The sequence below is a fragment of the Rhizobium sp. BK313 genome (genome assembly GCF_014193655.1).
GTDB lineage: Bacteria > Pseudomonadota > Alphaproteobacteria > Rhizobiales > Rhizobiaceae > Rhizobium.
Genome location: NZ_JACHZQ010000008.1, coordinates 57672 through 113893, shown reverse-complemented (window position 1 = coordinate 113893; position 56222 = coordinate 57672). Strand labels below are relative to the sequence as shown.

Annotated in this window: 56 protein-coding genes and 4 pseudogenes (1 of these 60 only partly in view); 23 read left to right on the top strand and 37 right to left on the bottom strand. The window is 60.3% G+C overall.

Features of this window, described 5'->3' with window-relative positions; genetic code table 11:
- Together FHT86_RS30975 and FHT86_RS30970 are read left to right on the top strand one after the other, a co-directional pair.
- On the top strand, window positions 1-1382 hold the end of the coding sequence (locus FHT86_RS30975) for an MBG domain-containing protein (RefSeq protein ID WP_183868976.1). 7318 nt of this gene lie to the left of the window's left edge; the window shows 1382 of its 8700 coding nt (coding positions 7319-8700); its start codon lies beyond the left edge, outside the window; it ends in the stop codon at window positions 1380-1382.
- Between the two features lie 98 nt (window positions 1383-1480).
- On the top strand, window positions 1481-2014 hold the full coding sequence (locus tag FHT86_RS30970; RefSeq protein ID WP_133710894.1) for an invasion associated locus B family protein: 534 nt from the start codon (window positions 1481-1483) through the stop codon (window positions 2012-2014).
- 239 nt (window positions 2015-2253) lie between these two features.
- On the opposite strand, the pseudogene FHT86_RS30965 reads toward FHT86_RS30970, so the two are convergent.
- The 10 genes and pseudogenes from FHT86_RS30965 to FHT86_RS38975 all read right to left on the bottom strand — a co-directional run.
- Window positions 2254-2424: pseudogene (locus FHT86_RS30965) on the bottom strand (transposase); the annotation flags it as partial.
- Window positions 2425-2509: 85 nt separating this feature from the next.
- A complete protein-coding gene (locus tag FHT86_RS30960; RefSeq protein WP_133710895.1) occupies window positions 2510-3406 on the bottom strand; it encodes an ABC transporter permease in 897 nt (298 codons plus the stop codon).
- Window positions 3407-3415: 9 nt separating this feature from the next.
- Window positions 3416-4357 (bottom strand): ABC transporter permease, encoded by a 942-nt coding sequence (locus FHT86_RS30955; RefSeq protein ID WP_133710896.1) that lies wholly within the window; start codon window positions 4355-4357, stop codon window positions 3416-3418.
- Window position 4358: 1 nt separating this feature from the next.
- A complete protein-coding gene (locus tag FHT86_RS30950) occupies window positions 4359-5354 on the bottom strand; it encodes an ABC transporter ATP-binding protein (protein ID WP_133710897.1) in 996 nt (331 codons plus the stop codon).
- Complete coding sequence (locus FHT86_RS30945; RefSeq protein WP_133710898.1) at window positions 5351-6391, bottom strand: ABC transporter ATP-binding protein; 1041 nt, start codon at window positions 6389-6391, stop codon at window positions 5351-5353. The genes FHT86_RS30950 and FHT86_RS30945 overlap by 4 nt, the downstream gene beginning before the upstream one ends.
- The gene (locus FHT86_RS30940; protein ID WP_133710899.1) at window positions 6388-6639 is read right to left on the bottom strand and encodes a hypothetical protein; all 252 of its coding nucleotides are present in this window, start codon (window positions 6637-6639) and stop codon (window positions 6388-6390) included. The genes FHT86_RS30945 and FHT86_RS30940 overlap by 4 nt, the downstream gene beginning before the upstream one ends.
- A 54-nt stretch (window positions 6640-6693) precedes the next feature.
- A complete protein-coding gene (locus tag FHT86_RS30935; protein WP_133710900.1) occupies window positions 6694-8340 on the bottom strand; it encodes an ABC transporter substrate-binding protein in 1647 nt (548 codons plus the stop codon).
- 142 nt (window positions 8341-8482) lie between these two features.
- Window positions 8483-10036: an alkaline phosphatase family protein gene (locus FHT86_RS30930; RefSeq protein WP_133710901.1), complete on the bottom strand. Its 1554-nt coding sequence runs from the start codon at window positions 10034-10036 to the stop codon at window positions 8483-8485.
- Window positions 10023-10853, bottom strand: coding sequence for a DeoR/GlpR family DNA-binding transcription regulator (locus FHT86_RS30925; protein WP_133710902.1), 831 nt, complete (start codon window positions 10851-10853; stop codon window positions 10023-10025). The genes FHT86_RS30930 and FHT86_RS30925 overlap by 14 nt, the downstream gene beginning before the upstream one ends.
- A gap of 151 nt (window positions 10854-11004) precedes the next feature.
- Window positions 11005-11188, bottom strand: a pseudogene (locus tag FHT86_RS38975) (IS3 family transposase); the annotation flags it as partial.
- Between the two features lie 237 nt (window positions 11189-11425).
- Between FHT86_RS38975 and FHT86_RS30920 the strand changes: the two are divergent.
- Window positions 11426-11845, top strand: a complete 420-nt coding sequence (locus tag FHT86_RS30920) for a GlcG/HbpS family heme-binding protein (RefSeq protein ID WP_133710903.1) — start codon at window positions 11426-11428, stop codon at window positions 11843-11845.
- Between the two features lie 18 nt (window positions 11846-11863).
- Window positions 11864-12715, top strand: a complete 852-nt coding sequence (locus FHT86_RS30915) for an SDR family oxidoreductase (protein WP_133710904.1) — start codon at window positions 11864-11866, stop codon at window positions 12713-12715.
- Between the two features lie 200 nt (window positions 12716-12915).
- Here FHT86_RS30915 and FHT86_RS30910 read toward each other — a convergent pair whose 3' ends face one another.
- The 6 genes from FHT86_RS30910 to FHT86_RS30885 all read right to left on the bottom strand — a co-directional run bounded on the left by FHT86_RS30910 (window position 12916) and on the right by FHT86_RS30885 (window position 17433).
- Window positions 12916-14022 (bottom strand): LysR family transcriptional regulator, encoded by a 1107-nt coding sequence (locus FHT86_RS30910; RefSeq protein WP_133710905.1) that lies wholly within the window; start codon window positions 14020-14022, stop codon window positions 12916-12918.
- A gap of 50 nt (window positions 14023-14072) precedes the next feature.
- Window positions 14073-14516 carry a DoxX family protein gene (locus FHT86_RS30905; RefSeq protein WP_133710906.1) on the bottom strand — a complete coding sequence of 148 codons (444 nt, stop codon included), beginning with the start codon at window positions 14514-14516 and terminating at the stop codon, window positions 14073-14075.
- A gap of 98 nt (window positions 14517-14614) precedes the next feature.
- The gene (locus FHT86_RS30900) at window positions 14615-15076 is read right to left on the bottom strand and encodes a tetratricopeptide repeat protein (RefSeq protein ID WP_183868974.1); all 462 of its coding nucleotides are present in this window, start codon (window positions 15074-15076) and stop codon (window positions 14615-14617) included.
- A 19-nt stretch (window positions 15077-15095) separates the two neighbouring features.
- On the bottom strand, window positions 15096-16070 hold the full coding sequence (locus FHT86_RS30895) for an MBL fold metallo-hydrolase (protein ID WP_133710907.1): 975 nt from the start codon (window positions 16068-16070) through the stop codon (window positions 15096-15098).
- 606 nt (window positions 16071-16676) lie between these two features.
- On the bottom strand, window positions 16677-16841 hold the full coding sequence (locus FHT86_RS30890; protein WP_133710908.1) for a zinc-binding dehydrogenase: 165 nt from the start codon (window positions 16839-16841) through the stop codon (window positions 16677-16679).
- Window positions 16842-16968: 127 nt separating this feature from the next.
- Entirely contained in the window at window positions 16969-17433 is a 465-nt protein-coding gene (locus FHT86_RS30885; RefSeq protein WP_133710909.1) for a nuclear transport factor 2 family protein, read from the bottom strand.
- A 138-nt stretch (window positions 17434-17571) separates the two neighbouring features.
- Here FHT86_RS30885 and FHT86_RS30880 point away from each other — a divergent pair, with 138 nt between their 5' ends.
- The gene (locus FHT86_RS30880; RefSeq protein WP_133710910.1) at window positions 17572-18171 is read left to right on the top strand and encodes a TetR/AcrR family transcriptional regulator; all 600 of its coding nucleotides are present in this window, start codon (window positions 17572-17574) and stop codon (window positions 18169-18171) included.
- 74 nt (window positions 18172-18245) lie between these two features.
- Here FHT86_RS30880 and FHT86_RS30875 read toward each other — a convergent pair whose 3' ends face one another.
- Complete coding sequence (locus tag FHT86_RS30875) at window positions 18246-19202, bottom strand: LysR family transcriptional regulator (RefSeq protein WP_246779760.1); 957 nt, start codon at window positions 19200-19202, stop codon at window positions 18246-18248.
- An 18-nt stretch (window positions 19203-19220) separates the two neighbouring features.
- Between FHT86_RS30875 and FHT86_RS30870 the strand changes: the two genes are divergently transcribed.
- Window positions 19221-20216: a zinc-binding dehydrogenase gene (locus FHT86_RS30870; RefSeq protein WP_133710912.1), complete on the top strand. Its 996-nt coding sequence runs from the start codon at window positions 19221-19223 to the stop codon at window positions 20214-20216.
- Here the strand turns inward: FHT86_RS30870 and FHT86_RS38510 are convergent.
- Window positions 20125-20526 (bottom strand): RbsD/FucU domain-containing protein, encoded by a 402-nt coding sequence (locus FHT86_RS38510; RefSeq protein WP_133710913.1) that lies wholly within the window; start codon window positions 20524-20526, stop codon window positions 20125-20127. The two genes, FHT86_RS30870 and FHT86_RS38510, sit on opposite strands and share 92 nt — an antisense overlap.
- Before the next feature lie 49 nt (window positions 20527-20575).
- Here FHT86_RS38510 and FHT86_RS30860 point away from each other — a divergent pair.
- A pseudogene (locus tag FHT86_RS30860) lies at window positions 20576-21282 on the top strand (IS6 family transposase).
- A gap of 156 nt (window positions 21283-21438) precedes the next feature.
- Here FHT86_RS30860 and FHT86_RS30855 read toward each other — a convergent pair.
- From FHT86_RS30855 to FHT86_RS30805, 11 genes and pseudogenes are all read right to left on the bottom strand, one after another.
- Window positions 21439-22986 (bottom strand): ABC transporter substrate-binding protein, encoded by a 1548-nt coding sequence (locus FHT86_RS30855; RefSeq protein ID WP_166656980.1) that lies wholly within the window; start codon window positions 22984-22986, stop codon window positions 21439-21441.
- 26 nt (window positions 22987-23012) lie between these two features.
- On the bottom strand, window positions 23013-23819 hold the full coding sequence (locus FHT86_RS30850; protein ID WP_166656981.1) for an alpha/beta fold hydrolase: 807 nt from the start codon (window positions 23817-23819) through the stop codon (window positions 23013-23015).
- The gene (locus FHT86_RS30845) at window positions 23812-24639 is read right to left on the bottom strand and encodes an ATP-binding cassette domain-containing protein (protein WP_166656982.1); all 828 of its coding nucleotides are present in this window, start codon (window positions 24637-24639) and stop codon (window positions 23812-23814) included. The genes FHT86_RS30850 and FHT86_RS30845 overlap by 8 nt, the downstream gene beginning before the upstream one ends.
- Window positions 24632-25528 carry an ABC transporter ATP-binding protein gene (locus tag FHT86_RS30840; protein WP_133710917.1) on the bottom strand — a complete coding sequence of 299 codons (897 nt, stop codon included), beginning with the start codon at window positions 25526-25528 and terminating at the stop codon, window positions 24632-24634. The genes FHT86_RS30845 and FHT86_RS30840 overlap by 8 nt, the downstream gene beginning before the upstream one ends.
- Complete coding sequence (locus FHT86_RS30835; RefSeq protein WP_133710918.1) at window positions 25525-26385, bottom strand: ABC transporter permease; 861 nt, start codon at window positions 26383-26385, stop codon at window positions 25525-25527. Before FHT86_RS30835 ends, FHT86_RS30840 begins: the two co-directional genes overlap by 4 nt.
- Window positions 26382-27341 carry an ABC transporter permease gene (locus tag FHT86_RS30830; protein ID WP_133710919.1) on the bottom strand — a complete coding sequence of 320 codons (960 nt, stop codon included), beginning with the start codon at window positions 27339-27341 and terminating at the stop codon, window positions 26382-26384. The genes FHT86_RS30835 and FHT86_RS30830 overlap by 4 nt, the downstream gene beginning before the upstream one ends.
- On the bottom strand, window positions 27338-28138 hold the full coding sequence (locus tag FHT86_RS30825) for a FadR/GntR family transcriptional regulator (RefSeq protein ID WP_133710920.1): 801 nt from the start codon (window positions 28136-28138) through the stop codon (window positions 27338-27340). Before FHT86_RS30825 ends, FHT86_RS30830 begins: the two co-directional genes overlap by 4 nt.
- Window positions 28135-29403, bottom strand: a complete 1269-nt coding sequence (locus FHT86_RS30820; RefSeq protein WP_133710921.1) for a M20/M25/M40 family metallo-hydrolase — start codon at window positions 29401-29403, stop codon at window positions 28135-28137. Before FHT86_RS30820 ends, FHT86_RS30825 begins: the two co-directional genes overlap by 4 nt.
- Before the next feature lie 494 nt (window positions 29404-29897).
- Window positions 29898-30206 (bottom strand): annotated as a pseudogene (locus FHT86_RS30815) (DDE-type integrase/transposase/recombinase); the annotation flags it as partial.
- 164 nt (window positions 30207-30370) lie between these two features.
- Window positions 30371-30754, bottom strand: a complete 384-nt coding sequence (locus FHT86_RS30810; protein WP_133710922.1) for a type II toxin-antitoxin system VapC family toxin — start codon at window positions 30752-30754, stop codon at window positions 30371-30373.
- Window positions 30751-30951: a type II toxin-antitoxin system VapB family antitoxin gene (locus FHT86_RS30805; protein ID WP_133710923.1), complete on the bottom strand. Its 201-nt coding sequence runs from the start codon at window positions 30949-30951 to the stop codon at window positions 30751-30753. Before FHT86_RS30805 ends, FHT86_RS30810 begins: the two co-directional genes overlap by 4 nt.
- Before the next feature lie 433 nt (window positions 30952-31384).
- On the opposite strand from FHT86_RS30805, the gene FHT86_RS30800 reads away from it, so the two are divergent.
- Both FHT86_RS30800 and FHT86_RS30795 read left to right on the top strand, forming a co-directional pair.
- Window positions 31385-31741, top strand: a complete 357-nt coding sequence (locus FHT86_RS30800; RefSeq protein ID WP_133710924.1) for a cupin domain-containing protein — start codon at window positions 31385-31387, stop codon at window positions 31739-31741.
- Between the two features lie 17 nt (window positions 31742-31758).
- Window positions 31759-33198: an aldehyde dehydrogenase family protein gene (locus tag FHT86_RS30795; RefSeq protein ID WP_133710925.1), complete on the top strand. Its 1440-nt coding sequence runs from the start codon at window positions 31759-31761 to the stop codon at window positions 33196-33198.
- A gap of 99 nt (window positions 33199-33297) precedes the next feature.
- Here FHT86_RS30795 and FHT86_RS30790 read toward each other — a convergent pair whose 3' ends face one another.
- The gene (locus FHT86_RS30790; protein WP_133710926.1) at window positions 33298-34218 is read right to left on the bottom strand and encodes a LysR family transcriptional regulator; all 921 of its coding nucleotides are present in this window, start codon (window positions 34216-34218) and stop codon (window positions 33298-33300) included.
- 110 nt (window positions 34219-34328) lie between these two features.
- Here FHT86_RS30790 and FHT86_RS30785 point away from each other — a divergent pair, with 110 nt between their 5' ends.
- The 11 genes from FHT86_RS30785 (at window position 34329) to FHT86_RS30735 (ending at window position 46023) form a co-directional block, all read left to right on the top strand.
- Window positions 34329-35219 (top strand): dimethylarginine dimethylaminohydrolase family protein, encoded by an 891-nt coding sequence (locus tag FHT86_RS30785; RefSeq protein ID WP_208116698.1) that lies wholly within the window; start codon window positions 34329-34331, stop codon window positions 35217-35219.
- Between the two features lie 65 nt (window positions 35220-35284).
- Complete coding sequence (locus FHT86_RS30780; protein WP_166656983.1) at window positions 35285-36418, top strand: ABC transporter ATP-binding protein; 1134 nt, start codon at window positions 35285-35287, stop codon at window positions 36416-36418.
- Entirely contained in the window at window positions 36415-37488 is a 1074-nt protein-coding gene (locus tag FHT86_RS30775) for an extracellular solute-binding protein (RefSeq protein WP_166656984.1), read from the top strand. Before FHT86_RS30780 ends, FHT86_RS30775 begins: the two co-directional genes overlap by 4 nt.
- Complete coding sequence (locus FHT86_RS30770; RefSeq protein WP_166656985.1) at window positions 37485-38363, top strand: ABC transporter permease; 879 nt, start codon at window positions 37485-37487, stop codon at window positions 38361-38363. The genes FHT86_RS30775 and FHT86_RS30770 overlap by 4 nt, the downstream gene beginning before the upstream one ends.
- Window positions 38360-39169: an ABC transporter permease gene (locus FHT86_RS30765; RefSeq protein ID WP_133710930.1), complete on the top strand. Its 810-nt coding sequence runs from the start codon at window positions 38360-38362 to the stop codon at window positions 39167-39169. Before FHT86_RS30770 ends, FHT86_RS30765 begins: the two co-directional genes overlap by 4 nt.
- Window positions 39170-39196: 27 nt before the next feature.
- Window positions 39197-40519, top strand: coding sequence for a M28 family metallopeptidase (locus FHT86_RS30760; RefSeq protein WP_133710931.1), 1323 nt, complete (start codon window positions 39197-39199; stop codon window positions 40517-40519).
- Window positions 40520-40667: 148 nt separating this feature from the next.
- Entirely contained in the window at window positions 40668-41756 is a 1089-nt protein-coding gene (locus FHT86_RS30755) for an extracellular solute-binding protein (RefSeq protein ID WP_133710932.1), read from the top strand.
- A gap of 2 nt (window positions 41757-41758) precedes the next feature.
- The gene (locus FHT86_RS30750) at window positions 41759-42850 is read left to right on the top strand and encodes an ABC transporter ATP-binding protein (protein WP_133710933.1); all 1092 of its coding nucleotides are present in this window, start codon (window positions 41759-41761) and stop codon (window positions 42848-42850) included.
- On the top strand, window positions 42847-43734 hold the full coding sequence (locus tag FHT86_RS30745; RefSeq protein ID WP_133710934.1) for an ABC transporter permease: 888 nt from the start codon (window positions 42847-42849) through the stop codon (window positions 43732-43734). Before FHT86_RS30750 ends, FHT86_RS30745 begins: the two co-directional genes overlap by 4 nt.
- Window positions 43731-44537, top strand: a complete 807-nt coding sequence (locus tag FHT86_RS30740; RefSeq protein ID WP_133710935.1) for an ABC transporter permease — start codon at window positions 43731-43733, stop codon at window positions 44535-44537. Before FHT86_RS30745 ends, FHT86_RS30740 begins: the two co-directional genes overlap by 4 nt.
- 4 nt (window positions 44538-44541) lie before the next feature.
- On the top strand, window positions 44542-46023 hold the full coding sequence (locus FHT86_RS30735; protein WP_133710936.1) for a M81 family metallopeptidase: 1482 nt from the start codon (window positions 44542-44544) through the stop codon (window positions 46021-46023).
- A 137-nt stretch (window positions 46024-46160) separates the two neighbouring features.
- Here the strand turns inward: FHT86_RS30735 and FHT86_RS30730 are convergent, their stop codons facing one another.
- The 6 genes from FHT86_RS30730 to FHT86_RS30705 all read right to left on the bottom strand — a co-directional run bounded on the left by FHT86_RS30730 (window position 46161) and on the right by FHT86_RS30705 (window position 51539).
- Window positions 46161-47177 carry an aliphatic sulfonate ABC transporter substrate-binding protein gene (locus FHT86_RS30730; RefSeq protein ID WP_133710937.1) on the bottom strand — a complete coding sequence of 339 codons (1017 nt, stop codon included), beginning with the start codon at window positions 47175-47177 and terminating at the stop codon, window positions 46161-46163.
- A 16-nt stretch (window positions 47178-47193) separates the two neighbouring features.
- Window positions 47194-48063: an ABC transporter permease gene (locus tag FHT86_RS30725; protein WP_133710938.1), complete on the bottom strand. Its 870-nt coding sequence runs from the start codon at window positions 48061-48063 to the stop codon at window positions 47194-47196.
- A 17-nt stretch (window positions 48064-48080) separates the two neighbouring features.
- Window positions 48081-48914, bottom strand: coding sequence for an ABC transporter ATP-binding protein (locus FHT86_RS30720; protein ID WP_133710939.1), 834 nt, complete (start codon window positions 48912-48914; stop codon window positions 48081-48083).
- 15 nt (window positions 48915-48929) lie between these two features.
- Window positions 48930-49256 carry a ferredoxin family protein gene (locus FHT86_RS30715; protein ID WP_133710940.1) on the bottom strand — a complete coding sequence of 109 codons (327 nt, stop codon included), beginning with the start codon at window positions 49254-49256 and terminating at the stop codon, window positions 48930-48932.
- Window positions 49253-50887: an FAD-dependent oxidoreductase gene (locus FHT86_RS30710; RefSeq protein ID WP_133710941.1), complete on the bottom strand. Its 1635-nt coding sequence runs from the start codon at window positions 50885-50887 to the stop codon at window positions 49253-49255. The genes FHT86_RS30715 and FHT86_RS30710 overlap by 4 nt, the downstream gene beginning before the upstream one ends.
- A gap of 64 nt (window positions 50888-50951) precedes the next feature.
- Window positions 50952-51539 carry a thioredoxin family protein gene (locus FHT86_RS30705; RefSeq protein ID WP_133710942.1) on the bottom strand — a complete coding sequence of 196 codons (588 nt, stop codon included), beginning with the start codon at window positions 51537-51539 and terminating at the stop codon, window positions 50952-50954.
- Between the two features lie 479 nt (window positions 51540-52018).
- Here FHT86_RS30705 and FHT86_RS30700 point away from each other — a divergent pair, with 479 nt between their 5' ends.
- From FHT86_RS30700 to FHT86_RS30690, 3 genes are all read left to right on the top strand, one after another.
- Entirely contained in the window at window positions 52019-52996 is a 978-nt protein-coding gene (locus tag FHT86_RS30700; RefSeq protein WP_133710943.1) for a helix-turn-helix domain-containing protein, read from the top strand.
- Between the two features lie 413 nt (window positions 52997-53409).
- The gene (locus FHT86_RS30695) at window positions 53410-54423 is read left to right on the top strand and encodes an alpha/beta fold hydrolase (protein ID WP_166656986.1); all 1014 of its coding nucleotides are present in this window, start codon (window positions 53410-53412) and stop codon (window positions 54421-54423) included.
- 29 nt (window positions 54424-54452) lie between these two features.
- Window positions 54453-55280: an IclR family transcriptional regulator gene (locus FHT86_RS30690; protein ID WP_133710945.1), complete on the top strand. Its 828-nt coding sequence runs from the start codon at window positions 54453-54455 to the stop codon at window positions 55278-55280.
- A 109-nt stretch (window positions 55281-55389) separates the two neighbouring features.
- On the opposite strand, the gene FHT86_RS30685 is transcribed toward FHT86_RS30690, so the two are convergent.
- Window positions 55390-56217, bottom strand: a complete 828-nt coding sequence (locus tag FHT86_RS30685; protein ID WP_133710946.1) for an IclR family transcriptional regulator — start codon at window positions 56215-56217, stop codon at window positions 55390-55392.
- Window positions 56218-56222: the final 5 nt, after the last annotated feature.

Genomic DNA, 56222 nt, shown 5'->3' with positions numbered 1-56222 from the left:
TGACGATCAACCCGCGAGCGCTGACGGTGACGGCGGATGCGCTGTCGAGAGCCTATGGCGACGTCAATCCGACGCTGACCTATACAGCCGTAGGCCTTGTCAACAACGACACGCTCTCCGGATCACTTTCGACCTCGGCGGGGCAATATTCCAACGTCGGAACCTATGGCATCACACAGGGAACGCTGGCGGACGCCAACTATGCCATCACCTACAATGCCGCCAATCTGACGATCACCCCGCGAGCGCTGACGGTGACGGCGGATGCGCTGTCGAGAGCCTATGGCGACGTCAATCCGACGCTGACCTACACAACCTCGGGCCTTGTCAACAACGACACGCTCTCCGGATCGCTTTCGACCACGGCGGGGCAATATTCCAACGTCGGCAGCTATGCCATCACCGGCTCGTTCTCGGCGTCGAGCAATTATGCGCTGACCTATGTTGGAGCCAACCTGAGCGTGAACCAACGCGCAATCACGGTGACGGCGGATGCGTTGTCGAAGACCTATGGCGATGCCAATCCGGCGCTGCGCTACACGATCGGGGGTGCGGGCCTGGTCAATGGCGACACGCTCTCCGGATCGCTTTCGACCACGGCGGGGCAATATTCCAATGTCGGTGCTTATGCCATCGGCCAGGGGACGCTTGCGGCCTCCAGCAACTACGCCCTGGCTTATGCCGGCGCCAATCTGAGCGTGAACCAGCGGGCGCTGACGGTGACGGCTGATGCCAAGTCGAAGACCTACGGCGATGCCAACCAGACTCTCAGCTACACGGCGACGGGCCTGGTCAATGGCGACATGCTCTCCGGATCGCTTTCGACCGCGGCGGGGCAATACGCCGATGTCGGTGCCTACGCGATTACGCAAGGGTCGCTCGCCAACGCCAACTACGCCATCAGCTACACGGGCGCAGACCTCACCATAAACCAGCGCGCCATCACGGTCGCCGCCGACACTCTCAGCCGCCGCTTTGGCCTTGCCAATCCGGCGCTCACCTACACGGTCGGGAGTGCGGGCCTGGTCAATGGCGACAGGCTTTCGGGAGGGCTCGCCACCTCGGCAACCAGCCTTAGCGAGCCGGGCGCCTATGCGATCACCCAAGGCACGCTTCTGGCGTCCGCCAATTATCGCATGAGTTTCCTTCCCGGCGTGCTGACCGTGGAAATGGCCGCCGACCCCGAACCCGGCACACAGGCAAGTTCCGTCACGCCGACCTTCGACGCCGGCCGGTTTGCGCCGATCCGCCCGGTGTCCGACGATGCCGAAACCGCGGATGACAGCCGTGACCTGATCACCGATCCGCGCTTCAAGGGAACGTTCGTCTGCCTCGCCAACGGCAACGGCTGCGTCTCGCTCCCGGCCCAGGCAACGCCATAGCCACTCTACATAAGCCGCCGGACGCTGGCCGTTCGGCGGGCCTCAACCGTCCTGGCACGGGCGGTCGCATCCCAACCATTTGAAAGGAACCTGTTCGAATGACTTTATCCCGCTATTTGCCGAAGGCCTCGCTGCTAGCGGCAACGCTCGCTTTCATCAGCGGCACCGCGACCGCCGCTCCCTTGCCGGGCGGCGCCAGCTCGCTGGTCGAGACCTACGACGATTGGGGCGTCGTGTGCCAGATGCAGGCCAATGCTCCGTCCTGCCTCGTCCGGCAGGTCCAAACCAACAACCAGACGAAGCAGACCGTTCTGGCGGTCGAGATCGGCAAGGCGCCCGACGGCAAGTTCCGGGGTACGCTGGTGCTGCCGCTCGGACTGGCGCTGCCCCTGGGCGCTCAGTTGAAGATCGACGATACCGCGCTCGGCAATACTCTGCCGTTCTCCACCTGCCTGCCGCAAGGCTGCTTCGTGCCGCTGACCTTCGAGGCAGACACGATTGCAAAGCTCAGAGCCGGTAAGGCCCTCAACGTCACCGTTTCCGCCGCCAGCCCGGCCCAACCACTGGCCCTGGCCGTCTCCCTGAAGGGCCTCGCCGGTGCGCTTAATCGCATCGCGGACCTCACCAAATAACGCTCTCGCCCTCCGGCGGGAAACGATTTTCCAAACGCACGGAAACCCAGAGGCATAAGAGGTCCGTTACCTGTGCCGGCCATAGCCTCTGGGACATTGCCACGGACCTCGGCGTGAAGGGCTTCAAAAGGGGCGGCGACTGGTTCGCTAATGATTGGCATCCGCCGGAGTTTAGCCCGGAATGGTACGAGAGGATTTAGGCTGTTTGGTTTAAATTATGCGGCCATCGCTGGTTCGGCGACCTCGGTCTTCTTCACCCATTCATGCAGGGTGGCTCGCGAGTAGCCGATCTTGGCCGCGATAGATGAAACGGCAGCCCACCGCGACGGGTGCTCAGCTTCATGGTCCAGCACCATGCGGATGGCCCGGTCACGGACTTCAGGCGAGAATTTTTTCGTTGTCTTGCTCATATCGGCTCCACTTTCTCAGAAGTTGGAGCCTCCGGCAAACCCGGTGCGGTTCAGAAGAATAAAGGGCGCATGAGGCTTTCATCCTTCAACGTAGGGTGGGATCTAGCCGGTCGCGCAGCCAGTCGCCGACGATCGAAACGGAAAGCGTCGTGACAACGATCACAGCCGCCGGCATTAGCATGATCCACGGCGCCGACTGGATATAGTCCCGCCCGTAGCCCACCATGTTGCCGAGACTCGTCTGTGGCGGCTGCAGGCCGATGCCCAGAAAGGACAGGCTCGATTCCAGCAGAATGACGCCCGGAATATTCAGCGTCATGGCGACGACGATGGTCGCGGAGATGTTGGGCAGGATGTGCCGCAGATAGATGCGCCAGGGCGACGCTCCGATATCGCGCGCCGCCGCCGCATAGCCCTGCGTATCGGCCGAGATCGCGAGGCCGCGAGCGATGCGCGTTACCTGGTCCCAGCCGTTAAGGCCGAGCAACATGATGAAGATCACCAGCGAGTTGCCGAGGAAGGCAAGCACCGCGATGGCGATGATCATGAAAGGCATTGCGAGCTGGGCGTCGACCAAGGTCAGGATGATCTGGTCGATCCAGCCGCGGAAATAGGCGGCGGTGAAGCCGAGCACCAGCCCGATCAGCGTCGACAGCAGCGTCGCGCAGATGGCGATGGTGATCGAGATGCGGATCGAGGCGACGGCGCGCGAAAGCACATCGCGGCCAAGCTGGTCCGTGCCGAGCAGATGCGCGAAGTTGCCGCCGAAAAACAACGGCGGCGTGAGCCGCGCATGCACGTCGACGGCCATGAAGTCGTAGGGCGTGATCAGCGGCGCGAAAATGGCGATGAGCATCATCAGCACTAGCCAGAGGATCGCGAAGATGACCGCCGGAGGCCAGGCCTGAAAGAAGGCGGTGACACGCCGCTTATCTTCGATAACGCTGCCGCTCGCGGCTATTTCCTCTTGTTCGATGATCATATGTCGCTCCTATGCCGCCTCCGCCCGGCCGCCGCGACTGCGCATGCGCGGGTCGATCAGGCCGTAGAGAAGGTCGACGACAAGATTTGAAAGGACCATCAGGGCGCCGATAAGCAGGAGGATCACCTGCACCACGGCAAGATCGCGCGCCTGAACCGAGGCAACCAGCAGCCGACCGATGCCCGGCCAGGAAAAGACGGTTTCGACGATGACCGAGCCGCCGACCAGGCTGCCCATCATGAAGCCGAAGATGGTGACGATCGGCACCGCAGCATTCGGCAGCACATGTCGCGTCACGACCTCTGAGGAACGCACGCCCTTGGCCGCAGCCGTCCGCACGAAGGGCCGGCCCAGAACCTCGATCATCGCCGAGCGCGCGTAGCGGGCGATGACGGCGGCGCCGGCGATGCTGAGCGTGGCGATCGGCAGGATCATGTGCGACATCGTCGAATAGCCGCCGGAGGGAAGCCAGCGCAGCTGTACGGCGAAGATCAGCGCCAGCACCAGCGCCAGGACGAAAGTCGGAACGGTGAAGCCAAGCACCGAAAGCGACATGATCATCCGGTCGAAAAACGAGTTCCGGTGCAGCGCCGCGGTGACGCCCGCCGCAATGCCGAGGATCGTCTTGATGATCAGCGTCGGCACCATGATCGCAAGCGTCGCCGGCAGCTTGGAGAGCACGGTCTCCACAGCAGAGCGGTTCTCGCGCATGGAATTGCCGAGATCGCCGTGCAGCACGGCAATGACATATCTGTAAAACTGCACCCAGACCGGCTGGTCGAGGCCCCATTGCCTGCGGAAGGCGGCGATGACTTCCGGCGGCGTCTGCGACGGATCGAAGAAGCGCGAGGCGGGGTCGCCGGCAAGGCGAAGGACGAAGAACGCAAAGGTGATGATGATGAAGAGCGTCACCAGCGCACGGAGTAACCGTGTCAATACGAATTGCAGCATGTCAGGCTGCCTCCCCGCCGGAAAAGGATGGATTGTTGACGAGATGGCATGCGACGGCGCGGCCACCGCTCGCCACGAGTTCGGGCACGAGCGACCGGCAACCGCTGCGCGCTTCCGGACAGCGTGTATGGAAAGGACAGCCGCTCGGCACGTTGACCGGGTTCGGCGGCTCACCGGCGAGGATGATACGGCTGCGCGCCGACCGGCCGGTTCTAGGCACCGCCGAAACCAGCGCTTTGGTATAGGGATGCGCCGGGCGATGAAACACCTCGTCCGGCGGCCCCATCTCGACGATGCGGCCGAGATACATGACCCCTACGCGATCGGCGACCTGGCGGATGACCTTGAGATCGTGACTGATGAAGACGCCGGTAAAGCCGGTGCGTTCGCGGATATCGGCAAAGACGTTCAGGACCTGGGCCTGCACCGAGACGTCGAGCGCGGAGACCGGTTCGTCGCAGACGAGAAGCTCGGGTTCCATGGCAAGCGCGCGGGCAATGATGACGCGCTGGCGCTGGCCGCCGGAAAGCTCGTGCGGATAGCGATCGCCATGATGCGACAACAGGCCGACATCGGCCATGACCTGCGCCACGCGCCTGCGCCTGTCGGAGGGCGTAAAGTCTGGAAAATGCACGATCAGCGGCTCTTCGATCTGCCCGGCAATGGCAATGCGCGGATCAAGCGCGCTGAGCGGATCCTGATAGATCATCTGCATGCGCTTTCGCATGCGCCGCCAACTCGCATCAGGTACGGAGCCTACCTTGTCGCCGCCGAACCAAACCTCGCCGGATGTCGGGGGAATCTGGCCGAGCAGGAGTCTCGCGGTCGTCGATTTGCCGCTGCCGCTTTCGCCGACGATGCCGAACATCTCGCCCGGCGCCACCTCGAAGGAAAGACCGTCGACCGCCTTCAACGTCTTCGATGTGGAGAACAGGCTGCCGCGCTGGCGCAGCGTGTAGTAGCGCCGAAGGTTGCGGGCCGAGAGTGCGCCCTTCATTGCATCATTCCCGCAGTGCTGGGCTGGGCGGCCATCGGCATCGGCGTAACCGTCTGCAAAACGGCGTCCAGCTTCTCGCAGGCCGCGCGATGCCGCGGATCGCTGCCCGCCGTCCGCATCAGCGGAACGGTCCTCTTGCAGCCGATATCGGCGAGCGCGCAGCGAGGCGCGAAGGTACAGCCGGGCGGCAGGTTGGCGGGCGGCGGCACCGTGCCGGAAATGGCCGCCAGCCGCTGGCGCGGACCGTCGAACGACGGGATGGCCGCGATCAGTCCGCGCGTATAGGGATGGGCTGGATGGTCGAAGAGATCGGCCGTCGGAGTATCCTCTATGATGCGGCCGCAATACATCACGGCGACGCGTTCGGTCATTTCCGAAACCATGCCGAGATCGTGCGATATCAGCACCAGCGCCATGCCGCGCTCACGCCTGATGTCATCGATCAGATCGAGAATTTGCGCCTGGATCGTGGCGTCGAGCGCCGTCGTCGGCTCGTCGGCGACGACCAGGTCGGGATTGCCCGCCAGCGCCATGGCGATCATCACGCGCTGGTTCATGCCGCCGGAAAACTCGTGCGGATATTCGCCGAGCCGCTGCCGGGCATTTGCGATGCCGACCCGGTCAATCAGCCGTTCGGCCTCCTTGCGCGCGGCGTCGCCGGTCAATCCCTGATGAAGGCGCAATGCTTCGCCGAGCTGCCAGCCGATCTTGTGCAGCGGGTTGAGGGAGCTGGACGGATCCTGAAAGATCATGGCGACGCGTCCACCGCGGATTTTGCTGAGCGTCTCGTCGCCCGCCCCCAGGATTTCCTGGCCGTCGAGTTTTGCCGAGCCGCTGACGCGGGCATTGCTGCCGAGAAGTCCGAGCGCTGCCATCCAGGTAATCGACTTGCCGCATCCGGATTCGCCGACGATGCCGAGCGCTTCGCCGCGCTTGAGCGTCAGGTCGATGCCGTGGAGCGCGCGAACGAACTGCCGCTTTCCCTCGAAATCGACGGAAAGATTGCGGATTTCGATGAGGTTTGCGGAGGGTGTCATGGGAAATCCTCGTACCCATTGACCGGTGAACGGGCGATCCGGGTCGATGCCGGCGTCCCGTCAGCACGGGCGAAGAAATAATCGTCGTTGCTCGATGACAATGGCAGGGAGTGCATGAAGTCCTTGTGACGCTCGACGGTTGGAGGCAGAAAGCGCCGCTTCAAATTTTCGGGAAGGGCGACGTCCGATTCCGGCCGAGGCTCGCCATTGGCATCGATCGGGAGCGCGCAGTTTCGAATGCTGGCCATTAAACACGTCCTCGGGAAAGGGGGTGGGGCAACGAGCGCCCCGCCCGAGATCACCTACTTCTTGATCGAGAAAGCGCCGGGAGCGAAATCCATGGCGAACATCGCGGACGGCTTCCATTGGATGTCGGCGCGCTTGCCGTAGAGGATGGCGTTCTGGTGAAGAACGATCAGGCCCGGATCCTCATTCTCAAGGATATCAAGGGCGCGGGCGAAGGATTTCTTTACTTCGGCCTTGTCGGTCGAGGTGTTGAGGACGTTGCAGAGCTTGTCGAATTCGTCGTTCTGCCACATGCCGATCTTGGGGTTGGTCTTGGTGTTGTAGACGCCATTCGGGCAATTATTGGCGAGCAGCGAGACCGGGAAGGCGAAGTAGGCGGTGTTGGAGAGATCCTGCATCATGCGGTCGGGGCTCGGGTCGTTCGGGTTGTCGACGACCGAGAAGTCGATGTTGAAACCGATCTTGCGCAGGTTGTCGAGGTCGAACTGGGCGACCGTGAGCTCGTTCGGATAATAGTCGTTGTGGACGCGATAGGTGATCGGCTCGCCCTTGTATCCGGATTCGGCGAGCAGCTTTTTCGCCAGTTCGGGGTCATAGGCCGGCGATTTGAAATCATCGACGAAGAGGTCGCCGAAGAGCTTGTGCTGGAAGCCCTGGGGAACGGCGGTCAGGCCGCCCCACAGCGAATCGACGATCGTCTGGCGATCGATCGAATGCGACAGGGCCTGGCGCACCAGCTTGTTCTTGAGCGGGCCGTTGTTCTCATCGAGCGCGATGAAACGGATGTTGGCGACCGGGCCGCCGACGACGTCGAAATCCGGCGATCCCTTGATGAGCGGAACCTGATCCGGGCCGACATCGCTGACGATATCGTATTCGCCGGACATCAGGCCGTTGATGCGGCTCGCGGCTTCCGGAACGACGAGGAAGTTCAGCTTGGCGATCGGCGGCTTGCCGTTCCAATAGTCGTCGTTGGCAACCAGATGGATGGCGGAGCCCTGGTCGACGCTGACGACCTTGTAGGGACCGGTCGCGATCGGATGCAACGCGAAATCCTGCCAGGACTTTGCACTCAGGAAGGCGCGCTTGGAAATGATCGCCGCGTAGTTGACGCGGGCGAGACGGGCTTCGGTGTCGAGCGTTGACTTCTTCAGATGGAAGCGCACGGTGTAGTCGTCGACCTTTTCGACCGACTGCAGCAGCGGCCACTCGGACGCGCGGCTGGCGGCGGTGATGGCCGGGGGCACGATGCCGGTGGTACCGTCCGCGCGGGTGAATGTCGCCTGACCGGCATCGCGGGCCTTGGTCTGCTCGGGCAGGAGGCCGTAGCGCTCATCCGAGAACGAGAAGATAACGTCGTCCGCGGTCATCGTGTCGCCATTGTGGAACTTGACGCCCTGACGCAGCTTGACCTCGAGAACCTCAGGAGAAATCCACTTCCATTCCGTCGCAAGGCCGGGCTTGGCGGCGAGGTTCGGATCGGAAAGATCGAGCGCGATAAGCTGTTCGAAGATGGAGTTCTGGTATTTGCGGCCGGCGGTACCGTTGTTGTCGGTCGTGTCCAGCGAGCCAGCCGTCCCCATGCTCTGCAGGGCGACGTTTATGGTTGGGCGATCTTCAGCCGCGGCCATGCCGCTGAAGCTGAGGAAAGTGCCGGCAATCAATGCCGACGTCAGTGACAATCTTTTGAGATTAATGGTCATGGTGATGTCTCCGTGAGGAAAATGGCACCGCCCGTTCGGGCGGCATGGCTTCGCCGGCGGCAGGCCGGATCCTCTCCAGCCTGCGTTCGGTATCTCGCGGCCGCGCCAAAAATGTCGGCGCGCTCTCTTCTGAAAGATCGTCTTAGCTAGCCTGCAACTCGGGCACCTTCAGATGCTCGCGCCGGACGGGCGCGGCATCCGCTTCTCCCTCGATATGCACATCTGCCTCGTCGACATAGGGATGGCTGCCCACATAGCCGATCAGTATGCGCGACACCTTGCCCGCTGTCCGCGCCGTGAACTCCGTCACGACGGGAGCCGGAACGACTTCGCCAGCTTCGAAAAGCTCATGCATCGGCCGGCCGGTCATCGTCGCGGGCGGCTCGATGCCGAGCAGGTCGAGGATCGTCGGCGCGATGTCGTAGATGCCGGTGCGCGAGGCAATGATCTGGCCGCCAGTCTTGAGGCCCGCGCCGTCGCCGATCAGCACGGCGGCAAGTTCGGTTGCATGCAGGCCGCCATGCGAACCGCCGCCGAGCGGCGTGCCGCCATATCCGCCGGCATCGCAAAAGGTGGTGCCGGGAACGCCATAGGCGTTGAGATCGTCGTCGCCCTTGAGGTTGATATAGAGGTCCGGCGCTCGGCGATGCGCTGCACCGCTGAGTTCCAGCGCCAGAGTACCCGGAATGATGCCTTCGGCAGCACCCGGCTCGATGGCGCGGCTGAAGCTCGCCCCGTACCAGCGCTGCGCCAAAAGCGCATCGAATACGCCCTGCAGCAGGCCCTTGTCGGGTTTGCGCAGCCAGAAGCCGGGCGCGCGGCCGCGGCGATACAGGACGTCGACGCCGTCGTGGAAGCGGTGGTCCGCCGAGATGCCGGCCTCCTTCAACACCTCGCCGACGGAGATGAACGTCGCGATGCTGGAGTGACCATGATCGGACGTGACGAAAATGACGATCCCGTCGCGCTCTGGCTGGCGGTCGCGCCATTCGAGGAGGTCGCCGATCGCCGCATCGCAATCCCGCATCGAGGCAAGCATGCCTTCGGCGCCGAGGCCATAACGGTGCGAGGCGCTGTCGACTTCCGTCAGCCAGATGATTGCAGCTGCCGGCTTCTTTGCCGGCCAGACGGTCTGCGTGAAGGCGGCCACGGCCTTTCGTTCGGCACCGCGATCGAAACCGTCTGCCGGGACCTTGTGCTCCTCGGCGATATCGACGGCCAGTTCGGGCGGGAAGGCGATCGCCGGGTGACGAACATTGTAGCCGGTCTGGCCCCAGTCGGCGCCTTTCCAATTCAGTGCCGTAAAGGATCCCTGACCGCTGGAGTTGACGACAGCGAACGAGCGGCCGCTCTTGGAGAGCGTTTCCGATAGGTTCGTCGCCGTCACCATGCCGCCAACGAGCCGCCGGTCCCCGGCGCGCCAGTCATGGACGGTGTCTGTGCCGGTCAGCCTGCCCGATCCGTCGCGGGAATAGAACTCGTTGCCGAGAATGCCCGTCGTCTCCGGCCGCGCACCGCTTGCAAGCGCCGTCAACGCGCCACGCGTCTCGCTTGGAAACACTGTGCGGTGATCCCTGCTCGACACGCCTCGCGCCTTCATCGCTGCGAGATTGGGCATCGTCTGCGCATTGATCATGTCGGGGCGCAGACCGTCGACGCCAAGCACGATGACATGGCGCACATCAGTCTTTTTCATTGACCTTTTCCTCGGTTGATTGGGGCTGGGCGCCGTCAGTGCTCTCCACAAAATGATCAGCGTAGAGAACGCTTGCTCCGGCCTCGCTCAGAAGCTCCGCGAAGGGCTCTGCCAGCGGTTTGTCGGTAACGAAAGTCTCGATTTCGGCAAAGGGAATGCTGCGATAACGCCCGAAGGCGCCGATCTTCGTATGGTCGGCGACATAGATGTTGGCGCGGCTTTGTGCGGCGAGCCGGGTCTTGAGCTGCATGTTGTGCTTGCTGCGCTCGACAAGACCGTGATCGGCGTCGAGCCCGTAGACGCCGATGACTGAAACGTCGAAGCTGCAATTGCGGATCGCCTCGAAGACCTCGTCGCCATTAAGCGTCTTGCTCGTGGAATCATATTCGCCGCCCGTCAGGATCACACGATGACGAGCCCCAGCCTGCAGCGCATCGCCAATCGCTGGCATATTTGTCATCACCGACACCGGCGGCCCGTTGCGCATGGCTTGCGCCACGGCAAGAACCGAGCTGCCGCCGGTCATGAACATCCACTGGTCCGGCTCGATCATCGCGGCAACGAGATTACCGATCGCCTGCTTCGCCGCCCGCTCCATGTTCATGCGCTCGTCGAGCGCTGCTTCGCGCCCGGACGGAATGGCCCCGCCATAGACCCGCTGCAGCGACCCGCCACGCTCCAGCGCCACGAGATCGCGCCGGATCGTCTCGGTAGAAACGCCGAAGGTCTCTGCAATCGCGCTGATCGACATGCCGCCCCCGCCATTGATGAGGCGAATGATGGTCTGGTGGCGGCCTGCTGCAGGGACCTTGGACATGAAAGGCTCACTTTGATGGTGAGCATTTTCTAGGGCGTCAATATTTCACTGCTGTGACGCTTTTTTGATGTTTTTTCGTACACCCATAAACTCACACAAAGTACCACATTTGCGCGCAGCTGGGGGCATGGTTTGGTGCACCCCAGCTCTGATAGGTGGACCGATCGAAGTTCAACGCCCACAGGTACACCGGATCAAGATCATCCAATCGCCGAACTGCTTCACCACTTCTCGCCTCCGAGTAGGCCTAGGAGCTTTCAGCGGACAACGTCCTGCAACATTTCGCGGTCCAGCGCCAGATCTGCGGCGATCCGCTTCAACCGAGCGTTCTCGTCTTAGAGCCGGAGAGATACGTCCATCAATACTCCGTCTCCATCCGCACTTCTGCGTTAAAATCTCTGCACTATTGCCGTTTGAATTTAAGACTTGCCGACGTTCATACTGCCCCAGCTGACCAAAACCACGCGGTCGTAAATCCGGTCGCAGGCCGTGTCTGCATCACGCTTTTTGCCGGGGCTAATGACCTCTCGGAAGAGTGCAACGATTGACCTGATAACTGAATGGAGCAGACAATGATCTTCCTCAAGTCCCTCGGTCTGGAAGAGGCGAACCTGGTGATCCAGGCGGGCATCGCCCGAGCAAAGGCCATTGAATCGCCGAGCACGATTTGTGTTGTCGATGTTGGAGGAACAACCGTTGCGCAAGCACGAATGGATGGAGCCTCACTGTCCAGCGTCGAGCTTGCATACAACAAGGCGTATACCTCAGTCTCCACTCGGCTCGCGACAGGCTTCATCGCCACGATCGCCCAGCCGGGCGGCGATTTCTATGGCATTGCCAACGGTCTTGGCGGCCGCGCCATTATCTTTCCGGGTGGAGTGCCTATCATCGTAGACGGGAAAGTGGTTGGCGCGGTGGGCGCGAGCGGCGGCAACGGCGCTCAGGACGATGATGTCGCACGCGCGGCGGCGAAGCCCGTTTCGAGCAACTAGTCTGTCTGGAGGCAATTCATGACAACGATATTGATTACTGGCGCGGGCAGCGGCCTCAACAATGGCGCTGCGCTGGAGCTTGCTGCTCGCGGCTATGACGTCATCGCCGGGGTCGAAATCTATCCGCAGCAGAGAGCGCTCGAAATCCAGGCGAAGCAGCGGGGCGTCAATCTGCGCATCGAAAAGATCGACGTTACGAAGGAAGGCGACCGCCGGCGTGCCATGTCCTGGGATGTCGACATACTCGTCAACGGTGCCGGCATCATCGAGGGCGGCGCCATCGTCGATATTCCTGCCGAGAACATTCGCCGACAATTCGAAGTCAACGTGGTCGGCCCTATGCTCCTGACCCAGGGCATCGCAAAGAAGATGATCGCTCGGAAAAGCGGTAAGATCATCTTCATGTCTTCGGTCGTCGGCATCCTGTGCGGCCCCTTCGTCGGCACCTATGCAGCGTCGAAGCATGCGCTGGAGGCGATCGCGGAAACGATGGCGATGGAATTGCAGGAATTCGGCGTGCAGGTCGCGGTCATCAATCCAGGGCCTTACCTGACCGGGTTCAACGATGCCGGATTCCTGACGCCGAAAGACTGGAACGACGATCCGGCCACTCGGGTATTCGACTACGATAAGCTTGCCTTTCCGTTCGAACAATTCGAACCGTCGATGGCGTTCAGCAGCATCGTGGACGTAATCACCGGCGCGTCGCAGCTCTTCCGCAACGTAGTGGCACCTGACCTTGCCGGAGGCGTGCGAGAACAGTCACAGCAGATCTGGAACCGGAAGGTTGCTGACGGTCTTGGAACAAGAGATGGTCTCGTCCAACAATCCTATGATTTGAAACCGGAGACGCTCGTCGGATCGAGTTAGGTGTTCCCGGAGCAGTAAATCCATAAAGTCATACCACTTTGCGGCCGTTAGTTAGGACAAGCCTGTGCGTATAGCAAGGCTTGTCCTGTTGGCATCAGCGTCCACCGCTGTTCATTAAAGCTGAGGAACGGCGAGGTGGGTCAAATGGGAAACGTCCTTGGCATTGCCTCTGGCTGCAAGCTACCGCGGGATCAAAGGACCTACCCCTTCATATTGCAGCGCATGGCTGCGCTGGGGCTCAAGAGCGATCCTCCGTAGAGTCCGCTATCCAGATCCATCGCCTGTCTGTCGTGAACAAGCGGCCGCTCATTTGCGGCTTGGTGAGTTCCCGACGAGATTTTTGCATTGGCTTGCTCGTTACCGCCGGAACAAAAAGCCCGATTGCACTCACTCAGAAGGTCTACAGCCGGCTTCCCGCAGGTTCCCTCAATCGTGGTCCGATGCTTTGTGAGATAGGTGGCGCAAAAGGTCATAAACGCATGAACGCGTGGCACCTTGCGGATATCAGGGTGAGTCAAAAGCCAGAGAGGGGACGACAGGGATGGTTCGATAACACCAATCCGTGTGAGGCTTGGATGGATATCCCCAATCATACATGGCAAATAGCCAATCCCAATATTCGCAGCAATGGCTGCAGCGACTCCTTCCACGGAATCGCATTGATAGCCAATCTTATGCTGGGAAATGCGGCCTTCAATCAACTCGTTTGCTTTAAGGCCAGATAGCGAGCCGCCGTAGGATATCCAGTCGGATGCACGAAGTTGCTGACAGGACGCAAAACCATCACCCCAGTTCTCTTTGCAGCCGTAGGCTGCCCAGCCAATTGCAGAGACCTTCTTGCCAACAAGACTTTCTGGCGGCGCGTCAGTGGACCTCAAGACAACATCGGCTTCGCCGCGCGCCAAATTGAGCGGCCTGTTGCCAATGACAAGACTTATGGCAATGGCTGGATAAATCTTCCGGAAATCGGCGATTATCGGGGTCAAGAAATGTAGGGCTAGAGAATCGCTTGAGGCAATTCTCAAGTTGCCAGCATACTGTTGAGCTTGGCCACAGACCCGCTGGATGATGCTCACAATATCAAGTTCGAGCCGGTCGGCGAGCGCAAGCACTTCTGCCCCCGCCGTCGTCGCCACATAGCCGGTTCTACGCCGTTCGAAGAGCGCAACTCCTAAGCTGGCCTCTATTTGTGTCAAGCGCCGCGCCATTGTCGAGGTGTTAACAGCAAGAATTGACGCGGCGGCGGCTAGACTTCCCGTCTCGCCAATTGCCTTGACGATGCGAAAATCGTCCCAAGATACCCTCATCAGACGGTCGCTCCGGATCACGATTGAGCGTGGCGATGGATCAGCCTGCTTCAGAGCAGCGCTGTGACCCAGGCGGGAAGGTTTTTCGACCGCCTCGAGATCAGGCGGCCGATCGAGAGCGATCCGGCGCCTGAAATGGCAAGAACGAACATGCCGCCGGCGATTGCCAGATCCTTCTCGAAGTGCAGCAATTCGTTCTGGTTGGTGAGGTTCGTGTGGAAGAGAAGGGCGGTTGCGAGACAGAAGAGTGCCAAAGCGACGGCGCCCAACCGGGAAAAAAGGCCCGTCGCAATAGACAGACCGGCGCCAAGCTGAAGTGCGATGACGGCAAGCACCATCGGGGCAGGCAGCCCGAGTTTTGAGAAACCTGCCAGCGTCGCAGAAAGGCTGGTTGCAAGCGACAGGCTCTCGTGCAGAAAGATCAGAGACAGCAGCAGCCTGCCGAGAAGAAGAATGAGATCGGTCATACACAGCCTTCTAGGAATAGCGTCCATCATGTCCTCCCTTTGGTGCAAAGGAACGGGCGCCCCCAGCGGCGCCTCCGGCCGAGGAGATAACCGGAAGCACCGCTCGACCGGGGCGACGCCCCGCCCTAGTTAGTGCCCTTTGCTGCGATCGACTTGGAGAGGTCATCCAACTCTTCGCAGCCGCTTGGGCAAAGCTTGGTCAAAGCGGCAAGTTGTTCCTTCGCCTTCGGCATGTCGCCGGTCTCGACATAGAGTTCGCCGAGATATTCGTGCGCGCCCTTGTGATCGGGCTGCAGTTCCAGGGCCTTGGTGTAGTAGGTCAGCGAGGTCTTGAAGTCGCCGGTCTTGCGCAGCGTGAAGCCCATGAGATTGTAGACATCGGCCTGCTGATGATCCTCGGCGAGGTCGCGAAGCTCGGCGAGCGCGCCGGCATAATCCTTGGCGTCGATCTTGGCGCGAACGGAGGTGAGATCCGGCGCGTCCGTCGATTCCATGTCATCGACGGCAAAGGCGAGGCTGGCGGTTGCTGCAGGGGTAATCGCGACGGCGCACAGGCCGACGAAACCGAGAATGGCGTATTTCATCATGATCGTAATTCCTCTAGCGCTATGCTTGAACCATCGGGGTGAACCCGTAGCTGTTGCCGTCCTTTACGAAGGTGCCGGAACCAGGGAACGGGAAATGCGAACCACAGATTTTGATATTGTCGGCAATGACACGGTCGATGAGCTTGCGCCGCGTCGCTACCGCCATCGGCCCGTCCTGGTCGTAGCTGCCCTCCCATTCCGGGTGCGGGGCAAGCAGCGCCGGGACGTACATGATGTCGGCGGATACCATCAGCTGTTCGCTGCCGGCATCGATCAGATAGACGGAATGGCCGGGCGTGTGGCCGGGAGCCGAGACAAGCTGGATGCCCGGCGCCACCTGCGCGCCGTCGTCGACCAGCCGCCAGTTCTTCCATTTCGGAAAGTTCGCGGCGATGCGCCGGCCGGCGTCCTTGCGACCTTCTGCGAGCTTGTCGACGCGGCCGGGATCGGTCCACCAATTGTATTCGTAGGCATTGACGATCAGCTCGGCATTCGGGAAGACCGGCGCGTTCGTCCCCTTTTCCATCAGGCCCCATACGTGGTCCGGGTGGAAATGCGAGATCATGATCGTGTCGATCTTCTTGTAGTCGATGCCGGCCGCGGCCATGTTGGCCGGCAGATGCGTGGCATTCGTCTGCCACTGGCCGACGCCCGAGCCCGCATCCATCATGATCAGCTTGCCGCCGACATTGAGGACGACGACGGTGAGCGGGATCGGCATGAATTCCGTTGTGAGACCAGCCTTGGCAAGCGCCTCTTTGGTATCGTCGATAGAAGCATTCTTGATGAAGGCGGGATCGTGCGGCTTGCGCCAGATACCGTCATAGACGGCGGTGATCTCGATCGATCCAACCTTGTATTTGTAGTGGCCGACGGCCGGCTCGAGCGGCGTTGCGGCCATGGCTGGCAGGGCAAATTCCAGCTTCGAATTCAGGCCGAAAGCCGCAGCCGCGGCAGCCGTGCCCAGGACTGCGCGGCGGGTCATGTTTAACATCGCAGTATCTCCTTGAGGTTATGGCTTGGGAGCCAGGCGGAGGAGGCAGCAGTTTGTCGTCCCCCACTGCCAAAGAAGATCGCCCGTCGCCCGCAGTTATTCCCTCGTCCATGCATTGTTTTTTTAAACTGTTGAAATGAAATCGTTATTTGTTTTGGCGCCGCTTCTTACAGCGCGCCTCCGCACGTAAATTGCGGCGGTTTTGAATAGAGACCGTGCTGATCTCAGTGAACAGAAAGGCATTCCTCAATCGAGCCGGGCTCATGCGTAATTCGGCTGCTGACGGGGCTGAAAGATGCAGACAGAAGCTCGGCTAGGCGAGGCCCCTTCGGTGGTCGGTGCAGCCGGCGGTATCATGGCAATCCTCGGCGTTGTCATCGTCAATGTCATGCGGCAAAGGTAATCGTCCGCCATCGAGGAGCGAATGGGCTTCGGTTGCTACCCGGAACGTCAGCCCTTACGGGCAATCGGAGCGGATGTGGTCAATCAGTGGGAGTGGCCGGGTCTGACTGTTCAAGCCGGAGCATGATCGGTCGGGATAGCGGGCGCCAGGAATTGTGAGCGTCATGAATTTCAGGCGAAAGTAGACTAAGGCAAACGGATTCGTCACAATTGCAGCAGCACTTTGCCGAAGTTTGAGCCGGCCGCAAAATAACGCATCGCATCTTCAACGCCTGTCCAGGGAAAGACCCGGCCGATCACCGGCTTCAGATCTTGCAATCGATATGCCTTGTCGTTGGGCTTGGATTGAAGACCGAAGCCAGCTGCCATTCAATCCCCGGCGGGCTTTGAAGACGCTCGATTGCCGCGGTTAACTGTTCCAGGGTCATCGTTCCGGTTCCGCCAGTAAGCCTGCTCTAGCCATCGGCAATCAGGTCAATGGAAGACTTGGCTTGTGCTAGGTGTTGCTGGCGGCGGAGCGGGCGTTTTCGATCGCCTCGGCTATTTTTTCAGCAACGCCTCGGGTATCCCAATACACTCTTGCTTCATACATGCGATCGCCGCGGATGTTGAATCGATCAACGCCAGTCCAGGACAACGGCTGGCCGGCGACTGAAGCGGTTGCTTTCCATTCAAGGAGCACGGCATCGCCAGTCGCCGCCCATCGGATGACCTCGATCTGCAGGTCGGGAAGTCTTTGAAGCACCGCCCGAAAATGCGCCACGACGCCTTCGCGATCAGCAGGCTCCTTCATTGGCGGGATTAGGTTCTGCGTGTCGGGATGCATCAGATCGTAGAGAGATTCCGCATTAGGCCTTGCCCATCGCGCTGCAAAGCGCCGCACAAGATCTTGCGCTGCGGCGAGCTGTTGCTGCGTGGGTGCTGTGTAGGCAGCGGCGGACACGTCTGGACGATCGATCATTGAAAGCTCCTCAAAATATATACGGTCGTACGTATAGTTTTTGACAGTGAATGTCAACTTGAATACGTACGAACGGACGTATAGATATTTAAGATGGACATCAGTGAGACAAAAAGCGGTGACGTGGATGGTCGGCGATTGCGCGGCGAAAAATCACGTACCCGCGTGCTTCAATTCGCCATGTCAATCGCCGCTATTGAGGGCCTTGAAGGCCTGACGTTCGGCAAGGTTGCGGCTGCCAGCAAGATCGCTAAAAGCACACTTCAAGTTCTTTTTGAAGACCGGCAGGGCCTTCAGCTGCAGACGCTCAATGCCGCCGCGGACAGCTTTTCTGCGGGTATTGAACAAGGACTGCAGCGCTATTCCGCTGCCCCCAATCGCCTTCATGCTCTATGTGATGCCTGGTTCGATCTGGTCTCGGACAGTTCTCTTCCCGGGGGGTGCCTGGTCACCGCCGCAGCGACCGAATATCGAGCAAGGGAGGGCGCAGTTCGTGCATCGGTCCACGACCACCGCGCACGCTGGCGCTCCCATCTTCGGGCGGCTGCCCATGCAACCATCAAGGCGGGCGAACTCCCAGCGGAAACTGATGTCGAACAATTGGTCTTCGACATTCTTGCCTTTCAAGGTGCTGCAAATATCGCTCGCGGGGAGGGGAGCGAAGAGGATTTCGCAATGGCGCGGCGTGGTGTCGAAAGATTGCTGGCGAAATCCGGTCAGGCTCGAGAAATCCGCTGAGCCGAAAGACGACGACTGGGTCCGGCCACGCTTGTCAAAGATCCACAAGGGAGACGCTGCTGCGTGGTTCTCTATTACGCACGCGAGGTCGGATCTGCGAGGGCCGAAGGCCGTCGGTGTCTGGCTGACGCCATGTGCTCTACCAGCTTCCGAACCCGGGCAGGTAGCAAGCGGCTGCTCGGATAGACGGCAAACATTTCCCGTTGCAGCGGTGCTACGTTCAGGACGGCCAGCTCCTGTATGGTCCCATCCACCATGTCTCGCGGCAACATGGCGACTCCCATATTGCGACGAGCGGCCTCGCGTATCAGATCGAGATCATCGAGTTCGTGCGCAATCTGCATTGGTCGAACAGTCTTTCCGCTGTCGAGGATCCAAGCCTGGCGAGAAACGATTGCGGGTAGGTCAAGCAGCCCATCAAGCGGAATCGGGCCGGAGATATGGTATTTCGCCAAAAACGCCGGTCCGGCGCAAAAACAATAAGGGACCGACCATAGCCACCGCGCCACCAGACTCGAGTCGTGAAGCGGTCCAAGCCGAAAAGCCAAATCGATATTATCGCGGTAGAAATCCAACATCGTGTTGGTTGTCGTTAGGTCGATGACGATTTGCGGATTTTGTGTGGCGAATTCGAGCAGATGCGATCCGATAGTGGTGCGCGCCGCAAGCGGAGGAGCCGTAATTCGGATGACCTGTTGCTGTGTATCCGCCGCGAAACTCGCAATGTTCTCCAAGGCTTCGATCGCACCCTGACAATGGTCCAGCAAATGCCGGCCCTCTTCTGTAAGCCGTACCTGACGGGTCGTCCGCTCGAACAACCTGACGCCCAGGCGCTGTTCCAGCTCGGCGATGCGGCGACTGACGCGACTAAGGGGAATTCCGGATGCGCCGGCAGCAGATGAGAAGCTCAAGGTCCGTGCCACCGCGGTAAAAAGAGCAAGGTCGTTGTAGATCATTATCCTGCCATTAGAACAATATCTCCCAGATCGGTATATTATCACATCAGCTGGCGGGTGGTAACGGTCCTCCATCACCAAGAGGAAGCTGGAATGTCTTATGCCATCGTGATTGGGGAAACTGGTGCCCCCGAAATACTTTTCAAAAGTGAGGTCCCGACTCCGAAGGTCACTGAGGGGACAGTCTTGATCCGTAACCAAGCCAGCGCGGTTAATTTCATCGACACTCTCATCCGTCGCGGCAGCCTCGCCAAGGAGTCGATGCCGGCGCTTCCGCATGTGCTCGGTGTTGAAGGCGCGGGGATTGTTGAGGCCGTGGGCGAGGGTGTCAGCGGTGTCGCCAGAGGCGACCGTGTGGCATGGATGGGGCCGATCGGAGCGGGAGGATATGGGAGCCATTCCGTGATTGCCGCGCCCTACGTTACCCGCATTGCCGACACAATGAGTTTTTCCGCCGCTGCGGCCATTCCTGTAAATGCGGTCACCGCCTGGCACATGCTGGTCAATCTAGGTCAGGCCAAGGCGGGTAACACCGTGTTGGTGCATGCGGCCGCGGGTGGTGTTGGAACAATGATCCTTCAAATCGCCAGATACTTGGGTTTGACCACTATTGCCTCCGTCCGCAGCGAAAAGATGGATTTCGTACGCGCGCTGGGCGCAGATCATGTGATCGATCGAAGCAGGGAACAGCCGGTCGAGCGCGTGAACGAGATTACACGGGGTCGCGGGGTGAATCTGTCGCTGAACCCGATTTCCGGCAACACTCTCGCGACCGATCTCGAAACCTTGGCGCCTTTCGGCACGGCCGTGATCTTCGGCTTCCTCGGCGGCTTGCCGGCCGGGACATTTGCCGACGATTTCGCCAAGCATTTCCAGAAATCCGTCGCCGTGCGATTGAGCGACATCTACACCTATTTTAATAGCGCGCCACAGGCGTTTAACGCTGACCTGTCGAAAGTTTTCGACCTCCTTGCGAGAGACCTATTGCACCCACAGATCACGGAGCTGCCACTAGAAGCGGCCTCTGAAGCTCATCGACGCCTCGAGTCGGGAATAACGACCGGCAAGTTCGTCCTGACCATCGATTGACGGTGAAAATAGCGAGGTCGCGACGACAAGGACCCTTTGCTGTCCCCTTGCGGATGATGATGTTGCCGTAGAAGAGCGCCTCACCGGTGGAAATTGCCGCGAAGGCTTCCTTGGCGCGTTCGTAGAAGGCGAAGCGTTCTATGCGGGTCAGCTTCATCGGTTGACCCGGCCGCGCCTCAAGCGCGCTGGATTGCCGAATGCGCCGGGTCGCTCTTGAATTCCGGAACCTACCCGATGCGGATTCAGGATCGCGAGTCGGACCAATCGGACTTGCCGTCGGAAATGACGGTGCCAAGGAAGAACCCGCCATGGCACTGTAACGTTAACCGAGCATCGATCAAAATGTGGGATCTGGCGGCATGACCAGATCTGCACGTGATCCTCTCTATCGTCGTCACCGGTTTCCGGCGGAGGTGATTGCCCATGCCGTATGGCTCTATTTCCGGTTTCCGCTCAGCCTACGGATGGTCGAGGATATGCTGGCAGCCCGTGGTGTCATCGTCTCTCACCAAACCGTAAGACTGTGGGCCGAGAAATTCGGCAGGCGCTTCGCCAATGATATCCGCAAGCGATCAGCGGTAGGCTCGGTGACAAATGGTACCTCGACGAGGTCGTCATCACCGTTCGGGGAAAGAAACACTGGCTCTGGCGCGCCGTGGATCAGGATGGTTTCGTCGTCGACGTTCTGGTCCAAAGCCGCCGTAATGCCAAGGCCGCAAAGCGTTTGATGCGCAAGCTTCTGAAAGGGCAAGGTTCTACCCCGCGCGTCATGATCACCGATAAGCTTCGATCCTATGATGCGGCGAAGCGGGAGATCATGCCCGGCGTCGAGCACCGTTCTCACAAAGGGCTGAACAATCGGGCGGAGAATTCCCATCAACCCATCCGACGGCGTGAGCGGATCATGAAACGCTTCAAATCATCACGACAGCTTCAACGCTTCGTTTCCATCCACGACCCGATCGCCAACCTGTTTCATGTTCCGCGCCACGACATTCCTTCTGGCCATTATCGCGAGCTGCGAGCGGCCGCGATGCAGATGTGGCGTGGGATCGCCCATCTGTAGGTCGCTTGATCACAGACCTCGTGCCGCATTTTAACCCAAGGCCGATAACTTTACAGTGCCCTATGTCGGCCACTTCCCATGAATCTGAAGTCAACACAAAAACAACCGGAGTTTACGAAGCCAGCCGTCGGTCTTGTCCAAATGTTGGCGGCTCCCTTACTCGGTAAAGCCGATGTTCTCCATGTGCAGGCTGAGCGTTGGCGTGATGCGCGAGCCGGTCACGTTGGTGTTCATCAGATAGTGCAGGGTCTCGTAGTGCACAAAAACCAGCGGCGAATCCTTGCTGGTGATCGTGCGGATCTGCCCATAGAGGCCTTTGCGCTCGGCCTCGTTATCGCTCGCTGCCGCTTTGTCGATCAGCGCGTCGACTTCCTTGTTGGAATAGTTGACGGAGTTGATCGGGCCGCCTGATTTCAGTACCAGCGAGTAGAAATTGTCCGGATCGATCGTCCGTTCCTGATAGGCGCTGGTGATCTGATAGCTGCCCTTGGAGAAGGCATCGTACCAGACGGAGACGTCGACCTGCTTGATCTCCATGTCGATGCCGATCTGCTTAAGCTCGTCGCGCAACACCTGGCCGGTCTTCAACAGTTCCGGATATTGCGGCAGACCAAGGTATTCGACCTTCACGCCGTTGGCATAGCCGGCTTCCTTCATCAGTTCCTTGGCCTTGGCAATATCCTGCTTCGGCGCGAACAGGCCCTGCTCGTCGTACCATTTCGAGCCCGTCGGCATTTCGGTGAGCCCGAGTTCGCCGGTACCGAGATAGGCGACGTCTCGAATGTCGGCGCGGTTGACCGCCAATGCGACCGCCTGCCGGACTTTCTCGTTGTCGAAGGGCGGCTTCTTGGTGTTGAGGCCGACATAATCAGGAATGCCGGCGACAGCGTCCGACACATAGGTGAAGCGCGGATCGCTCTTCAGCGTTGCCACCTGCTGCAATGGGATGGCATCGACCCAGTCGAGTTCGCCGGCGGAGAGGCCGTCGATGCGGCTCTGGTCGACCGGCAGGAACTTGAAGGTGACCGAATCGAGATGCGGCAGGCCCTTCTTGAAATAGTTCGGGTTCTTTTTGAGGGCGATATGGTCGCCCTGCACCCATTCGACGAATTCGAACGGACCGGTGCCGACGGGCTTGCGCGCCGGATCACCGCTCTCGATCGCCTTCTGATTGACGATCTCGCCATTGGTGGCAATGTTGGTCAGAAAAGGTCCGAAGGGCGATTTCAGATGGAAGACGACCGTTTTCGCATCGGGCGCGTCGACCGAACCGATCTGCGCATAGAGCCCGGCATAGGCACTGGCCGTTTTGGGGTCGAGGATGCGCTCGAAGGTATATTTCACGTCGGCCGAGGTGAATTTCTCGCCGTTATGGAAGGTGGCGTTGTCGACCAGCGTGAACTTCCAGGTCTTCGGATCGACCTGTGTCCAGGCTGTGGCGAGATCGGGGACGAACTTGCCGGAGGCGTCGATGTCGATCAGCTTGCTGAAGATGCCTTCGTAGACTTGAGCGCCCGTATAGATCGACGAGGTAGCCGGATCAAGCACGTCTGGTTCGCCGGTCAGCGCGGCTCGCAGGTCGCCGCCGTCCTTTATCTCGGCGGCCGAGGCCATGTTGCCGGCCACGGAGACGAGGAGGCCGATCGTGAGCGCCGCCAGCGTGCGGGCAAGGACGGATGTGGGGAAATGCGATTTGGGATGCATGAAACTTTCCCTTCTGAAAAACGGGACTAACGGGACTGGCTGCGGACGAAATCGAGAAAGGCCTCGTTGAACGGATCGGGGGTTTCCCAAATGCAGGCATGGCCACCCGGTGTCGTGGCCCATTGCGCATTGGGTATGGCTTCCTGGAGCTTCTTCGACAGCCGTACTGGGATGAGGATGTCCTCTTCGCCCGCCAGCACCAACGTCGGCACCTTGATCGTGCCGACCCGATCGATAGCGTCATGGTTCTGAATGACGGCGAGCTGCGCCAGATAGGCCTCGAGCGACATGTCGAGTGCGGCCATCGCCGCGGCGAATTCAGCCGCATCATCGGGCCGCTCGTTGAAGAAGGGCACGGTGAAGGCCCAGAGTGACACGTCGCGCATGACGAAGGGGACGTCGATCTGCGCTGCGAGATCGGCCCACATGTTGAACATGGTGAGGCAGAACTTGTCGACCGTGCCGTAGGTGCAGGCGAGCGTTAGCGATTTCAGGTCGTCACCATAGGCGAGCGCATACTCCTGCGAGATCATGCCGCCCATGGAAACACCCATCAGATGGAAATCCCTAATGCCGAGTTGGTCGACCAGCGCCTTGGCGTCGTCGGCGAGCATGCGGGCGGAGTAGGGGCCGGCCGGCCGGTCGCTCTGGCCGATGCCGCGATTGTCGAAGCGAAGCACGCGATAGCCGGCCCCGACCAGTGCCGGAATTTGGAAGCCCCAGGAGAGCAGGTCGTCGGCCAGGCCGTTGATGAGCACGATGGTGCCATTCGGGGCGCCTTCACCATCGATCTCATAATTGATGCTGATTCCATTGACGGTCGTCTTAGGCAAGGGAGCCTCCTTGATATGGCGGTGGGGGGCGTGCGGTTGATGGGGGACGGGGGACGGCGGCGAGCAGGGTGCGGGTATATTGGTGCTGAGGATTGCGCATGATCCGGTCTGTAGCATCCATCTCGACGATCGCGCCGCGATAGAGCACGGCGACCGCGTCGCTGACGTGTTCGACAACGCCGAGATCATGGGTAATGAAGATGCAAGCGACGCCGAGATCCTGCTGCAGGTCGAGCAGCAGGTTGAGAATCTGCGCCTGCACGCTCATGTCGAGCGCGCTGACCGGCTCGTCGGCGATGATCAGTTCCGGCTCGCTGGCAAGGGCCGCGGCAATCGCCACGCGCTGCCGCTGGCCACCCGATAGGTGGTTCGGCAGTCGCCCGGCCAGCACGGGATTGAGCCCGACGCGTCTGAAGAGGTCGAGCACACGTTTTTCCCGGTCCGCCGGTGTGCCGATCCGGTAGCAGTCGAGCGATTCGCGCACGCTGCGGCCAACCGTCCAACGCGGATCGAGGCTGCCATATGGGTCCTGGAACACCGGCTGCACGCGACGACGGAAGTCATGCAACGCCTTGCCGCGTAGCCCCTGCACCTCCGTGCCGTCGAAAACGACGCGGCCGCCATCGACTTGCGTCAGACCGAGGATGCAGCGGCCAAGCGTACTCTTGCCGCTGCCGGATTCGCCGACCAGACCAAGCGTCTGGCCTCGCGCGACGAACAATGAGACGTCGTCGACCGCAGTCACCACGTGCCGGTTCCAGAGCGGGCCGCCCGTCACGAAGGTCTTCTTCAGGCTCTCGACACGCAGGAGTTCAGCCATTGGCGACCTCCTGCGCGGTGCGTGATGCATCGGCCCTGAGCCGTTCGGATTGTTCGAGGCTCTCGACGCTCCATTCGGCGGGGATCACCGGCAGCCGGCTCTGCCGCGGTGCGCCTGACGGATTGGCCGCCAAAAGCGCTCGCGTATAGGGATGGTTCGGACGCGCGAAGAGGTCGGCGGTCTTCGCAAGTTCTAGCAGCCCGCCGCCATACATGACCGCGACGCGGTCGCAGACCTGCGAGACGACGCCGAGGTCGTGAGTGATCAGGAGCACAGTCGTGCCGTGCTGATGCCGCAGCCGGTCGATCAGCTGCAACACCTGAGCCTGGATGGTGACGTCCAGCGCCGTCGTCGGCTCGTCGGCGATCAAGAGGCCAGGATTGTTGGCAAGAGCCGCAGCGATGACAATGCGCTGGCGCATGCCGCCCGAAAAGCGATGCGGCACGCTGCGATAGCGCGCGGTGGCATCGGGAATGCCGACCTCGTCCATCAGCTCGATCGCCCGCAACCTGGCCTCGCGGCGGCTGACGGCACGGTGAGCGCGGACTGTCTCGGCGATTTGGTCGCCGACCGGCCAGACCGGATCGAGGCTCGCCGACGCATCCTGGAAGATCATCGACATGTCGACGCCGCGCATACGGCGCAGCTCATCTTCGCCGAGGCCGACAAGCTCATGGCCGTTGAGGCGGATGCTGCCGCTCACCGTGGCATTGGCGGGAAGCAGGCCCATGACGGCATTGGCGAGCGTGCTCTTACCGCTGCCACTTTCGCCGACAATGCCGAAGATCTCGCCTTTCTCGATCTCCAACGACACGCCGTCAACGGCCGGCCGCGTATCGCCGCCGAAAAAGCGGACTCCGAGATTGCCGATGGAAAGAACCGTGCTCATCCGGCGACCCCGCGCGGATCGAAGGCGCGCCGCAGCCCCTCGCCGAAGAAAGAGAAGGCAAGCACGGCAACGACAATGGTGAGGCCAGGGAAGATTTCCACCCACGGCGCCTGATTTAGAACATCGCGCCCATCCGACAGCATGCCGCCGAGCGATGGTGTCGGCGGTTGCACGCCAAGGCCGAGGAAGGACAATCCTGCCTCGAGCTGCAGCGCAAAGGCGCAGAGCACCGAGGCCTGAACGATCACCGGCCCGAGCGCATTCGGCGCGACATGCTGGATGATGACGCGCAGATGGCTGGCACCGCGGGCTCGCGAACCGGCGACGTAGTCGTTGCGGGTGACAACCAGCGTGCTCGTGCGCATGACGCGGGCGAGGATCGGTAGGTAGATCACGGCGATGGCGAGTGTGGCGACGACACTACCGGGACCGAGGATGGCGATAAAGGTGATTGCGAGCAACATGGCCGGCAGGACGAGGATCATATCAACTGTGCGTGAGATGGTCGTATCCACCCACTTGCCAAAATATCCCGCCACCAGGCCGAGCGGCACCGCGACGATCAATGAAGCCGCGACCGCCGAGATTGACACCACCAGGCTGACACGCAGCGCATAGATGATCCGGCTAAGGACATCACGGCCGAGAACATCGGAGCCGAACAGGTGCTGCAGGTCTGGTGCGCCGAGCACGCGATGCACTTCGACAGCTTCGGGATCCTGCGGCGCGATCAGCGGCGCAGCAATCGCCAGCAGCGCGAGCACGGCCAGCATGACGCCGCCGACAATCATGAGGCGGGAGGTGGAACTGCGGGTCGCGACTTCCCTTCTCGTCGTTATCGGCTCCGCCGTGCTCATGCGGCTTCTCCATCCATGACGCGGGGATCGAGCCAGCCGACTATCAGGTCGGTGATCAGCGACACGACGATGAAGATGGTAGCGATGGCGAGCACGCCCACCTGCACCGTCGGGTAGTTGCGTTGGTTGATGCCGGTGACGACAAGGCGGCCGACGCCGGGCAGTGCGAACATAGTCTCGATGATGATCGCGCCGCCGAGCAGCACACCGACCTGAATGCCGATCACGGTCGCGATCGAGGGCCCGGCATTGCGTAGCGCATGGCCGAAAATGATGCGGCTTGTGCTGATACCCTTAGCGCGCAGGAAGGTGACAAAGGGCCGGCCCATCACCGCCGTCACCGCGCTGCGCGTCGTGCGCAGGATATAGGCTGCCTCGCCGACTGCAAGTGTCAGCACAGGCAGCGTCATATAGCGGAGGTTTAAGAGCGGGCTGCGGCTGAAGGGCATATAGCCTGAAGGCGGCAGCCATTCGAGCGTGGCGGCGAACAGGAGCACCAGAAGGATGCCGAGCCAGAAATCCGGGACACTGATGCCGAAGACGACAAAACCTTCCGTCAGCCGGTTGATCCACTTGCCGCCGACCGCTGCCTTCACCCCGAGCGGCACGCCGACGATGACGGCGAGCAGCATGGAAAGGCCTGTCAGCTCGAAGGTCACCGGCAGGCGTTGCGCCAGGAGCTCGGAGAGGTTTGCATGGCTGACGATGTCCTTGCCGAGATCGCCGTGCAGCAGCGCCATCATCCATGTGACATATTGGTCGAACAGGCTCTGGTCGAGGCCCAGCTGACGGCGCAATTCGGCGACATTCTCCTCTGTGGCGCGGAAGCCGAGCATGGTGCGAACCGGATCGCCCGGCACGAGGCGGATGATCAGGAAGACGATGATGCTCATAACGAACAACGTCGGGATAGTCAGCGCCACGCGCCGCAGGATGAAGGCGATCTGCCGGTTCATGGCGTGCCTCCTTCCTCACCGGCCCCGGCGCGTGCCACGAGTTCGCGCATCAGGCGCTCGGAGAGCGTGAAGTGTTTCGCGGCGATCTCCGCGGCGATCTCCGTCCGGCCTTCCGCTATTGCCGCGACAAGCTCCTGGTGCTGGCCGATGGCGATATGTCGGACTTCGTCTGTATAAGGTTCGGCACCGAGGTTGAGCGTGATCCGGGTGCGCAGGTCGACCGAGAGGTCGACGAGGATCGGATTGCGCGTCGCCTGCGCCACGGCATGATGCAGCGCTGAGTCGGCCCGACGCGAAGCGTCGCGGTCGGGCGCGTCGAGATAGGCCTGCAGCGCGGCGCGGATCGGCTTCATGTCGTCGTCGGTGCGGCGCTCGGCAGCGGTGCGGGCGATCAGCGATTCGACGAGCCTGCGAGCATCGAAAATGTGCTCGAATTCCGCCCAGTGGGCAACAAGCTGCCGCCGCACGTGCTCGGCCGAGGTCGGTCCCCAGTTGGCCCGGACAAAATAGCCGCCGTTGCGACCCCGCCGGACTTCGAGATAGCCGCTCTCGGTCAGTTCCTTCAGCGCCTCGCGGACCGAGGTGCGGGATACGCCGAGCATGACGGAGAGTTCCCGCTCGGTCGGCAATTGCTGGCCGGTGACATATTGCCCGAGCGCCACGGCCGTGACCAGCCGGTCGACCACGTCCTCGGCGATGCGGCGGCCGACGATGGGCGCGCCGAGATGCCGGCCGGCATCGAAGTGCCGGTCCTCGGCCTCCAGGATGGTGTGCGTGACCTCGTCGCTTGACGTCATCGTTCCCCCTTGCGGCCGAACCGGATCAAGAGGAAGCGCGCCAACGTGCGTGCGGCATCGACGATGCTCGAAAGCTCGACATATTCGTCGACACCGTGCAGGTTGGCGCCGCGAGCGCCATAGCAGACGGCCGGAATGCCGTAATCCTCGAGGTAAACGCGGGCATCCGAGGTGCTTCCGAGCATGAAGGCAGGTGGCGGTGCGCCATGCGCCTCGGCATGCGCCTGCGTGAGATCGCGCACCAGCGCCGCGTCGCGCTCGATGAAATGACCCTTGGCGCGGAAGCCGCTGAGTGTCACGACCGGCTTGATCGAGAAATCCGGATCGGCCTCGACCGTATCGGCGATCACCGTACGGATGCGGGCTTCCGCCTCGTCTGGCGTCCAGCCGCGCGGGAAGCCGATGCGGACGCTAAGAGACGCGGCCGCCGGGGCGCTGGAGGTCCAGTCGCCGGCCACGACTTTACCGAGATTGATGTTATAGGCCCGCTCATTGGAGCCGATATTCGGCTCTGGATCGGAGCGGTGCAGTTCGTCGGCCCAGCAGCGCAGCCCCGTCACCAGCCGCATGCCAAGTTCGATGGCATTGACTGCGGCGGCCGAATAGGCGTGGCCTGCCTCCGTGACGATCTTTATGTCGATCCATAGGATCCCCACGCCGCCCAGCAGCAGACCGAGATCGGTCGGCTCCAGCAACACCACTTCGTCGGCGGTGACGCCATGCTCGCTGATGGACAATAACGTGCCGTTTCCGGTGCATTCCTCCTCAACCACGGCGACGAAGCCGAGCCGTTTTTCGGCAAAAAGGTTGGGTACAACATCGCGCAACGCCCTGAGCGCCAGCATGCCCACGGCAAAACCGCTCTTCATGTCTACCGCGCCGCGGCCGTAGAGCCGGCCGTCTCGGCGGGAAGGTTCAAAGGGTGGCGTAGTCCAGAGTTCCGGCGAATCCGCTGGCACGACATCCATATGGCCGTTGAGCAACAGCGTCAGATCGCCCTCGCCGGGCGTGGTGGCCAGCACTTGGTAGCGGTCAGGGGTGAGGAGACCGACGGGCGGCGTGATGCCGGCCCGGGCGTCGGTCACTTTTGCATTGGGGAAAGGAAGCCGGCGGACGTCCAGCCCGAGGGCTTCGGCCTGTCGGGCAAAAATCTGCATCGCTGCCTGTTCCGAGCCGACGGTGCTCGGGGCGCGAACAAGGTCCTCCAGGAAGGCAAACATAGTCTCCCGATGCGCATCAATTGCGCGATCCAGGTCGTTGAACATGCGTTCCCACTTTTTTGGTTTATTGTTTAGACCATATACCAAAAAAGTGTCGTTGCAAGATTGTTTTACGAGGCTATCGGAATCTTCAACCTGAGTTTCAAGCGGTGGGAATAGTCGCAAATCTCGGAAGTTGCCGGCGTTAGGACGCAGGTGGTCACGATTGGGGTGGCTCGCCCTTGTAGCGGCACCGGCGAGATTGCATGGCCGATGGCCGGATCTCGTATCATGCCTTATGAGGATTGGAGGGTTGCTGCCGCTCGATCGATGGATGCGACACACAATTCCTGACTATTTTTTCTGCAAGTCTCCATGTCGCGAGAAGTTTTCAACGTTCCAGAAGCTGGCTGTCGAGCGACATGACGATGTTGAGGTTTTGACAGAATCTCGCACCGTTTTTCCAACCTGTCGGCGATCCATAGGGCTCATGTTGACATCAGCTTTTGCACGGTTCGGGCTAACGGGCTCCGATCGAAAGTGCCGCCTTCGACTTTGACTTATGCGGACTGCAGAAGTGCGATCTCATTCCACATCTGCATTGCTGCGGTTCTCAGTTCGCAGTGATGATCGGAAGGAATGTCCTGGCGGGGAATGTGAAAAAGATTAGCAACCGGGTCATGCATGGACACAAAACGTTGGAGATGTCGGGCTGACTTGAAGCCCTTCATGATCCTCTCTCGCCGCCGGGTCGGTTGATGGGAATTCTCTGCCCGGTTATTCAGGCCTTTGTGGGATCGATGTTCAACTCCGGGCATGATGTCGCGCTTTGCCGCGCCGTAGGATCGCAGCTTGTCGGTTATCATGACTCAAGGTGATCGCCCCTGTCCTGCCTACCTCAAGACCAAGGGGCTCTCCTGTAGCCGGTATTGCCGCCAAGCCATTGATTCCTCGATACACCGAAACCAGACCGCGGTTCGAATCCCATCAAGATCGGGGATCAAAAACGTGTGAGAAATACTGGTGTCAGGATCTAGTTAGGCAGGTTTGCCGGTACGTACATTGAAGCGCCGGCTCTTTCGGCCGCTGCCAGAAGCCGCTTGTCTCTGGTCCATAAGGCTGCGCGCTGATCAAGGAGGACCGATGCCAGCAGGTGGGCATCCGTATAGCCAATACCCATGCTAAAAATGCTGTGGCGATCGATCACTGTCATGACCTCGTCGTGCGTAGCGACAACCGCTACGCGCTGGGCCGCCAAAAAAGATATCACACTGTCGCGATCTTTAAGGCTGCCAAGGGCTAGCTCGCCAATTACGGCTGGGTGGCAAAGCAGGCGATCGTCCTCGATAATCTTGCGTAACTCTGCGTCGCCTTGACGAAAATGATCAATCCAGATCGACGTGTCCGCTAGTATCACTTGGCCGCTGTGCTCCGGCGGCGTGGGGCTGCCTCGGCATCGGGCATGGTTCCTCCGAGTGCTATGAGACGCCTTCCCGACTCAACGCGGACAAGCGTCTCCAGCGCTTGGCGGACAAGCGCGGCGGTTTCCTTAGTGCCGGTTAAGGAGCGGGCCTTTTCCATAAGCGTGTCGTCGAGATTAATAGTCGATCGCATGATCTCACTCCGTTGATTTACAGCACGAAAATTAGCACCATTTGGTGGCAAAATCCATGCCTCGTTTCCACTCTGATATATTTGGCGCGGTCCTATAACTGAAGCCCTTGGGCCGCGGTGGTCGCCCGGAACTGAAGCGCTAGTTGGCCTGCGACATGCGCATGAATTTGCCCATGGCGGAACCCGATCCAATGGCACGGCGACGGTTCGAGTCGTTTCAAGGCGATCACGCTCAGTCTTCGAGCGCAAACTAGCGGGTCAGATCATCGTTCGTCCCACAGTTGCTACCGGTATGCCAAAGATTGCGAGGATACTTTGTCTTCTATCGAAGTTAGCTTTTGCTTTGCATCGTGTTTTGGTGCCGCGCACATCCCTATCTTCTGAATGCCCATCAGCGCCACAAACGGCTTGTGGCATCAATAAGGGAAATATCATGAACGTAGACGCGGTTCAGGCCATTGATCGCACTTTGCTCACGGCATTCGTTCCGCCTGTTTCGGACTATGATCACGCCTCCGACGGCTGGCAGGAAGCCGAGTATCGGGCATTCGAGACGGCCAACGGTTCTTTCGGCGGCTACTGGACGGGTGAACCGGGCGAAGTATCGTTTGCCAGTTGGCCCTACAACGAAATCTGCCTCCTAGTGAAGGGCAAGGTTGCCCTTGTGGATCGCGAGGGAGGTCGGCGCGAATTCACGGCCGGCCAGGCATTCTTCGTTCCCGCAGGCTTTGCGGGACGGTGGGTGACTGTCGAGCCGTCGGAGAAATATTTCATCGCGATCATGAACTGAGGGCGAGGGTCGGCGCGATGACACTCCGCAACAGCTTGCTCTATGTGAACGGCGAATGGATTGCCGCAGAAAACGGCGCGACGCTCGATGTCGTGAACCCCGCGACCGGCAAGATTTTCGGTCGCGTTGCAAGGGCCGGCGCGTTCGAGGTGTCGAAAGCGGTTGCTGCCGCGAAAGCTGCCTTTCCTTCCTGGTCGAAACTCGACGCGGCAGAACGCGCCCGGTATCTGGCCTCGATCGCCGATGAGCTGGAGGCACGCCGCGCTGACCTTATCGACCTTCAGTCGCTGAACAGCGGTAAGCCGCTCTTTGAGGCGGAAATCGATCTCAACGATGCTGTGGCGACCTATCGCTATTATGCCGGCCACGCGCTGACGCTTGGCGCGCGCCAGGGAGAATCCGTCGATCTCGGCGACGGCTTTGTCGGGCGCACGCGGTTCGAGCCCTTGGGTGTCGCCGCGCTGATCGTTCCTTGGAATTTCCCTTTGGTCACCAGCGGCTGGAAAAGTGCTGCTGCGCTCGCTGCCGGCTGCACTGTGGTGCTAAAGGCATCGGAATTCACCCCATTCGCCGAACTTATTCTAGGCGAGATAGCCGACAAGATCGGCCTGCCGAAGGGCGTGCTCAATATTCTCGTCGGTGAAGCCGATTGCGGACAGGCGTTGGTCGAAAATCCGCATGTTCGCAAAGTCTCCTTCACCGGCAGCAATGCCGTGGGCGAGGATGTCATGCGGCGAGCGGCACTGCGCGCGGTTCCGGTCACATTGGAACTGGGCGGAAAATCCCCGATCCTCGTGTTCGCAGATGCCGATCCGGCCGATGCCGCCCGCTGGGTATTGGAGGGCATTTTCTACAATTGCGGCCAGGTCTGTTCCGCAACGTCACGCCTTCTCGTCGAGGCCGATTTTGCCGACACGCTGCGTCGGCATCTGCAGGAGGCTGTCTCGGCCATCAGCATCGGAAGCCCTCTCGATCCGCAGACGACGATGGGCCCCCTGACCACCGCGCGGCAATTTGAAAAGGTGAAAGCATTCCTGGCGATCGCGCGCGACGAAGGGCTGAAGGCCATCGCCGGCGGCAAACAGCTTGAAGGCACCGACGGTTATTTCATCGAGCCGACCATCTATTGGGACGTGCCCTCTGAAAGCCGCTTGTGGCGGGAGGAGGTTTTTGGGCCAATTCTCTGTGTCCAGACCTTTCGAGCCGAAGACGAAGCGATCGCCAAGGCAAACGACACGCCTTACGGACTGGCGGCTACGATCGTGAGCAAGGATCCAGAACGGGTCCGGCGCGTCTCCGAACAGTTGCAGGCAGGGCATATCTGGATCAATTCCTCGCCGATCGTCTTTCCCCAGAGTGCCTGGGGCGGCTTCAAGCAAAGCGGTATCGGGCGCGAACTCGGACCCTGGGGCCTCTTCAGCTATCTCGGCGTCAAGCACATGACAGAGATGCTCTAAGGCAATTACCCAGGAAAAGTGCGCAGCGGTTTTCCGTCCGGAATTGCTGGATAACAAAGAGCTAGAGCGGCTCGGCGCTGGCCGGAAAGCTTAACCGCTCTAAGCGGGTACCTTCGCCGGTAGCGTCTTCTGCTTTCCGCCCGTCAGGATCTTCAGGAACAACGGCACGATGCCGCGGCTCATTTGAGCTGGATCGTGCGCAGCCTGGAAAGGCGCCTTATACCCGAAGAGATCGGGACGTAGTGACCGCATCTGCCCGGCTTCCACGAATTGTTTGGCGTAGTGCTCCGGCAGATAACCAAGGTATCGTCCAGAAAGAATGAGGCGGGCTTCCGCTTCCATATCGCTGACGACGGCGCGTGGAGAAGAGATCGCGAAAACCTTGAGGTCGCGCGATCCCCAATAGCTGCGAGCCACGATGTTGTGGCGTCGCACTTCGTTGACGTCGATCGATGCTTCGTCCATGGCAAACAGCGGGTGTCCCCGGCCGCAGTAGAAACGCTGATTTTCGACGTAGAGGTCGGTGTAGGTCAGCCCGAGGGTGATGCGCGGAAAGCTGGCGATGGCGATCTGCACCTGACCCGCGATGACATCGCGCAACAGTTCGTGCGGTGGCTTGGTGACGATGTTAAGCGAGACATCCGGCGCCTCGTCGCTGAAACGGCCAAGCACATCTTCCAGCGGCGAATTGGGATCCGAAATCGTGTTGTCGGTGAGACCGATAGTCAGCGTCCCGGTCAGCCGGTCGCGGAGACCGCGCATGCGGGCGTCAAACTGGTCGAGCGTGCCGAGAAGCCGCAGCACTTCGTCATAGACCGCGCGCCCCTCCGGCGTCAGCGAAAAGCCGGAACGGCCACGCCGGCACAGAACCAGCCCCAATCGGTCTTCAAGCGCCGAAATGTGGCTGGAGATGGTGGCGAGCGAGAGGTTGAGTTCGCCCTGGGCGGCGGAAAATCCTCCTGCTTCGACGATCGTCGAAAAGATGCGCAGCAGTCTGAAATCCAGTTTGTCGAGCGCCATTCCCCTGGCCCTTATGATAGTTTGATGAATGCCATAGTGAACTATAAATCATTCTCATTCACAAGCGCTCCGCCGTTCCTCTACGCTCGCTGCATAGATGGAGTGTTGCTGTGGCTGAAGACATATTGCCTTGGACTATCAATTCGGAAACCGGGACGTTGCGCGACGTTCTGCTTTGCCCTCCCGATTATTACGAATGGATCCCGACGAACGATATTTCGCGACGCGCGCTGGAATACGGTCAGAAGTTCGACAAGCAGGGGATATTCTCGCAATTCCGCGAGCTTGAGGACGCCCTCGAAGACGCCGAGGTCAAGCGCCACTATCTCGTCCCGACGCCCGGCCTTTCCTATCAGGTCTATACCCGCGACAGTTCGCAGGTAACGCCCTGGGGCGTCGTGGTGACACAGCTGGAGCGACCGCAACGGCGCGGCGAACTCGGTGCGATCCTTGAATTCTACAAGCGAACGGGCGAGCCGATTTGGAAGGTGCCGAGCGCCGGCTGCATTGAAGGCGGCGATATTCACGTCATCCGCGACGGCGTTCTGGCTGTCGGTTATTCCGGCGGCAGGACGGAGCGCCCCGGCGCCGAACAGTTCGGACAATGGTTCCGCGAGCAAGGATGGGACGTCTGTCTCGTGCCGTTCGCCGAGCATTTCCTCCACCTGGATGTCATCTTCTCAATGGTCGCAGATGGCATCGCCCTCGGCTGCATCGATGTGCTTGACGATGCCTTCCTCGCCTGGCTGAGCGAGCATGGCATCAAGCTTATCGAGGTAAGCTACAAGGAGGCGATGCAGGAGATGGCCTGCAACATTCTGGCGCTTGGCAAGAACAGGGTGATCAGCCCGCGCCACTCCAAACGGATCAACGCCGCGATCCGGGCCGAGGGTTTCACGGTCCTCGATCCCAATCTCGATCTCTTCGCGGCAGGCGGCGGCAGCGTGCATTGCATGACGATGCCGTTACGGCGCGACCCGCTTTCCACCGTCACCAGGTAAGGGCGACAGGGATGCATGGGATGGCCGATGTCTTGCCTGTTTCAACTCCGGACCGAAGTCACACTATGACCCTTTCTCCCGCACCCGCCACCAATGCACCGCCCGCCGTGCAGGTCGCCAGAGTGCGCAAGTCCTTCGATGAGGTGCTGGTTCTCGACGATCTTTCGCTGACCGTCGAACAGGGGGAGTTCGTCTCCCTTCTCGGCCCGAGCGGCTGCGGAAAGACGACACTGTTGCGGATGATCGCGGGCTTTATCGAACCTGACGCCGGTCACATCGGCATCGCCGGAAAATCCATGGTGGGGATTGCTCCGCGGCAACGCAATCTCGGCATCGTCTTTCAGAACTACAGCCTGTGGCCGCATATGAGCGTCGAGGAGAACATCGGCTTCGGGCTTGAAACGCGCAACGTTTCCAGGGGCGAGCGGCTGGCGAAGGTTCAAGAGGTGCTGCATCTGGTCGGGCTCGACGGCTATGAGCGCCGATTGCCTGCCGAACTGTCGGGCGGACAGAAGCAGCGTGTCGCGATCGCCCGGGCGATCGTCTACAAACCGCAAGTTCTTCTACTCGACGAGCCGCTTTCGGCACTGGATCGGAAGTTGCGCGAACGCATGCAGGTCGATCTTCGCGATTTGCAAAAGCGGCTCGGCATCACAACGATCCTTGTCACGCACGACCAGGAAGAGGCCCTGGTCATGTCCGATCGCATCGCCGTGATGCGCAACGGGCGTTTCGAACAGGTTGGCAGACCGGCTGGAATCTACGATCGTCCGGCTAACGATTTCGTGGCCGATTTTATCGGGCGCATGAATTTCGTCGACGCCGAGGTTGTTGCTTCCGATGACGTCAGAGCCAGCCTTCGCAGTCATTGGGGCGGCGATCTGAAGACGATCGCAGCCGCGCCGCCCGAGATCGGCAAGCGCATGCGCGTCATGCTGCGTCCGGAGCGTATCACCATGTCCGATCGAATGGTGCCCGATGCCTGGCCCGCTGTCGTCATGGCCGCGACCGTGCTCGGTCCTCTCGTTTATTTCGAATGCCGCCTCGATACCGGAGTGACAATCAGCGTTGCACGTAGCCGAACCGGCGCGTCCGACTGCGCTATCGGAAGCAGAACGTGGCTGCGATGGAACGACGACGACGTTCAGATCGTCGGCCAGTCGGTCGACCAACCCTATCAAACAGGAGATTTAGCATGAAAAGAGCTTTGCCAATCCGGCAAGAGCGCAGGGCGTTTCTTGTTGCAACCGCGCTTGCGGCCCTTGCTGCATTCATGCCCGCAGCCTTCACTTTCGCTCAGGCGGACGACCTTGTCGTCGGCTCCTGGGGCGGTGTCTGGGACGATACAGTGAAACAGGCCGTCGGCAGCAAATTTACCGCCGAGACGGGTTCGCAAATTCAGATCGTCCCCGGGACGAGTACCGATCAGTTCGCCAAGCTGATTGCCAATCCGGATTCACCGCCCTTCGACGTGCTCTATATCGATCTCGATGCCGCAGCGGCCGGCTTCTCCCAAGGCTTGTTTCGCAAACTCGATGTCGCGACGATTCCGAACCTCGCCAAAGTATATCCCAATGCGATCTACGGTGGCGGACAGGCGGTCGCCGCAAGCTTCGGCGCCATTTCCATCGTCTACAATCAGGCGAAGGTCCCATCCGTCGACAGCTGGTCCATCTTCTCCGATCCGGCAAATGCCGGCAAATACGCGCTGAATGTCGTGGACGGCTGGGCGCTTTATATGCTGCCGGTATTCGGCAAGATCAAATCCGGCAGTACCGATGATTTCGACGGCGCATTCGACGCGATCAAGGCGATTGCGCCGGGCGCAAGCCAGTCGCTCGGCGATGAGGCGCTGCATCAGTCCTTCGCCTCCGGCGACGTCCTGTTCGCGCCCATGTATAGCGGCGAAGCATACGTCATGTATCAGGCCGGCCAGAAGGATATCCGCCTTGCCAAACCGAAAGAGGGCATGGTCGCCGTGCCCAACCTTTTGGTGATCCCGGCGCATGCCAAGCATCCGGAACTGGCGGAAAAATTCATCAACGCCGCGCTTGAGGAAAGCGCCCAGACGACTTTTGCAACCCAATATGCTTCCGCGCCTTCGGTCACCAGTGTCAAGCTTGACCCGAGCATGGCGCAATGGATGGCGACCGGCGCACAGGAAGTCGGCGCGCTCATTCAGCCGAATTGGGTGAAGCTCAACGCCCAGCGCGACGCGTTGGTGCAGCGCTGGAATACCGATATCGTTCCGGAGATCGGCGCGAAATGACTGTCTTTGGCCGAGTGGCAATTGCACAAAGAGCGCCGGCCCCTTGGGCGACGCTGCTGCTCGGCCTCGCGGTCGCGGTGTTTCTGGCCGCGCCGCTCGCCTATCTCGCGATGCAGAGTTTTGAGACCTTCGTTCAGCCGGGCGTGTTTTCGAGCGATCCGACGCTTGCCAACTACGAACGCGCCATCATCGATCCCTATGCCGTCACCGTTCTGCTGACCAGCCTGAGAATCGCTGCCGTCGTCACCATTGGATGCGTTGTCCTCGGTTTGCCGGTGGCCATGTTCGTCGCCCGCGAGATGGGATGGCGGCAGCGGCTGGTGCTGATCGTCATTGCCGCGTCGCTGTTCACCAATCTCGTGGTGCGGGCCTATGGTTGGATGGTTTTCCTGGCGCCCAGGGGGCCTTTGAATGCCCTTCTGATGGGCGGTGGTCTCGTCGACAAACCGCTTCGTCTTCTGTCGACCGAGGCAGGTGTCGAGATCGCGCTTGTGCAGGAGCTGCTTCCGGTCTTCATCCTGCTTTCCGCTTCGGCGCTGCAGAATGTCGAGCGGACGCTGGAGGAGGCGGCTTTCATCTGCGGCGCCAGCTGGCTTCGCGTTTTCAGACGGGTGATCCTGCCGATCGGCCTGCCGGGAATCGCGGCCGGAACAACGCTGGTCTTCCTCATGGCCTTCGGCAGTTTCGTCGCCCCCGAATTCATCGGCGGCGGCAGGGTTTTGACCGTTGGCACCCTGATACGGCAGCTCGTCGCCAAGGTGATCAATTATCCCTTCGCCTCGGCGCTTTCGATCCTTCTCATTCTGCTTGCCTTGGCAGCCCTGGGGCTGATTGCTGGCGCAACACAGCGACTTTCTCGGCGGAGCACGCGATGAGACAGCTGGCGCGCGCAGCCTATATTACGCTTATCGTCGGCATCGGCCTTTTTCTTTGCTTGCCGACGCTCGTGGTCGCGGTCACCTCTTTCTCGGCGAGCGCCGCGATCTCTTTTCCTCCCACGGGCTTCAGCCTGAGCTGGTATGCGAATTTCCTGACGCGGCTGGAATTCCTGCGGTCGCTGCTGCTCAGCCTGTCGCTTGCGATCATCGTCGCTCTGACGTCGGTTGGCCTCTCCACGTTCGTTGCGCTCGAAATCGGCCGCGGCTCACCGCGGCTGCGCAGGCTTGTCGAGGCCATTGCCCTCATCCCCCTGATCTTGCCGACAATCGTTTTTGCGTCGGCGCTTCTGCTGTTGGCGGGGCGGCTTCAGCTGACGTCGAGTTTCTTGCCGACGCTGATCGTGCTGGGTGGCGCGCATCTGATGATCTCGCTGCCTTTCACCGTGCGGATCTGCATGTCGGCCTATGCGGCAATGCCTGCCGCCTACGAAGAGGCCGCCAATATTACCGGTGCCGGATCGCTTCTTATCATTTGGCGGATCGTTCTGCCCTCGATCAGCTCGGCACTGCTTGCCGGCGGACTTTTCGCCTTTCTGATTTCCTTCGACGAGCCGGTCGTCAGCCTGTTCCTGTCCCGTCAGGATCTCGTGACGCTTCCGGTACAAATCCAGACCTATATGCGCTTCCGGCCCGATCCGACGATTGCCGCGATCTCGACTGTGATGAGCGCGCTTTCCCTGACCACCGTGCTTGCGGTCGATCGGCTATTCGGGCTCGCCCGCATCTTCGGTCTCAACCGTTGACAATATTTTTTTCAAGAGGTTCAACTCATGACTGATTTCAGAACCGATACCGAACGTGCGTTCGAACACATTGTAGCCCTGACCAAACTAGGCCCACGCGTTGCGGGAACTCCCGAGGAGGCGGAGGGAATTGCTTATATCGCAACGACCTTCGAGCAATACGGCCTGAAGGTTCTGACGCCCGAGTTTCCGATCATGCTCTGGCGGAAGGAAAAATTTTCGGTTTCCGCTGGCGGCCGGAGGTTTACGGCCACGGCTGTTCCCTTCGCGGGCACCTTGCCGCCCGGCAAACATCGCTTGCCGCTCGTTTATCTCGAAACCGGATCGCGGTACGATCTCGAACATGCCGGCGACGTCAGCGGCAAAGCATGGCTGATGTCGCGCGATGCCTATGTCCACTATCCGGATACGGCGCTTGCCGGGAAAGTCGCGCCGTTCAAGCCAGCGCTGCTGATCTTCACGGCGGCGCCGGGACATATCGGCGGCGTTCCGACCGTCTTCTACAATTTCCGGGACCGAGCCAAGATGCCAGCTCCGCCCTGTCTGGTCATGGGACATCAGGATGTTGCGTACCTCGCCACCAAAGGCATCGCCGAAATCGAAGTTCAGCTTGAGGCGGATGTCGTTCCGGCGGTGTCCCGTAATGTCATCGGCCTAATCGAAGGCACAGAGCACCCTGACGAAATCATCGTGGTCTGCGCGCATCATGACAGCGCGCCGACCAGCCCCGGCGCTGTCGACAACGCCGGCGGTGCGGCCGTCGTTCTGGAGCTTGCACGTGCGGTCAAGGCTGCAGGTGTCGCGCCGAAACGGACCGTGCATTTTGCGATCTGGGGCTCACACGAGACGGGCATGCATGGCAGCGAATTCTACATTCGCGATGCGATTGCGAGCGGCGCAAAGGTCGTCGCCGCAATCAATCTCGACGGCATCGGCATGAGCGTCGGACAGGATCATCTGAGCATTCTCGGCGGTCGTGACTGGAACGATTTCATTGACGGCGTCGCCGACGAAACAGGTATCGAACCCAGTATTTCGCGGGGGCCGGGCTATACCGATTTCACCAATTTCGGCGCGGCCGGCATCCCGTCCGTCAGCATTGCCCAGGCCTATTTCGGCTGGAACCACACGCCCGCTGACGACGTCGACAAATGCGCGCCGCGCGGTCTGCTGAAGCCGCTGGAGATGACGGCAAGCCTGCTGCAGGCGATCCTTGCCGCTCCGGACTACCGGCCGGAATTCAGCGATGAACTCCGGAGCTATACGGCCGACTTCAATGGCCGCTGGGGCTGGTCCAACTTCACGCCCTATGAGCCGGAACAAAGTTTGGAAAAGACCAAAGTAAGTTGAGCATTTTTGGTATTCGTCGCTGGACTGGCGCGAATTATTGGTTGAAAAACAGAGATACGAGCTTAGCGACGCAGATCCGCCGGCCCCCTGGGAAGGGCCACCAAAAAGCGGACTGCAAACGCGGCCAATCAAACAAGAAGGGAACATAATGTCCAATATCACACGAGCACTGCTGCAACGACATCTCAGCCGCCGCGGTTTCCTCGTCCGCTCCTCACAGGCGGCGATCGCAGCCTACGCGTCGACCTATGCCGGCGGCGCATTTGCGGCCGACGTTCAGGAGATCACGTTTCTGAATTATGGCGGTCTTTATGGCGACAATCAGCGTAAAGCGATGATCGACCCGTTTACGGCGGCGACCGGTATCAAGGTTCAGACGCCATCCGGACCGGACGCCATCGCGACGCTGGTCGGCGAGACCAAGCAGGCCAACGCGTCGACCGACGTCATCGCGCTCTCCGACGTGCAGATGGTGACCGCGATCGCCCAGGGCGGGTTGCTGGCCCAGATCAATCCGTCGAACGTGCCAAATGCCGCCGACCTGGCGGATGGCGCAAAATCGGCGCCATACTCCTACAACGTCGAGTTCGATCCCTGGGGAATTCTCTATCGTACCGACAAGATGGACAAGCCCACGAGCTGGAAAGCGATCTTCGAGCCCAAGGATGCGTCCCGTGTGGCCTTCGTGCGTCCGAGCGCCGATAGCGGCTCGCTGCTCAGCATGATCGCCGCCAGCGTCATTGCCGGTGGAACGGAAGACGATGTGTTGACGAAGGGCGTGCCTGTCATCAAGGCCTTGCGTGAAAAGGGGGCGCAGTTCGTCGACTACGGTGCTGGTCTTAGTCTGATCCAGAACGACGGCGCCGATATCGGCACGTTCTACAACAACGAAACCTTCGCCATGGCCGACCAGGGCCTGCCCGTCGACTTTGCGTTCCCGCAGGAAGGCGTGTTTCCGATCGGCGTCTGGCTGGGAATGCCGGCGAATATCACGCCGGGACGCAAGGCCGTTGCCGAAAAATTCATCAACTGGATGCTGAGCCCCGATCCGCAGATCGCCATGGCGAAGCTCATGTATAGCGGCCCGACCAACAAGAAGGCGGATGTCGGCGACGCCTTGCGCAACAAGGTGCTTTCGGCCCAGACGATGGACCGCGCCTACAAGCTCGATCTTCAAAAGGTGGCCAAGCTCCAGGACAGCTGGATGGAAGCCTGGAACAAAGAGATCGCCGGCTAAGCATGTCATCCGTAGAGCTTCGTGGCATCGCCAAGTCCTTCGGTTCAGCGCCAGCCGTGCATCCGCTCGATTTTAGCGTGAGGGACGGCGAATTCCTGTCGATTCTCGGCCCTTCGGGCTCGGGAAAGACAACCCTGTTGCGCATGATCGCCGGCTTCGAGCAGCCGGATAAGGGAACCATCTCGATCGGGGGGCGCGAGGTTTCGCGCCTCTCTCCCGATCGGCGCAATCTCGGCGTCGTCTTCCAGAGCTATGCTTTGTTTCCGCATATGACCGTGCTCGACAATGTTGGCTTTGGTTTGCGGATGCGCGGCATCATGAAGCGCAACCGCAATACACGGGCGGCCGAGGCGCTTGCGTTGGTCGGACTGTCCGGTTTCGAAGGCCGCCTGCCGCGCCAATTGTCCGGCGGACAGCAGCAGCGCGTGGCACTTGCGCGTGCCATCGTTTTCGAACCGGATGTGCTGCTGCTGGACGAGCCGCTCGGCGCGCTCGATCTCAAGCTGCGCAAGCGCATGCAACTCGAGCTCAAACAGTTGCATCGAACGCTGAGACGTACCTTCATCTATGTCACGCATGATCAGGAGGAAGCCCTGACCATGTCCGATCGCGTTGCGGTCATGGACGGCGGCCGCGTCCTTCAGGTCGATACACCCGAGGCGATCTATCACAATCCTTCGTCTTCCTTCGTCGCCGAATTTCTAGGCGAGAGCAATCTGATACCGGGAACCGTTTGCGGCGGCCGCAATTCCGAGACGACTCGTTTCAAGGGGCCCGCGGGGATGCATTTCGACCTGCCGCGTATCGGCAGGATCGAGGCTGACGTGCCGGCCCTTCTCTCCGTTCGCCCGGAGCGCGTTATCATCTCCGAAACAGATGGCGAGGCGGGGACGGTAATTTTTGCCGCAACCCTGGAGGCCGTGGTCTTCAAGGGAGCGTGGATATCGGTCGTGGCGCGCATCGGATCCGGCACACGCTGCGAGGCGCTGATCTCCAATGACGGGCGAGCGATGCTCAAGCTGCCGGCACCCGGGCAGGTGGTCCGAATGGCGTTCCGGCCGCAGGATGCACGCCTGCTGGAGGGCACGCCATGACGGCATCGGTCGGCATGCCGGGCAAGAATGTCCGCTGGCACGATACGTCCGGATGGTTGGCGCTGCTGCCGGGTCTTGCCCTGATGGTCGTCTTCTTCGTGCTGCCGGCGCTGAAACTGCTCGAAATCTCCTTCTATCCGCATGAATTGGGCAGCGTGCTGACGCCGGGCTTCACGCTCGACAATTACATTCGTTTCCTGACGGATTCGTTCTATCTCAGTAAGCTCTGGCTGACGATCCGACTTTCAGTCGTCGTGACCATCGTCACTTTGATCTTGAGCTATCCCGTTGCCTACGTTCTCGTGCGTGGGCATTTCGTCGGGAAGGGACTGATCATCGGCCTCGTCCTGTCGCCGTTGCTCACCAACTTCATCGTGCTTGTCTTTGCCTGGATGCTGTTACTTGGACCGCAGAGCTTCGTCGTCAAATTGCTGCATTCGCTGACCGGCAGTCCGATCAAGCTGCTCTATGCCGAGCCCGGTCTGATCATAGCGCTGGTTCACGTTTCGATACCCTATGCGCTCATTCCCCTGATCGCGTCGCTTGCCCAGGTGCGCAAAGATCTGGAGGAAGCATCGGTCAGTCTGGGCGCCGGACCGTGGAAGACCTTCTTCCTCGTGGTCCTGCCGTTGACGTATCCGGGCGCGATGTCGGCGGCTTTCGTGGTCGTCTCGATCGTCCTGTCGGGTTTCGCCTTCGCGCTGTTCATCGGCGGAGATTCCGTGCTGATTGTGCCGCTGTTGATCTGGCAGGCGGTCAACGACACCCATGACTGGGCGATGGCGGCGGCCATGTCGTTCGTTGCCTTCATCGTCGTTGTGCTCTTGCTTTTCCTGTCGATGCGGCTCAGCGGCATGGCGCGGTCGCGGGGAGGCACGCAATGATCAACGCCCTGCATCGCAATCCCGTGGTGGTGGTCCTGTTCCTGCTGGTGCTTTCCTTCATTCTGGCGCCGCTGGCGATCGCGACCCTGATCGGCTTCTCGTCCTCGCCTTTCCTCGCCTTTCCGCCCCCCGGTTTTTCCCTGCAATGGTTCAAGCGCTTCTTCTCCGACGACGCCTTCATGTCCGGGCTGGACCTCAGCCTGCGCATTGCCGTTATCGTGACGGTTGCGGGCACGGTCGTCGGCGTTCTGTCGGCCTATGGTCTGTCGCGCATGAAAGCTCGTATGGGGCAGCAGATCTTGACGGCCATCATGCTGTCGCCGCTGATCTTTCCGGTCATCGTCATTGCGCTCGCCCTGCTGCTGTTTTTGTCGAACTTCAATCTGCTCGGTTCGCTGACCGGATTGATCATCGCCCACCTGTTGATCGTTGTCCCATTGGTGATCAGCACGGTGGCGGCAGCGCTTGCAGGGCTCGACAAGAGTATCAACGAGGCGGCTGCAAGCCTCGGGGCAGGGCCATGGCGGACGTTTGGCCTTATCATCCTTCCGCAAGTGCGCGGCGCTGTTGCCGGCGCAGCCCTTCTGTCCTTCCTGTTTTCCTTCAACGACGTGACCTTTGCGGCCTTCATCGGCGGGGTCAACGCCCAGACGCTGCCGCTGAAACTCTTCGGCTACATCCGCTATCAGCTCAATCCGATGATTGGGGCGGTGTCCGCGATCTTTATTTTTTCGACCCTGCTGGTGATCGTGATTTTCGATCGCATCGTCGGCTTCGACCGCCTGGTCGGCATCAAGGAGTAACTTCATGCGCTTTCTCATCGGTGAATTCACTCACGAGAGTAATTGCTTTGCAACTGTCAGGACCGACCGTGCGCGTTTTGAGGAACTGAACCTCCTGGTTGGGGAAGAAGTTCTGGTCGAGCATCGCTCACGCACATCGGTGGTTGGCGGCTTCATAAACGTCTTGGAGGCGAGGAAGCATGCCGTCGTCGGTAGCATCAGCGCTTCAGCCTTTCCTTCCGGACCAGTTGATGGCGAATTTTATCGCTGGGTGCGCTCGATATTGCTTGATGATGCGGCCAAGGAAAGCTGGGACGGTATCCTGCTTAGCCTGCACGGGGCGATGTTTGTCGAAGAGGCGGCCGGCTTCCCCGATCCGGAGGGTGATTTGGTTGCCGCCATCCGCGCCGTAGTTGGCCCGGATCTCCCGATCGCCGTTGTTCTGGATCCGCATTCCGATACCACCGATCTGCTGCTTTCCGCTGCGAGCTTTACGCTTGCCTATAACGAAGAGCCTCATCGCGACGGCCATGAGCGTGGCCTGGAAGCGGCCGAGTTGCTGTTGCGGATGAAGGAAGACGGACTGAAGCCGGTTTCCGCACGGCGGAAGGCGCCTATGCTTCTGCCGGCGATCAACATGGCGACCGACGAGGGGCCGATGCATGATTTGCATGAATTGCGCGCCGAGCTTGAGAAACTGCCTGATGTCATCGATATCTCCATTCATGGCGGTTTTTACGGGTCGGACCAGGAGCAGGCGGGTTTCGGCATCGTCTGTACGACCGACGGTGACATGGCGCTTGCCGAGCGGCTGGCGGATCAGGTTGCGCAAGCCGCCTGGCGGAAACGTCACGAATTCATCGTCGAGTTGACGGAGCCGGATGCCGCGGTTGCGCTTGCCAAAAGCGCGGGCGAACCGATCGGTCTCGTTGACGAAGCGGACGATCCGGCCGGCGGCGGCTCATGTGACAGCGTCCTGATCCTCAAAGCCATGATCGAAGGCGGTATAACCCATGGTGGCGTTTCTACGATCTGCGACCCCGAGGCTGTTGCGGCGTGCGTTGCGGCGGGCGCGGGGAGCACGCTGACTATCGCGATCGGCGGTAAGGCGGATGACCTTCACGGCCCGTCCTTAACGGTGACTGGAACGGTGCGACGTTTCCACGAGGGACCGATGGCGATCGATCAGTGGTCGGGAAAGACTTTCGACGCCGGAATGATTTCAGTTCTCGATGTCGGCGGCATCCTTGTCGTCCTGACGGAGCGCAAGATGGTCACCGAGAACATCGACATCTTCAAAAATCTTGGCTTCGATGTGCGCGATATGCAGGCGATCGTTTTCAAGGGACTGGGTCTTCACATTCGCCAGGCGCTTGAAGAGCGCGTGAGGCGCTTTCTGCCCATCAACGGTGTGGGCGTCACCCATCCAGACGTTACTCAGCTCGGTCCCTATCGTCACCTCAGCCGGCCAATTTGGCCGTTCGATGTCGACGTTGATTTCCGGTAAGAAAGCGGCCAGGGTGACTGCTCCGACGTCGTAGACACTGACAACCGGGGCAGTCGAATGCAACGGGCGGGACCACCGGGCCCAAGAGACGACCGGCATTTGGCCGAACGCGGGTGCAAACGCCGTCGACGGGGGAGTTAGGCTCCATCCACCAGCTTATAGGCCTTGTCGAGATAGCTCTGGTCGATCCAGTTGTCATATTTGACCGTGCCCTTCAGCAGCTTCGCCTCGGACATGAAGGCCTCTTCTCCCTTCAGCGACTGGATGGCCGCATCCGTGATGCGCGGATCCTGGTAGAAATGGCCGTCGGCGTAGGTCTTGCGCACGGCCTTTTCTAAGGACTTGGTTTCCTCGGAGAAGATCTTGATCGTCTCGTCAGGATGGGCGTCGGCCCAGCGGGCAAGCTCTATGTCGACTTTCAGTAGTCGGGTCAGGATATCGGGATACTTGCGGGCGAACTCGCCATTGACCGAGATGATATAGGGTGCCGACCATTCCGGATGATCGTTGGCGTCGAGCAGAACGCGCGCCTGTCCGGCCTCGACAAGCTTCGCCCCCACATCCTCGGTCTCGACGATCGCATCGACGTCTCCACGCACCAGTGCCGGTCCGGAGGCATCAAAGGCGAGATTGAGGGAATCCACGTCGTTGGTCGTCAGTCCGACGGCATGAAGCGCCTTGCTGAAGATCGAATGGCGCACGGTGCCGAAGAGATAGGCAACCTTCTTGCCCTTGAGATCGGCGACTGTTTTGAATGGCGCATCAGCACGAACGATGATCGCCGAACCATCCGCTTTGGTGAAGCTGGAAAGGCCAACAGCCTTGACGTCGGCACCTGCGGCGGCGACCCGCAGCGCCGGATTGTTGCCGGTGTAGGTGACCTCGATCGCGCCCGTCGCAAGAGCCGTCGTCGCCTCCGAGCCACCGTTGGTGAACACGACGAGCTCTACCTTGATGCCGTCTTTCGCGAATTCCTGGTCGAAAGCACCGCTATGGCGCGCCAGGATGAATTTGAGATGGCCGGGCGCCGTGCTGCCGATCCTGATCAGTGAGGGCTTGTCCTCGGCCATGACGGCGCGGCTCGACATCGAGAGCGCGACGGGCGCGGCGGCGGCGGCCTGGAGGAATGTGCGTCGGTTGAGAGAAATAGCCATATTGTGGTTCCTGAAATCAGAAGTCGGAATGATCGGAGTGGCTCTTCCACGCGGTTGCCCAGCGCTCGAACCAGACCAGGAGATAGTTCACGAGAAGCCCGATCGCCGTCATCGTCAGAATGCCGGCATACATGTCGGCGGTCTGCATCATCAGTTGCGATTGCTGGATGAGGAAACCGAGGCCTGATTTGGCCGCGAGCATCTCAGCGCCGATGACGGCGAAGATCGAGGATTTGACCGCAAGCTTCATCCCCGAGACGATCGAGGGGATGCTCGCGGGTAGGATCACCTTGCGGAACAGATTGAGGTCCGACGTGCCCATCGACCGAGCCGCCTTGATCAGCAGCGGATCGACCGACTTGACGCCGGCAATGGTATTGACCAGCAGAAAGAAGATCGAGGAGTAGAAGGTGACTGCGATCTTCGACGCTTCGCCGATCCCGAGCAAAAGGATGAAGACAGGCAGCAGCGCGAACTGCGATGTATTGCGCAGCGTCTGGACGAGCAGATCCGACACCTTCTCGAAGATTGGATAGCGACCCATCAGGAATCCGAGCGGGATGGCGACGACGACTGCGAGTCCAAAGCCTCCGGCGGCCCGCTCCAGGCTGATGCCGATGTTGTCGATCAGCGTGCCGTCGAGAACCATCGCCCACCAGGCCACGCAGACCTCGCTGAGCGGCGGGAAGAAAATCCGGTTCAACCAACCGGCGCGCGGCGCGATCTCCCAGAGGGCGAAGAATGCGATCAGCAGCGGCAGCCCATAGAGATAGCCGGGGACCTGCCGCGGCTTCCGCGCTTTCTGTGGCGTTGCGCGATCAGCAGAGCCGTCGCGGAGCGACCGCAGATTGCCGGCAAAACCCGTCTTGTCGCTGACATAAGCCATGTTCGTTACTCCCGGACTCAATGGGCGAAGGCGGCAAGGCCGCTTTCGCGTTGCGCTTTGTCGACCTCGTCACGCAAGGCTTCCCAAACCTCGGCACGGTAGGCGTTGAACGCGTCGGAGGCGCGGATATCGCCATCACGCGGGCGCGGCAGATCGACGTCGATGATCTGCTTCACCCGACCGGGCCGCGCCGTCATCACGACGATGCGGTCGGCGAGATAGATCGCCTCGTCGATGGAATGGGTAACGAAGACCACGGTCGTGTTGATCTTCTCCCAGATTTTCAGAAGTTCGCTCTGCAGGGTGTCGCGGGTCTGGGCGTCGAGGGCGGCGAAGGGCTCATCCATCAACAGCACCTGCGGCTCTGTCGCAAGCGCGCGGGCGATTGCCACGCGTTGCTGCATGCCGCCGGAAAGCTGATTGGGATAGCGATCGGCGAAGTCGGACAGACCGAAGAGGGCTAGGAAATGCCGTGCGCGTTCGGTGCGTTCGGCTTTGGCAACGCGGCGGACTTCGAGCGCATATTCGATGTTGGCAAGCGCTGTGCGCCAGGGAAACAAGGCATACTGCTGGAAGACGTATCCAGTCTTCGGATCCGGCTTGACGATGACGTTGCCGTCGAGACGAACGACACCATCACTCGGCTGGCTGAGGCCGCCGATGATGTCGAGCAGAACAGATTTGCCGCTGCCGCTTGGGCCGACGAGGGTGACGAATTCACCCTGGCGGATCGCCAGATCGATGCCGTCGAGAACTGTGACGTGATCGGAGGGCCGGCCGTCGATCGTGACGCGCTGGCCGGCTTTCAGCTGAAAGGTCTTGCTGACATCGGAAACGATGATGCGGTCCATGGCTGTCGGTCCTTTCTAGACTTGGGCGACGCGGATGCGATGCGTCGGGTCATATTCTGAGCCGCCGGGCTTTCCGCGTTTCCAGCCAAGTTCACGGGCATAGATGCCGAAAAGGCCACGCTCCTCGACTTCAGACTCGCGAATTCCGGTCGGACCGTCGGCGTGTTCGGCGACATAGAGAGCGTCGGTCGGGCAGTAGATTTCGCAGAGATAGCAGGTCTGGCAGTCGTCCTGCCGGGCAATGACGGGCACCGCTTCGGTGGCATCGAAGACATTGGCCGGGCAGACCTTGACGCAGATATCGCATTCTATGCAGCGCGTTTCGGATACGATCTCGATCACGATGCCATCTCCTTGCGGTCCTGATCGGCGTCGCTGCCGATGGCGATTGCATCGACGCCGGTCAGCACCAGACGGCGTGCAAAGGCCGGATCGCTGTTTTTGATATCGATGCGGCGGTGCATGCCGCGGCTTTCTTCGCGGGCGAGCGCCGCCGTCACCGACCATCGGCCGGCCGCGACGATGCTTGCTGCCTCGCGACTGCGCAGGCGATCATTGCTCTCGCCGCAGAGATGGTCGCGGACGTCGTGCCACAGGCTGTCGAGCCGGTCGCGGCTCACCCGAAGCCGGCCGCCATCTCGGAAGTAATTCTTCTCGAGCGGGATGACTTCCGCGCGGACCGTATCGACGATCTCTTTGGCACCGACGCCAGCTTTGGCGCTTGCTGCCGGCCGCAATCCGGCCTGACCCAGCGGGCGGGAGGCGCGGCGAAACGCCTTGGTCTCGTAGCGTCGGGCATGGGCGGCAGCACCCTGGCCTGACCACCAACCGCTGGCGATCGCCCAGGAGGAGTTCGGCCCGCCGCCGCCGGAGACGCCGCCGGTCAGGTTTTCGCGGCTGGCCGCATCGCCGGCAGCATAAAGGCCGGCGACATCGGTGCCGCAGTCGGAGGTGGCGATGCGTATGCCGCCGGTACCGCGCACGGTTCCCTCTGCCTTGAAGGTGACGCGGAAGAGATCGCTGAAGGGATCGATACCCATGCGGTCATAGGGCGTAAAGCAATTCGGCTGGCCCCGGCGCAGCCAGTCCTTTAAGGAAGGCTCTGCCATATCGAGCTTGGCAAAGACCGGAGCTTCGATCATCGCGCTGACGATATCCCTCTCACGGTCGCCGATGCCGTTTGAGAGATGCTCGCCATTGCCATCGAGGATCGCTGTGCCGTCCTCCCGGTAGAAGCGCGCCCAGCGAAAGGGCAGCCCCTTGTTCAGCGACGAGCCGTGCGGCGCCAGCGTGTATTTTCCCGTAAATTCCATGCCGGAGAGGCCGGCACCCGCCTCAGCGGCCATCAGCAGGCCGTCACCGGTGAGCGTCGTTGCTCCGAGAATGCGCTCGCCGAAAGCGCAGCCTCCGGTCGCCAGCACAACGGCGCCGGCGTCCACGCGCCAGTCGCGGCCGCGCTGCCTGTCGAGGCCGGCAGCGCCCGTGACGGATTCCCCATTGGACAGCAGTTCGAGTGCCGGGTGATGATCGAGCACGGTCACGCCGGCGCGGAGCACGCGGCGGCGCATGAAGGCCATGTAGTCTGGGCCACGAAGATTGGCGATATAGAGCTTGCCATCGTCCTCGCTCGGGAAAGGATAGCCCCATTCGGACAGCTTCAGCAGGTTTTCATAGGCCCGATCGACGCAGCGCAGCATCCAGCGTTGATCCGCAAGGCCGCCAGTGCGTTGCCAGCGCCTCTCGACTGTCAGTTGCCGATCCTCGCCTGGCGGAACGAACCATGTGCCGGTATTGGAGGGTGCTGTCGCGCCGCTGGTGCCGAAGTATCCCTTGTCGGCCAATACGACACGGGCGCCTGTATCCGCCGCGGCAAGCGCCGCCCACGCGCCGGAGGGACCACCACCGATGACTAGAACATCCGCCTGCAGATTGAGGAGATCGCCGCCGGGCAAATCCTTACGCTTCAAAGACATTTTGGACTGCTTGCTGGTTGCTTAGGGAGCCGAAAGGCGGCGGGCGAGCCGCTGCCGGGAAGGATTAGGCAGCTTTCGAGAACCAGGAAGGCTCGTTGCCCGGCTGCCATTTGATGTTGCAGCCGATCGAGGGCGTCTGGTGTTCGGCAGGCTTGCCGGCGCTCAGTACAGCCTCGACAGCAGCCCGCAGGTCCGCGCCGGTCACCGGCTTGCCGTTGCCCGGCCTGGCGTTGTCGAACTGGCCGTGATAGGCGAGCCTGCTGTCAGCGTCGAACAGGAAGAAGTCCGGCGTGCACGCCGCACCATAGGCCTTGGCGACATCCTGCGAGGCGTCCTTCAAATACGGAAACTCGTATCCGATATTGCGGACCTCTTCGCCAATCCGGACAAGCGATTCTTCCGGATGTGCCTCGGCATCATTGCTGTTGATGGCGATGACCCGCAGTCCCTTCGGCGCATACTCCCGGGCAAAAGCCGCGAACTGCTCGCGAAGCAGCAGCACGAAGGGACAGCGATTGGAGATGAAAGCGACCAACAAGGCCTTGCCGTCCTCGAAATCCGAGAGACGATGCAGTGCCCCTTCCGCATCCGGCAGGAGAAAATCCGCTGCTTTTGTACCGATGGCAATCTGATTCGACGTGGTCTGAGGCATGTGGGGTTCCCATTCGAAATCTATATAAGCCATATTCTCTATAAAATTAATCAATTAAAACGGATGTTTTTGCTAAGGCGAAGCCGAAATGAGCATCAAAGGTTAGAATTTGCCAGGAAATGAGATTTTCATTCGCGCCGGATTGTATCCGAGCTCCGGCCCTGGAGCGCTGTCTGACGTCCTGAAAGGTGGTCGCCTCAGAACCAAGTGCGATTGTTAGGCTGGGCAAGGTTGGCGGTTCGAAGCCGGCCAGCTCATCAGGACCGCGATCGGCCCAGGGCGTACCCGTAGGTGGCCCTGCCCGTATAGAGACTTCGGCATACTTCTTTCCCTGTTTGCTGATCACCCTCCAGCGACGTGGGAAAGCAAATCGCAGTCGACGTAGCCGCAGCTGCAGATATCATGTAGTAATTTGAACTTCATACAAGGGTAGCCTGGGAGGGGAACCCTTGTGTTGCGGAGGGGAGGAAGAGTTCCGGATGACGAATGTCGCTCATTCACAATATATCGCGCCGAATCCAGCGCGGGAAACCGGATTTTTAGGTACTGGTAACCAGGCTGGCGTGATGCTTGGAAGTAAGTACGAACTCGGTGGCAGCAAGCTGCTTGCGTCTTCCGTCGACCGCGGATGGCGAAGCACTGTGACAGCAGAGGTACGTCGTCACGAGGACCTCCACTGCACCGCATTCGTGCAGCAGGTAAATGAGGTGATCATAGCGCTTTCCGGCTCGGCCAAAATACGCCGGCGGGCAGACGGGCCGGAGCAGAAGTTTCTATCGAGGCCAGGGTCGGCTTGTATATGTCCTCGTGGTGTCGCGGTGAAGTATCTGCATATTCACTCCGGCTCGCTCGACATGCTTCATCTTTATCTTCCGCAAAACCTGTTCGGCAACCTTGAGTGCCCTGATGACAGTCCCGCGGATTCCGGCCTCATGTACACCGGGGGTTTTTATGATCCCCTAGTCCAACACATCGGATTGGCAATAGCCGAAGAACTGCAAGCCGAAAACGCCGCCGGGCGGATCGTTCTGGATTCGCTCGCGCTCGCGCTTGCCGCTCGGATGTTGCAACACTACACCCGTCAGAATCCCAAGAAGTTCTCCGGATCGTTCATCGATGGGAAAACTGCCGGCGCTTTGGACCGCGCGCGCCTCAATCGCGTGCTGGAATTCATGTACCAGAATCTAGGCGCTGACATTGCTCTAGAGGAGCTGGCGAGCGTGGCATGCTTGAGTGTCTACCACTTTGCCCGAGCGTTCAAAATGGCAACGGGAAGCGCACCATTCCAATACTTTACGGACCTGCGGGTCTCGCGAGCAAAGGTCCTGCTTACCGATCCGAATATGACGGTCGAGGATATCGCATTCGCCATTGGCTTCTCGTCAGGGACAAATTTTGCGCGCGCCTTCAAGAAGTCGGTCGGCGTGTCGCCTACACAATATCGCAACGCTCATTGAGCAATGTCGTCAGACTTCGTGTCAGCATGGATAAGGGGCTCGGCGTCAGGAGGTTGGCGATGAAAACGCATGCTGTGCCGGCTCCGCAATCCCGCGTCGATCTCCCAAGTTTTCCGTTCCGACGCTGATCATCGTCTCCTTCTCCCAAAAACAGCAAGAATTGCCACTAGCACAGCAATTCAGGAGTGGCCGTCGTCATCGCGGTCCATAAACTTCGAAGTCCCTTACGCGTGACGATGGGTCATCGTAATCAGGTCTTTGGTTTCGAGAGGTACCAATCGGTAAAACACGTCTTTGTTGCCAGCCGCGATCGCAGAGGCCGAGGTCGTTCTCACTTAGCCATTGCTGATCGTTGTTCTGGCTTCAAGAGCAGGGCTTGCCCGCGCGGAGGAGGACTGCGCGGGACAGCACAAATGTTCACCGCTGCCGCCTTTTCGCGGCAGTATCGGGCGGAGTGGGGAGGCTGCGTCGTGAGCGGACATCGCACGAATACGAATATCCAAGACAATTTTGTAGAACTGCCGTTGGCGAGATCAATCGAGACGCGTGCCGGCGCGCTTGACATCGCGATCCTTGGAAGCGGATCCGGTCAGGACCTGATCATGCTATCCCACGGCCTAGAGAATTGGTCGTCGCTTGTCGACATCGCTATGGGTCTTGTCCGTGCCGAACCGACACTGCGGGTGATTGCTTTTTCAAGACCCGGCTGTGGATCGAGCCCGCCGATCGCAGAGACCGACCGTGATCCTTTGTATTACGAGGCCAGTGTCGTTTTGCCGGCACTCATGGATGCGCTGGATATTGCTTGCGCAAGTTTTGTCGGGCATGCAGACGGGGCGTCGGTCGCCCTCATTTTCGCAAGCCTTTTTCCTGATCGGGTTCTGAGTGTCACCGGATTGGCCTCATACGGATTTGCGGACGATTACCTTCGCGCCAGTTTGGAGGCTATTCCCTTCAGGCATAGCGGGCCAGAACTCCTTCTGAAATCAAGTGCGGATCAACCCGATCCCAATTTTGCTTATCAGCGCTGGAGACAAAACCGTCTGTCGGAGTGCCAAAACGGATGGGATGCGACGGCATGCTTCGATCGAATTTCCGCTCCGGTCTTGCTGATCCATGGCCTGTGCGATGAATTTATCAGCGTGGGGCAAACAGCAGCGGTCGCGGATCGCATCCCGGGACAGGTGAGTTGGGTTTCGCTCAGGAACTGCGGTCATTGGATCCACAGGGAAAGTCCAGAGCAGATTGTCCTGTTGGTGCAGGGCCAGCTCCGACGCTGGTCCGGTAAGGCATCGAGCGTACGTCCGAGAGCTGCGACACAGGAACGGCGTCTCGCATGCCGGGAGGCCGTCTCTCGGGTCCCCACCAGGTCTCAACAAGAGCAGCCGCGCTCGGAGACCAGAGCGAAAATCTTTTGCTTCGATTGATCGCATCGCTGAACATCCGGTTGTCTTGAGTGCTGTTGGCACCTATAGCTGGGGAAAACCGATTCTGGTGTGGTATGGATCAAGACAAGCCCTTGCAAAAGCTGGTCCCTGCGGTTGAGCGGGCTGTCGGTATCTTGGATCTGATCAGCACGTCGAAACGGTTTTTGACCGTCTCGGAATTGTCACGGGAAACCAATCTTCCGAAGAGCACGGTCCACGGCCTTTGCTTGACCATGGTGGAGCTGGGACTTCTCATTCGTCGGGCGGACCAGAGTTACATATTGGGGCCGCACTTGCTTCGATGGTCACACGGCTTCGACCGGCAGACCGACGTCGCAACCGAGTTCGCCCTCATCTGCGAAGACATGCCGATCCCGGAACATGCGACTGCGTCGCTTTCCGTGCCGGAAGAGACGGATATGGTTTTCATCGCGGCTCGGCAGTCGACAAACAGAAACCGATTTACTGCTCGTCCTGGGATGCGTTTGCCGGCCGTCTTCGTCGCTTCGGGTAAAGCAGTTCTGTCGCTTTCCGCCGATTTTGAAGTGAGGCGGTCGTTCGAAGGCAAATTTCCTCCCCCTCTGACGACCAAATCCATAACTGGAATTGACGAACTTCTGGATGAACTCAAAGCTGCGCGGGAAGGAGGGATGGCGAGCGATATCGGTCAATGCGTGGAAGGTGTGACGAACGTAAGCTCTCCCGTACTGAATGCACTCAATAGACCATTGGCTGCGGTCATGCTCAGCGCACCAAGCGAGCTTGCCGAGGAGAATGCGCTGAAGGACCTTTCCGAGGTCGTTCTAGGGCTCGCCAACCGCCTTTCGTACAGAATGGGTGCGGAGGTAGAGAGATGACGTTTCATCCCATGGTGAGGTGAAAGCCCGTCACCGGTCCCTGAATGCTCTTCACGAAATGGATTGTTACGCCGCAATCCTTCGGCTCGGACGAGATTGTTTTCCCGGATCATTCCTGGCTGTCGCCCGTAATAGTCCGCAGTGAGCGACCCATTCGGTGAAGATCGGCGCCCATACGGTGAGACAGCTGAGTGGCGATCCGTGTGACGTTGGCGATGGCCTTGTCCTGAATGTCGTCATCAAGCACTTCGTTCGGCAGGCTGACAGCCACGCCGGCGATCGGCCGATTCCGTGAGTCGAGCACTGCCGCTCCGAAACAGACGATGCCTTCGGCAACCTGCTCGTTATCGCAGCTGTAGCCAACCTTTCGAACCTCCTGCAGTTCGGCGATCAGATCATCAAGCTCTCGAACACTTTTCGGCGTGCGCACCGGCGGCAATCCTTCGGGGTAAAGACGACGCACCTCAAAGTCACTCATATGACTGAGGAAGGCTTTGCCGGTCGCCGTGAATGCAGCTGGAAGCCGCATGCCTGTACGAAAATCAACGCGGCTGTTGCTGAGCTCCGAATTCCGGGCAGCTATGTAAACGACTTCGGCGCCTTCAAGGACTGTGAGCGTAATCGTCGCTCCGGGCAGTTCTGTTTCCTGATCCCAAATGGACGCGAACTCCGCCGCCACGTCGGACTGAAGGGCGAATGCATTCGACCAGCGCATGACATGCGGGCCGAGCTGAAATGTTTGGTCACTTCTCCGGATAAGAAGCTCCAGGTTGACCAGCGTGTGGCAGAGGGTGTGAACGGAACTTCGAGCGATCTTCAGCTCGCGGGAAAGATCGGACAAGTTCAGAAAACTCTTTGAACGCGCCACGAGGTCCAGAATTCGAGCGCCTCTTTCGAGCGCAGGCACGTGTTTCGCTCGCTGCGTCTTTGGCTCCATGCAGT

Coding starts and splice junctions, on each gene's coding strand:
- FHT86_RS30970 (WP_133710894.1), top strand. CDS start 1,481: ATGACTTTATCCCGCTATTTGCCGAAGGCCTCGCTGCTAGCGGCAACG.
- FHT86_RS30960 (WP_133710895.1), bottom strand. CDS start 3,406: ATGATCATCGAACAAGAGGAAATAGCCGCGAGCGGCAGCGTTATCGAA.
- FHT86_RS30955 (WP_133710896.1), bottom strand. CDS start 4,357: ATGCTGCAATTCGTATTGACACGGTTACTCCGTGCGCTGGTGACGCTC.
- FHT86_RS30950 (WP_133710897.1), bottom strand. CDS start 5,354: ATGAAGGGCGCACTCTCGGCCCGCAACCTTCGGCGCTACTACACGCTG.
- FHT86_RS30945 (WP_133710898.1), bottom strand. CDS start 6,391: ATGACACCCTCCGCAAACCTCATCGAAATCCGCAATCTTTCCGTCGAT.
- FHT86_RS30940 (WP_133710899.1), bottom strand. CDS start 6,639: ATGGCCAGCATTCGAAACTGCGCGCTCCCGATCGATGCCAATGGCGAG.
- FHT86_RS30935 (WP_133710900.1), bottom strand. CDS start 8,340: ATGACCATTAATCTCAAAAGATTGTCACTGACGTCGGCATTGATTGCC.
- FHT86_RS30930 (WP_133710901.1), bottom strand. CDS start 10,036: ATGAAAAAGACTGATGTGCGCCATGTCATCGTGCTTGGCGTCGACGGT.
- FHT86_RS30925 (WP_133710902.1), bottom strand. CDS start 10,853: ATGTCCAAGGTCCCTGCAGCAGGCCGCCACCAGACCATCATTCGCCTC.
- FHT86_RS30920 (WP_133710903.1), top strand. CDS start 11,426: ATGATCTTCCTCAAGTCCCTCGGTCTGGAAGAGGCGAACCTGGTGATC.
- FHT86_RS30915 (WP_133710904.1), top strand. CDS start 11,864: ATGACAACGATATTGATTACTGGCGCGGGCAGCGGCCTCAACAATGGC.
- FHT86_RS30910 (WP_133710905.1), bottom strand. CDS start 14,022: ATGAGGGTATCTTGGGACGATTTTCGCATCGTCAAGGCAATTGGCGAG.
- FHT86_RS30905 (WP_133710906.1), bottom strand. CDS start 14,516: ATGGACGCTATTCCTAGAAGGCTGTGTATGACCGATCTCATTCTTCTT.
- FHT86_RS30900 (WP_183868974.1), bottom strand. CDS start 15,076: ATGATGAAATACGCCATTCTCGGTTTCGTCGGCCTGTGCGCCGTCGCG.
- FHT86_RS30895 (WP_133710907.1), bottom strand. CDS start 16,070: ATGTTAAACATGACCCGCCGCGCAGTCCTGGGCACGGCTGCCGCGGCT.
- FHT86_RS30890 (WP_133710908.1), bottom strand. CDS start 16,841: ATGGCAGCTGGCTTCGGTCTTCAATCCAAGCCCAACGACAAGGCATAT.
- FHT86_RS30885 (WP_133710909.1), bottom strand. CDS start 17,433: ATGATCGATCGTCCAGACGTGTCCGCCGCTGCCTACACAGCACCCACG.
- FHT86_RS30875 (WP_246779760.1), bottom strand. CDS start 19,202: ATGGAGGACCGTTACCACCCGCCAGCTGATGTGATAATATACCGATCT.
- FHT86_RS30870 (WP_133710912.1), top strand. CDS start 19,221: ATGTCTTATGCCATCGTGATTGGGGAAACTGGTGCCCCCGAAATACTT.
- FHT86_RS38510 (WP_133710913.1), bottom strand. CDS start 20,526: ATGGCGGGTTCTTCCTTGGCACCGTCATTTCCGACGGCAAGTCCGATT.
- FHT86_RS30855 (WP_166656980.1), bottom strand. CDS start 22,986: ATGCATCCCAAATCGCATTTCCCCACATCCGTCCTTGCCCGCACGCTG.
- FHT86_RS30845 (WP_166656982.1), bottom strand. CDS start 24,639: ATGGCTGAACTCCTGCGTGTCGAGAGCCTGAAGAAGACCTTCGTGACG.
- FHT86_RS30840 (WP_133710917.1), bottom strand. CDS start 25,528: ATGAGCACGGTTCTTTCCATCGGCAATCTCGGAGTCCGCTTTTTCGGC.
- FHT86_RS30835 (WP_133710918.1), bottom strand. CDS start 26,385: ATGAGCACGGCGGAGCCGATAACGACGAGAAGGGAAGTCGCGACCCGC.
- FHT86_RS30830 (WP_133710919.1), bottom strand. CDS start 27,341: ATGAACCGGCAGATCGCCTTCATCCTGCGGCGCGTGGCGCTGACTATC.
- FHT86_RS30825 (WP_133710920.1), bottom strand. CDS start 28,138: ATGACGTCAAGCGACGAGGTCACGCACACCATCCTGGAGGCCGAGGAC.
- FHT86_RS30820 (WP_133710921.1), bottom strand. CDS start 29,403: ATGTTCAACGACCTGGATCGCGCAATTGATGCGCATCGGGAGACTATG.
- FHT86_RS30805 (WP_133710923.1), bottom strand. CDS start 30,951: ATGCGATCGACTATTAATCTCGACGACACGCTTATGGAAAAGGCCCGC.
- FHT86_RS30800 (WP_133710924.1), top strand. CDS start 31,385: ATGAACGTAGACGCGGTTCAGGCCATTGATCGCACTTTGCTCACGGCA.
- FHT86_RS30795 (WP_133710925.1), top strand. CDS start 31,759: ATGACACTCCGCAACAGCTTGCTCTATGTGAACGGCGAATGGATTGCC.
- FHT86_RS30790 (WP_133710926.1), bottom strand. CDS start 34,218: ATGGCGCTCGACAAACTGGATTTCAGACTGCTGCGCATCTTTTCGACG.
- FHT86_RS30780 (WP_166656983.1), top strand. CDS start 35,285: ATGACCCTTTCTCCCGCACCCGCCACCAATGCACCGCCCGCCGTGCAG.
- FHT86_RS30775 (WP_166656984.1), top strand. CDS start 36,415: ATGAAAAGAGCTTTGCCAATCCGGCAAGAGCGCAGGGCGTTTCTTGTT.
- FHT86_RS30770 (WP_166656985.1), top strand. CDS start 37,485: ATGACTGTCTTTGGCCGAGTGGCAATTGCACAAAGAGCGCCGGCCCCT.
- FHT86_RS30765 (WP_133710930.1), top strand. CDS start 38,360: ATGAGACAGCTGGCGCGCGCAGCCTATATTACGCTTATCGTCGGCATC.
- FHT86_RS30760 (WP_133710931.1), top strand. CDS start 39,197: ATGACTGATTTCAGAACCGATACCGAACGTGCGTTCGAACACATTGTA.
- FHT86_RS30755 (WP_133710932.1), top strand. CDS start 40,668: ATGTCCAATATCACACGAGCACTGCTGCAACGACATCTCAGCCGCCGC.
- FHT86_RS30750 (WP_133710933.1), top strand. CDS start 41,759: ATGTCATCCGTAGAGCTTCGTGGCATCGCCAAGTCCTTCGGTTCAGCG.
- FHT86_RS30745 (WP_133710934.1), top strand. CDS start 42,847: ATGACGGCATCGGTCGGCATGCCGGGCAAGAATGTCCGCTGGCACGAT.
- FHT86_RS30740 (WP_133710935.1), top strand. CDS start 43,731: ATGATCAACGCCCTGCATCGCAATCCCGTGGTGGTGGTCCTGTTCCTG.
- FHT86_RS30735 (WP_133710936.1), top strand. CDS start 44,542: ATGCGCTTTCTCATCGGTGAATTCACTCACGAGAGTAATTGCTTTGCA.
- FHT86_RS30730 (WP_133710937.1), bottom strand. CDS start 47,177: ATGGCTATTTCTCTCAACCGACGCACATTCCTCCAGGCCGCCGCCGCC.
- FHT86_RS30725 (WP_133710938.1), bottom strand. CDS start 48,063: ATGGCTTATGTCAGCGACAAGACGGGTTTTGCCGGCAATCTGCGGTCG.
- FHT86_RS30720 (WP_133710939.1), bottom strand. CDS start 48,914: ATGGACCGCATCATCGTTTCCGATGTCAGCAAGACCTTTCAGCTGAAA.
- FHT86_RS30710 (WP_133710941.1), bottom strand. CDS start 50,887: ATGTCTTTGAAGCGTAAGGATTTGCCCGGCGGCGATCTCCTCAATCTG.
- FHT86_RS30705 (WP_133710942.1), bottom strand. CDS start 51,539: ATGCCTCAGACCACGTCGAATCAGATTGCCATCGGTACAAAAGCAGCG.
- FHT86_RS30700 (WP_133710943.1), top strand. CDS start 52,019: ATGACGAATGTCGCTCATTCACAATATATCGCGCCGAATCCAGCGCGG.
- FHT86_RS30695 (WP_166656986.1), top strand. CDS start 53,410: ATGTTCACCGCTGCCGCCTTTTCGCGGCAGTATCGGGCGGAGTGGGGA.
- FHT86_RS30685 (WP_133710946.1), bottom strand. CDS start 56,217: ATGGAGCCAAAGACGCAGCGAGCGAAACACGTGCCTGCGCTCGAAAGA.